The sequence below is a fragment of the Nitrospirota bacterium genome, assembly GCA_020851375.1.
Lineage (GTDB): Bacteria > Nitrospirota > 9FT-COMBO-42-15 > HDB-SIOI813 > HDB-SIOI813 > RBG-16-43-11.
Genome location: JADZCV010000004.1, coordinates 1 through 57,671 on the forward strand (window position 1 = coordinate 1; position 57,671 = coordinate 57,671).

50 protein-coding genes and 1 riboswitch (1 of these 51 running past the window's edge) are annotated in these 57,671 nt (G+C 47.4%); of the genes, 42 read left to right on the top strand and 8 right to left on the bottom strand.

From position 1 onward, the window contains the following. Window positions 1-170: 170 nt before the first annotated feature. The 29 genes from mdh to thiE all read left to right on the top strand — a co-directional run bounded on the left by mdh (window position 171) and on the right by thiE (window position 24,809). Window positions 171-1,109 (top strand): malate dehydrogenase, encoded by a 939-nt coding sequence (mdh, locus tag IT393_00375; protein ID MCC7201112.1) that lies wholly within the window; start codon window positions 171-173, stop codon window positions 1,107-1,109. Beyond that, complete coding sequence (locus tag IT393_00380; protein ID MCC7201113.1) at window positions 1,106-1,951, top strand: fumarate hydratase; 846 nt, start codon at window positions 1,106-1,108, stop codon at window positions 1,949-1,951. Before mdh ends, IT393_00380 begins: the two co-directional genes overlap by 4 nt. A gap of 14 nt (window positions 1,952-1,965) precedes the next feature. Next, window positions 1,966-2,520 (top strand): Fe-S-containing hydro-lyase, encoded by a 555-nt coding sequence (locus IT393_00385; protein MCC7201114.1) that lies wholly within the window; start codon window positions 1,966-1,968, stop codon window positions 2,518-2,520. A 92-nt stretch (window positions 2,521-2,612) separates the two neighbouring features. Continuing rightward, a complete protein-coding gene (lptC, locus tag IT393_00390; protein MCC7201115.1) occupies window positions 2,613-3,176 on the top strand; it encodes an LPS export ABC transporter periplasmic protein LptC in 564 nt (187 codons plus the stop codon). Window positions 3,177-3,198: 22 nt separating this feature from the next. Continuing rightward, window positions 3,199-3,696 carry a hypothetical protein gene (locus IT393_00395; protein MCC7201116.1) on the top strand — a complete coding sequence of 166 codons (498 nt, stop codon included), beginning with the start codon at window positions 3,199-3,201 and terminating at the stop codon, window positions 3,694-3,696. 7 nt (window positions 3,697-3,703) lie between these two features. Then, a complete protein-coding gene (gene lptB / locus IT393_00400; protein ID MCC7201117.1) occupies window positions 3,704-4,435 on the top strand; it encodes an LPS export ABC transporter ATP-binding protein in 732 nt (243 codons plus the stop codon). A 24-nt stretch (window positions 4,436-4,459) separates the two neighbouring features. After that, entirely contained in the window at window positions 4,460-5,914 is a 1,455-nt protein-coding gene (gene rpoN, locus IT393_00405; protein ID MCC7201118.1) for an RNA polymerase factor sigma-54, read from the top strand. Further along, window positions 5,911-6,789 (top strand): RNase adapter RapZ, encoded by an 879-nt coding sequence (gene rapZ / locus IT393_00410; GenBank protein MCC7201119.1) that lies wholly within the window; start codon window positions 5,911-5,913, stop codon window positions 6,787-6,789. The genes rpoN and rapZ overlap by 4 nt, the downstream gene beginning before the upstream one ends. Window positions 6,790-6,792: 3 nt before the next feature. Next, window positions 6,793-7,395: a UbiX family flavin prenyltransferase gene (locus IT393_00415; GenBank protein ID MCC7201120.1), complete on the top strand. Its 603-nt coding sequence runs from the start codon at window positions 6,793-6,795 to the stop codon at window positions 7,393-7,395. A 145-nt stretch (window positions 7,396-7,540) separates the two neighbouring features. Beyond that, complete coding sequence (locus tag IT393_00420; GenBank protein MCC7201121.1) at window positions 7,541-7,732, top strand: MerR family transcriptional regulator; 192 nt, start codon at window positions 7,541-7,543, stop codon at window positions 7,730-7,732. A 4-nt stretch (window positions 7,733-7,736) separates the two neighbouring features. Then, entirely contained in the window at window positions 7,737-8,798 is a 1,062-nt protein-coding gene (gene pilM / locus IT393_00425; GenBank protein ID MCC7201122.1) for a type IV pilus assembly protein PilM, read from the top strand. After that, window positions 8,795-9,358, top strand: a complete 564-nt coding sequence (locus IT393_00430) for a PilN domain-containing protein (GenBank protein ID MCC7201123.1) — start codon at window positions 8,795-8,797, stop codon at window positions 9,356-9,358. The genes pilM and IT393_00430 overlap by 4 nt, the downstream gene beginning before the upstream one ends. 5 nt (window positions 9,359-9,363) lie before the next feature. Continuing rightward, window positions 9,364-9,933 carry a type 4a pilus biogenesis protein PilO gene (gene pilO / locus IT393_00435; GenBank protein MCC7201124.1) on the top strand — a complete coding sequence of 190 codons (570 nt, stop codon included), beginning with the start codon at window positions 9,364-9,366 and terminating at the stop codon, window positions 9,931-9,933. Between the two features lie 16 nt (window positions 9,934-9,949). After that, on the top strand, window positions 9,950-10,480 hold the full coding sequence (locus tag IT393_00440; GenBank protein MCC7201125.1) for a pilus assembly protein PilP: 531 nt from the start codon (window positions 9,950-9,952) through the stop codon (window positions 10,478-10,480). Next, a complete protein-coding gene (gene pilQ, locus IT393_00445; GenBank protein ID MCC7201126.1) occupies window positions 10,467-12,749 on the top strand; it encodes a type IV pilus secretin PilQ in 2,283 nt (760 codons plus the stop codon). The genes IT393_00440 and pilQ overlap by 14 nt, the downstream gene beginning before the upstream one ends. Before the next feature lie 7 nt (window positions 12,750-12,756). After that, entirely contained in the window at window positions 12,757-13,920 is a 1,164-nt protein-coding gene (gene aroC, locus IT393_00450) for a chorismate synthase (GenBank protein MCC7201127.1), read from the top strand. Between the two features lie 243 nt (window positions 13,921-14,163). Then, window positions 14,164-14,670 carry a shikimate kinase gene (locus IT393_00455; GenBank protein ID MCC7201128.1) on the top strand — a complete coding sequence of 169 codons (507 nt, stop codon included), beginning with the start codon at window positions 14,164-14,166 and terminating at the stop codon, window positions 14,668-14,670. Window positions 14,671-14,680: 10 nt separating this feature from the next. Next, entirely contained in the window at window positions 14,681-15,784 is a 1,104-nt protein-coding gene (locus tag IT393_00460; protein MCC7201129.1) for a 3-dehydroquinate synthase, read from the top strand. 9 nt (window positions 15,785-15,793) lie between these two features. Further along, entirely contained in the window at window positions 15,794-17,365 is a 1,572-nt protein-coding gene (gene nifA / locus IT393_00465; GenBank protein ID MCC7201130.1) for a nif-specific transcriptional activator NifA, read from the top strand. A gap of 8 nt (window positions 17,366-17,373) precedes the next feature. Next, window positions 17,374-18,252, top strand: coding sequence for a YicC family protein (locus IT393_00470; GenBank protein ID MCC7201131.1), 879 nt, complete (start codon window positions 17,374-17,376; stop codon window positions 18,250-18,252). A gap of 67 nt (window positions 18,253-18,319) precedes the next feature. Beyond that, window positions 18,320-18,985 carry a guanylate kinase gene (gmk, locus tag IT393_00475; protein MCC7201132.1) on the top strand — a complete coding sequence of 222 codons (666 nt, stop codon included), beginning with the start codon at window positions 18,320-18,322 and terminating at the stop codon, window positions 18,983-18,985. Window positions 18,986-18,990: 5 nt separating this feature from the next. After that, window positions 18,991-19,356: a DNA-directed RNA polymerase subunit omega gene (gene rpoZ / locus IT393_00480; GenBank protein ID MCC7201133.1), complete on the top strand. Its 366-nt coding sequence runs from the start codon at window positions 18,991-18,993 to the stop codon at window positions 19,354-19,356. A gap of 24 nt (window positions 19,357-19,380) precedes the next feature. Beyond that, the gene (gene coaBC, locus IT393_00485; GenBank protein ID MCC7201134.1) at window positions 19,381-20,631 is read left to right on the top strand and encodes a bifunctional phosphopantothenoylcysteine decarboxylase/phosphopantothenate--cysteine ligase CoaBC; all 1,251 of its coding nucleotides are present in this window, start codon (window positions 19,381-19,383) and stop codon (window positions 20,629-20,631) included. After that, complete coding sequence (locus tag IT393_00490) at window positions 20,618-21,334, top strand: hypothetical protein (GenBank protein ID MCC7201135.1); 717 nt, start codon at window positions 20,618-20,620, stop codon at window positions 21,332-21,334. The genes coaBC and IT393_00490 overlap by 14 nt, the downstream gene beginning before the upstream one ends. Continuing rightward, window positions 21,331-21,780 carry a type II 3-dehydroquinate dehydratase gene (gene aroQ / locus IT393_00495; GenBank protein MCC7201136.1) on the top strand — a complete coding sequence of 150 codons (450 nt, stop codon included), beginning with the start codon at window positions 21,331-21,333 and terminating at the stop codon, window positions 21,778-21,780. The genes IT393_00490 and aroQ overlap by 4 nt, the downstream gene beginning before the upstream one ends. 14 nt (window positions 21,781-21,794) lie before the next feature. Then, a complete protein-coding gene (gene efp, locus IT393_00500) occupies window positions 21,795-22,355 on the top strand; it encodes an elongation factor P (GenBank protein ID MCC7201137.1) in 561 nt (186 codons plus the stop codon). Continuing rightward, window positions 22,352-22,834, top strand: coding sequence for an acetyl-CoA carboxylase biotin carboxyl carrier protein (gene accB, locus IT393_00505; protein MCC7201138.1), 483 nt, complete (start codon window positions 22,352-22,354; stop codon window positions 22,832-22,834). The genes efp and accB overlap by 4 nt, the downstream gene beginning before the upstream one ends. A gap of 2 nt (window positions 22,835-22,836) precedes the next feature. Continuing rightward, window positions 22,837-24,183 carry an acetyl-CoA carboxylase biotin carboxylase subunit gene (gene accC / locus IT393_00510; GenBank protein MCC7201139.1) on the top strand — a complete coding sequence of 449 codons (1,347 nt, stop codon included), beginning with the start codon at window positions 22,837-22,839 and terminating at the stop codon, window positions 24,181-24,183. Further along, the gene (gene thiE / locus IT393_00515; GenBank protein MCC7201140.1) at window positions 24,180-24,809 is read left to right on the top strand and encodes a thiamine phosphate synthase; all 630 of its coding nucleotides are present in this window, start codon (window positions 24,180-24,182) and stop codon (window positions 24,807-24,809) included. Before accC ends, thiE begins: the two co-directional genes overlap by 4 nt. Here the strand turns inward: thiE and bioD are convergent. From bioD to bioB, 5 genes are all read right to left on the bottom strand, one after another. Further along, window positions 24,744-25,463 carry a dethiobiotin synthase gene (bioD, locus tag IT393_00520; GenBank protein MCC7201141.1) on the bottom strand — a complete coding sequence of 240 codons (720 nt, stop codon included), beginning with the start codon at window positions 25,461-25,463 and terminating at the stop codon, window positions 24,744-24,746. The genes thiE and bioD overlap by 66 nt on opposite strands. A 140-nt stretch (window positions 25,464-25,603) precedes the next feature. Beyond that, entirely contained in the window at window positions 25,604-26,326 is a 723-nt protein-coding gene (locus IT393_00525; GenBank protein MCC7201142.1) for an SDR family NAD(P)-dependent oxidoreductase, read from the bottom strand. Between the two features lie 157 nt (window positions 26,327-26,483). Continuing rightward, window positions 26,484-27,677, bottom strand: a complete 1,194-nt coding sequence (gene bioF / locus IT393_00530) for an 8-amino-7-oxononanoate synthase (protein ID MCC7201143.1) — start codon at window positions 27,675-27,677, stop codon at window positions 26,484-26,486. Between the two features lie 252 nt (window positions 27,678-27,929). Beyond that, window positions 27,930-28,724 carry a 6-carboxyhexanoate--CoA ligase gene (locus tag IT393_00535; GenBank protein ID MCC7201144.1) on the bottom strand — a complete coding sequence of 265 codons (795 nt, stop codon included), beginning with the start codon at window positions 28,722-28,724 and terminating at the stop codon, window positions 27,930-27,932. Continuing rightward, the gene (bioB, locus tag IT393_00540; protein ID MCC7201145.1) at window positions 28,711-29,694 is read right to left on the bottom strand and encodes a biotin synthase BioB; all 984 of its coding nucleotides are present in this window, start codon (window positions 29,692-29,694) and stop codon (window positions 28,711-28,713) included. The genes IT393_00535 and bioB overlap by 14 nt, the downstream gene beginning before the upstream one ends. Before the next feature lie 221 nt (window positions 29,695-29,915). Between bioB and IT393_00545 the strand changes: the two genes are divergently transcribed. The 5 genes from IT393_00545 to IT393_00565 all read left to right on the top strand — a co-directional run bounded on the left by IT393_00545 (window position 29,916) and on the right by IT393_00565 (window position 36,612). After that, window positions 29,916-32,345, top strand: a complete 2,430-nt coding sequence (locus IT393_00545; protein MCC7201146.1) for an ATP-dependent Clp protease ATP-binding subunit — start codon at window positions 29,916-29,918, stop codon at window positions 32,343-32,345. Window positions 32,346-32,440: 95 nt separating this feature from the next. Next, on the top strand, window positions 32,441-33,286 hold the full coding sequence (locus IT393_00550) for a divergent polysaccharide deacetylase family protein (GenBank protein MCC7201147.1): 846 nt from the start codon (window positions 32,441-32,443) through the stop codon (window positions 33,284-33,286). Continuing rightward, window positions 33,283-34,320, top strand: a complete 1,038-nt coding sequence (gene tsaD, locus IT393_00555; GenBank protein ID MCC7201148.1) for a tRNA (adenosine(37)-N6)-threonylcarbamoyltransferase complex transferase subunit TsaD — start codon at window positions 33,283-33,285, stop codon at window positions 34,318-34,320. The genes IT393_00550 and tsaD overlap by 4 nt, the downstream gene beginning before the upstream one ends. 8 nt (window positions 34,321-34,328) lie before the next feature. Beyond that, window positions 34,329-36,005, top strand: coding sequence for an Ig-like domain-containing protein (locus IT393_00560; protein ID MCC7201149.1), 1,677 nt, complete (start codon window positions 34,329-34,331; stop codon window positions 36,003-36,005). Between the two features lie 10 nt (window positions 36,006-36,015). Beyond that, on the top strand, window positions 36,016-36,612 hold the full coding sequence (locus tag IT393_00565; protein ID MCC7201150.1) for a lytic transglycosylase domain-containing protein: 597 nt from the start codon (window positions 36,016-36,018) through the stop codon (window positions 36,610-36,612). A 19-nt stretch (window positions 36,613-36,631) separates the two neighbouring features. On the opposite strand, the gene nadB is transcribed toward IT393_00565, so the two are convergent. Both nadB and IT393_00575 read right to left on the bottom strand, forming a co-directional pair. Further along, window positions 36,632-38,239 (bottom strand): L-aspartate oxidase, encoded by a 1,608-nt coding sequence (gene nadB / locus IT393_00570; protein ID MCC7201151.1) that lies wholly within the window; start codon window positions 38,237-38,239, stop codon window positions 36,632-36,634. Next, window positions 38,236-38,694, bottom strand: a complete 459-nt coding sequence (locus tag IT393_00575; GenBank protein ID MCC7201152.1) for a hypothetical protein — start codon at window positions 38,692-38,694, stop codon at window positions 38,236-38,238. The genes nadB and IT393_00575 overlap by 4 nt, the downstream gene beginning before the upstream one ends. Before the next feature lie 58 nt (window positions 38,695-38,752). On the opposite strand from IT393_00575, the gene IT393_00580 reads away from it, so the two are divergent. The 6 genes from IT393_00580 to gltX all read left to right on the top strand — a co-directional run bounded on the left by IT393_00580 (window position 38,753) and on the right by gltX (window position 47,357). After that, the gene (locus IT393_00580; protein MCC7201153.1) at window positions 38,753-41,377 is read left to right on the top strand and encodes a cation-translocating P-type ATPase; all 2,625 of its coding nucleotides are present in this window, start codon (window positions 38,753-38,755) and stop codon (window positions 41,375-41,377) included. An 88-nt stretch (window positions 41,378-41,465) separates the two neighbouring features. Continuing rightward, entirely contained in the window at window positions 41,466-42,668 is a 1,203-nt protein-coding gene (locus tag IT393_00585; GenBank protein MCC7201154.1) for an ATP citrate lyase, read from the top strand. Window positions 42,669-42,692: 24 nt separating this feature from the next. Then, on the top strand, window positions 42,693-44,534 hold the full coding sequence (locus IT393_00590; protein ID MCC7201155.1) for an ATP citrate lyase: 1,842 nt from the start codon (window positions 42,693-42,695) through the stop codon (window positions 44,532-44,534). A gap of 62 nt (window positions 44,535-44,596) precedes the next feature. Beyond that, window positions 44,597-45,190, top strand: a complete 594-nt coding sequence (gene pal, locus IT393_00595; GenBank protein ID MCC7201156.1) for a peptidoglycan-associated lipoprotein Pal — start codon at window positions 44,597-44,599, stop codon at window positions 45,188-45,190. Window positions 45,191-45,261: 71 nt separating this feature from the next. Beyond that, the gene (locus IT393_00600) at window positions 45,262-45,876 is read left to right on the top strand and encodes a hypothetical protein (GenBank protein ID MCC7201157.1); all 615 of its coding nucleotides are present in this window, start codon (window positions 45,262-45,264) and stop codon (window positions 45,874-45,876) included. 53 nt (window positions 45,877-45,929) lie between these two features. Further along, the gene (gltX, locus tag IT393_00605; GenBank protein MCC7201158.1) at window positions 45,930-47,357 is read left to right on the top strand and encodes a glutamate--tRNA ligase; all 1,428 of its coding nucleotides are present in this window, start codon (window positions 45,930-45,932) and stop codon (window positions 47,355-47,357) included. 23 nt (window positions 47,358-47,380) lie between these two features. Here the strand turns inward: gltX and IT393_00610 are convergent, their stop codons facing one another. After that, entirely contained in the window at window positions 47,381-48,700 is a 1,320-nt protein-coding gene (locus IT393_00610; protein MCC7201159.1) for an exo-alpha-sialidase, read from the bottom strand. A gap of 907 nt (window positions 48,701-49,607) precedes the next feature. Further along, window positions 49,608-49,687, top strand: a riboswitch (cyclic di-GMP riboswitch). A gap of 108 nt (window positions 49,688-49,795) precedes the next feature. Here IT393_00610 and IT393_00615 point away from each other — a divergent pair. Together IT393_00615 and IT393_00620 are read left to right on the top strand one after the other, a co-directional pair. Then, window positions 49,796-55,630 (top strand): DUF11 domain-containing protein, encoded by a 5,835-nt coding sequence (locus IT393_00615; protein MCC7201160.1) that lies wholly within the window; start codon window positions 49,796-49,798, stop codon window positions 55,628-55,630. Window positions 55,631-55,650: 20 nt separating this feature from the next. Beyond that, window positions 55,651-57,671, top strand: partial view of a DUF11 domain-containing protein gene (locus IT393_00620; GenBank protein MCC7201161.1) — the 5' portion only. It continues 670 nt past the right edge of the window; only the first 2,021 of its 2,691 coding nucleotides appear in the window; its start codon is at window positions 55,651-55,653; its stop codon lies beyond the right edge, outside the window.

Below are 57,671 nucleotides of genomic sequence, written 5' to 3' on the forward strand. Positions count from 1 at the left end.
AGAGGGGCGAAATAAAGGGAGTTTTTGGTGTGGATCTGAAATTCGAAGATGTAGTGAAGATTGACAGGCGAATGGTGGCAGGTACTGTATCAGCAGGTGAAAAGGGCGGCGTTGAAGGGGAGATAATTTAGGCGTCAGTCAGGAGTAAAGCTATTCCGGAGGTGAAAGTGGTGCGTCGTAATAAAATAACTATAGTAGGTTCCGGGAATGTAGGTGCATCTGCGGCCCAGAGGATTATGGAGAAATCTCTCGGAGATGTTGTATTAATTGATATCATAGAGGGGATTCCGCAAGGTAAGGCGCTTGATATACTTGAAGCTGCATCTTTGAGTTGTTCTGATGTACATGTTACTGGAACCAATAACTATGATGACACGGCTGGGTCCGACATAGTAGTCATTACAGCGGGTCTTGCAAGAAAACCTGGCATGAGCCGCAGAGACCTGCTGGAAAAGAATGCAGGCATAGTAAAGGGTGTAACATCAGAAGTCGTGAAGAGGTCTCCTGACTCTATACTTATTGTAGTGACAAACCCAATGGACCTGATGGCATATGTTTCGTATACTGTCTCAGGTTTTCCAAAACATCGTGTAATAGGAATGGGTGGTGTTCTTGATTCCTCGCGCTTTAAGTGTTTTATTGCATCTGAACTGAATGTATCTTCCGACAATATTCAGGCATTTGTTCTTGGCGGGCATGGAGATCTTATGGTGCCTCTTGCGAGATTTTCAACTGTAGCCGGGATCCCTATAACTGACCTGCTGTCAAAGGCATGCATTGACAAGATGGCAGAACGTACAAAGTTTGGAGGCGGGGAGATTGTAGAACTGCTTAAGACAGGAAGCGCCTATGTCGCCCCGGCAGCTTCCATAGTTGAAATGGTTGAGGCAATACTCCGTGACAGGAAAAAGATAATGCCGTGTTCAGCTTATCTGGATGGAGAGTATGGTATGAAGGGGATATTTTCAGGTGTGCCTGTAAAACTTGGGAGCAAGGGGATAGAAGATATTATTGAAATAAAGCTTACAGATGAAGAGAAGGATGCCTTTTCCAGGTCTGCAGAAATGATAAGGAGCGGAGTAGAGGAGCTGAAGGAATTTCTAAAATGAGACGCATTCATTTTAACGACATTGTAGATAAGGTCAGGGACATGTGTATGGATGCGAATTACAACCTCAGCGCAGATGTCACTGCGGCGTATGAAAAGGCGCTTGAAACAGAGAGGTCTCCCCTTGGGCAGGAGGTCCTCAGGCAGATTATTCAAAATTCTGAGATAGCAGCGAAGGAGGCAATGCCGCTTTGCCAGGATACAGGTCTTGCTGTATTTTTCGTAGAGATTGGTCAGGATGTATCCATTGCAGGCGGCCTTTTGAGTGATGCCATAAATGAAGGAGTGAGGCAGGGGTACAGTAAGGGATATCTCCGGAAATCTGTTGTCGAAGAACCTGTTTTCAACAGGAGAAATACCTCAGACAACACTCCGGCCATTATCCATACTGAAATTGTTGCAGGTGAGGAGATCAGGATCAAACTGGATATTGCAGGCGGCGGTTGTGAAAATATGGCAGCGCTGAAGATGCTTCGTCCTGCTGATGGAATAGAAGGGGTGAAGAACTTTGTTGTTGATTCTGTGAGAAATGCTGCTGCAAATCCCTGCCCGCCTGTAGTCGTGGGGGTGGGCATAGGGGGTGACTTTGAAAAGGCGGCGATCCTTGCAAAAAAAGCCCTGTTAAGACCTGTGGGTCAGCCTAATGCAAGGATGGATGTGGCAGCCCTTGAGGAAGACCTCCTTAAGAGGGTTAATCAGACCGGCATCGGGCCGGTAGGCCTTGGCGGCACTACAACGGCCTTTGCAGTGCACGTTGAGGTGCACCCATGCCATATCGCAAGCCTTCCCGTAGCTGTAAATATTGGATGTCATTCCAGCAGGCATAAGAGTATAGTGATTTAGAGAAAGCAGGTGCTATGTCAGTTAAAAAGTTAAAGACTCCATTGACAGATGCTGTAATTTCAGACCTCAGGGCCGGCGACAGGATAGAAATCAGCGGTGTTTTGTATACAGCAAGGGATGCTGCTCACAAGAGACTTGTTCAGATGATCAGGGATGGGGAGAAGTTGCCCTTTGATCTTGCCGGGCAGGTAATATATTTTGTCGGCCCCACACCTGCAAAACCAGGGATGCCTATAGGGTCAGCAGGCCCCACTACAAGCGGAAGGATGGATCCGTATTCTCCGTTCCTTATAGAGCACGGACTTAAAGGAATGATCGGCAAGGGTGGCCGGGGCAAAGAAGTGGTAGAGGCAATGCTCAGACACAAATGTGTCTATTTTGCAGCAATCGGCGGCGTTGCTGCACTACTGTCGAAAAAGATTAAGAAGGCTGAAGTTATAGCCTTTGATGACCTTGGTACGGAGGCTGTTCGTAGGATCGAAGTGGAAGACTTTCCAGTTATCGTCATAAATGACATACATGGCGGTGACATGTATAAAAAAGGCATGTCTGAGTATTCAATCTCTTAACCTTTTTTAAAAAACATGCAAGATTCGTGCTTATTTTCTTTACTTGAATACCTGTTTGTGATATAGTTCAGTCCGAATCGTTCTCCAAAATCATGCGTATTACAAGTAAATGGAAGCTCCTGATTGGGATAATATATATTGCTCTGTTTACTGTAATTGTTGCGGGTTTTCTTGCGGGTGATAAAGATGTCCACAAAAGGCAATCGGTTATGCAGACTCTGGGGGATACAGCACAAAAGATAGAGGACTTCTATCTAACCAGGATCGCCAACTCTAAAATAGAGTGGGAAGTGGGGGCGAGAAACGCCACGATAGCAAGCGGGGAGGAAGATGCCGTGCTGCAGAATATAAATATTACCCACATGACCCCTTCCGGCTCAACCATAGTATTAACTGCGGATAATGGAAGATACAATGTAGGTACTAACTCTTTCTTTATTGAAAAGGGAGAGAATGACGTTAGCATAAGAATAGCGCAGGATATAGTGATTAATGTCGGAGACCTTGTCTGGTCAGATGAGGACAGACAGGTTCGAAGTTCCGGAATGGTTCGTGTTACGGGCCAGACTTTTGTTCTTGATGGTGAAGAACTTGTAGCGGACCTCGACACTGGAGTTTATGAGATCAGGAAAAATATCAAGGCAAGGATTTGGTAGGCGCCGGACTCTGGCTGTTTTCATGTCCATTGTCATGCTGCTTGCTTTGCCGGTAGTTTGTACAGGCCAGAATGATTCTGTAACCAGGTTTGTCAGTCAGGATCAGGGGAGGCCGCTTACCATTACTTCAAGCAGGATGATACTGAATAATCAGTTAAATACGATAATATTTGAGGGTAATGTCACTATTGCGCAGGATGCGATGACACTTAAGGCCGATACAGTGGATGCAGTGTTTGAACCTGCAGCAGGATCAGAAAGTAGCCATACAGAAGGAGCAGAAAGGAAGAGGACCCTTTCTACTATAACTGCCACAGGAGATATAAAGTTTATTCAGGGATTGAGGACAGTCTATGCAAACAGGGCTGTCTATTTCAAGAAAGATGAAAAGGTCGTTTTTACAGGTTCTCCAAATATCCGGGAGGGACAGGACGAATTAAGAGGAGAGAAAATAACAGTATTTATTCTGGAAGACAGGGTCGTTGTTGAAGGAGGAGAAGCAATAATACATCCAAAGTAGGTGAGTGATGACCAGCCTTAGGATTGAGAATATAGAGAAATACTATAAAAACCGAAAAGCAGTAGATAACGTAAGTATAACGGTTAATCAGGGGGAGGTAGTAGGGGTTCTTGGTCCTAACGGGGCAGGAAAGACTACTATATTTTCTGTCATAATCGGATTATTAAAACCTACTTCAGGCCGCATATTACTTGGGGATATGGATATCACATATCTCCCTACATATAAGAGGGCAAGGCTTGGTTTATGCTACCTTCCACAGGAACCGTCAATATTCAGAAAACTGACAGTGGAAGAAAATATTATGGCCATACTTGAGTTTCAGGCTATGTCTTCATATGAGCGCACTGACACTTTAAATCGTCTGATGAAAGAGCTCAATATAAATAATCTGGCAGGCCAGCCGGCCAATACACTGTCGGGCGGCGAGAGAAGGCGAGTTGAAATCGCCCGTGCGCTTGCCTCTTCTCCTGCCTTTATCTTCCTTGACGAGCCGTTCGCCGGCATAGATCCCATTTCTATAATTGACCTGCAGCATATCATCAGTCAGTTGAAAAACAGGAATATAGGTGTCCTGATAACAGACCATAATGTTCAGCATACGCTTGAAGTATGCGACAGGGTTTACATATTAAATGAGGGTGTGATACTTAAATCCGGCACTCCGCATGATATTGCATCGAGCGTTGAAGTCAAGGCCAAATATCTCGGGGAGAGATTTAAGCTTGATAATCTTTAGAAATCAACATCAGGAGGGGACGCGATGGACACGAAATTAGACCTTAGACTTACACAGAAACTTATCATGACCCCTCAGCTCCAGCAGGCCATAAAATTACTTCAACTGTCGAAGCTTGAACTGGAACAGACGGTTAATCAGGCCCTTCTTGAGAATCCCTTTCTCGATGAGGCACAGGTTGAAACAACGGAAACAGAGGAGGATGAGGCTTATAAGACGACTTCTGCGTCTGAGCTTGCCTCGAAGCCTGAAGACGATGAAGGAGGGGCCCTCTCGCCCCTTGATGGAGAAAATCTTAAATGGGGAGAATATTTATCTGACGATGGCTTTGATAATAAGGAGACGGGATATTATAAGGATAACGAAGAAGATGGAATGACCTATGATCAGATGTTGACAAGACCTTCATCCCTGTCTGATCACCTGTCGTGGCAGTTGAACCTTGCAACCTCTGATCCGGATATTATTAAGGCCGGTGATATTATCATTGGGAATCTCGATGACAATGGATACCTTCAATCCTCTCTTGAAGAGGTAACAGCCGCAAGCGGAGTATCAGTTGAAAAGGCCGGTGAGGCATTAAGCCTTCTGCAGCAGTTTGATCCCCCCGGCATTGCAGCAAGGGACTTGCGCGAGTGCCTGCTTATCCAGCTGGCACAGCTTGGCGTAAAAGGAACGATCGTAGAGACTATTGTTTCAGAGCATCTCTCTGATTTTGAGAAAAAGCGGTTTCCTGCCATCGCCCGCAGGCTTGGCATTACCCTGGAAGATCTGGCTCATGCCCTGAAGGTCATCGAGAGGCTTGAACCAAAGCCAGGCAGATTATTCTATGCATCGGACAATCTTGCTATAATTCCTGATGTCTTTGTAGTCAAGCATGAGGGAGAATATGTGGTATTGCTGAATGATGATGGTATTCCGAGACTTAAACTCAATCCCACATACAGACGGATGCTCAGGGGTGGTACTGAAATTGCTGATGAGGCAAAAGGATACCTTGAAGAGAAATTCCGTTCTGCCATCTGGATGATCAGAAGCATTGAACAGCGCAACAGGACAATTTATAAGGTGGCACAAAGCATAGTTAAATGTCAGGAGGACTTTCTTGAGAAAGGTATAAATAACCTGAAGCCCCTGACGCTGAGAGAGATTGCAGAGGATATTAACATGCATGAATCTACTGTAAGCCGTGTCACGCATAATAAATATATATGTACACCTCAGGGCATATTTGAATTAAAATACTTTTTCAGCAGCGGCCTTAATACAAGTGACGGAAATAGTTGTTCGTCAAAAAGTGTCAGGGACATGATCCACAAGCTTATTACGGATGAAAACCACCAGAAGCCGTTCAGTGACCAGCAGATTATGGAATATCTGAAAGGACAGCAGATTGAAATAGCAAGAAGGACTGTAGCCAAGTACAGGAAAGAATTAAAGATACCTTCTGCGAGCAGGCGTAGAAAACTATCAATATGAGATTTAACAATCTCCGAGTTGTCGTTATCAGCGGCCTGTCCGGGGCAGGCAGGAGCAGCGCACTCAAATGTTTCGAAGACCTTGGTTTTTTCTGCATAGACAATCTTCCTCCGCAATTACTTCCCAAATTTGTTGAATTGTGCACTCAGGCCAGGACTGATATCAGCAAGATTGCACTCGGGATCGATATCCGTGAGCGTGATTTTTTTTCTGAGTTCGAAAATGTTCTGAGTGAGTTGATGGCAGCAGGGTTCCCGATTGAAATAGTCTATCTTGAGGCACGGGACGAGATGCTAGTGCGGCGATTCAGTGAAACGAGGAGGCCTCACCCGCTGGCGATGAACAGGTCTGTCATAGACGGGATAAGGCTTGAGAGGGACATGCTCAGGTGGCTGCGTGACAAGGCCACACTGATAATTGACACTTCGGATTTCAGCATCCACCAGCTGAAGAACGAGGTCCTGAGGCATTTCTTTGAGGCTGAGAAGAATAAGAAAATAATGGTAAATATAATTTCCTTCGGTTTTAAATATGGGGTTCCATATGATGTTGACCTCCTGTTTGACATAAGGTTTCTTCCCAATCCCAATTTCGTGACTAATCTCAAGCCCTTGTCCGGCAGGGACAGAGAGGTCTCAGAATATCTTGAGGCAAGTCCTGTGACAGTGACCTTTCTGGAGAAATTCTTTCCCTTTATTGAATTTCTGATGTCACAGTATGAACAGGAAGGGAGATATTATCTGAGTATAGGCATTGGCTGTACAGGCGGCCGTCACAGGTCAGTATTCATCGCTGAGACGCTTCAAAGACATATTGAGCACATGGGTTATGATACTGCATTACGTCACAGAGATATCGAAAGGGTAAAGGTGTAACAGATGCCTTCTTATATCGTCGCGATAACAGGGGCAAGCGGGGCGGTCTACGGAACGCGCCTGATATCCTTCCTGGTCAAACATGGTTTTACTGTGCATCTGACTGTTACTAAAGAGGCATGGTGGATACTTAAAGATGAGGCAGAATTGTTTGCTGAAGGCACAGAAGATGAAATCAGATCATCATTGTGCGGCTATTTTGGGGTGTCACGCGAGATGCTTTATTATTATGATGAAAATAACATGAAGTCACCCATATCCAGCGGTTCGTTTCGCAGTAATGGAATGATTATTGTCCCTTGTTCTATGAAAACAGTTGCATCAGTAGCATCCGGAGTATCGTCTAATCTTGTCGGACGTTCTGCCGATGTTATATTAAAGGAGCAGAGGAAGCTGATTATAGTTCCGAGAGAAACGCCATTGAACACGGTGCATCTTAAAAACCTCCTTACCCTTTCAGAAATGGGAGTTCATATTATCCCGGCCATGCCGGCCTTCTACAACAAGCCGGAGACCATAGCAGATATGGTGGCATTTATTGTAGGACGCATTCTTGATGCGCTCTCTATTGACAATCAAATATACAGCAGATGGGATGGGAGGTAAAAGGTCTTGACTACTGTAATTATATTAAGTATAGTTACTATAGTTTTTAATCCGGAGGGTTCAGGTCAAGCCCCTTTGTCTCCGCAATTCAATGAATGCCTGAACCCATAAATAAAATATTGCCGGAGACAAATCATTCTGAGAGATGAGCAAAGACAAGAAGTATTATGCAAATGACATATGCAAACTATTTGATATCTCAAAAGCAACACTGTTTCGGTGGGAGAATGCAGGATTGATTTCGAATATCAGCAGGGACTGGCGTAACTGGCGCATTTACAGCAGGGACAACATTGAAGAAATAAGACAGATTATTCATTCAAAGGAAAAGAGATAAAGTAATGTTCTTCCGCAAAAAGAAAGCTGCGATCGGCATAGATATTGGTTCAAGTTCAATTAAAGTAATTCAGTTGACAGAATCAGAGGGGCGTTATACTCTTAACAAATTTGGAATTGCCGCACTGGCCCCTGAGATAATTGTTGACGGAACCGTGATGGATTCAGTAAGGTGTATTGAGACATTGCAGAATCTTATAAAGGAACAGGACATCACAATAAAGGATGCCGTTATATCCGTGTCCGGTAATTCAGTTATAGTAAAAAGAGTGACTTTGCCGCAGATGTCTGAAGATGAACTTGCTGAATCCATTAAATGGGAAGCAGAACAGTACATCCCCTTCGACATCAACGAAGTAAACATGGACTTTCAGATTCTGAATACTTTTACAGGCGCTGATGGAAAGCAGCAGATGAATGTCCTCCTGGCTGCTGTAAAGAAAGACAAGCTCACAGATTATTCTTCTCTTATTATTGAGGCAGGCCTGACCCCGGTAATAGTAGATATTGATTCATTTGCGATAGAGAATATGTATAACGCCAATTATGATATAAACGAGAATGAGACTGTTGCGCTCATTAACATAGGCGCCGGCATTACTAATATCAATATCCTGCAGGGGAGTATGTTTGCATTTACAAGAGATATCTCCATAGGCGGCAACAGATATACTGAATCCATACAAAAAGATCTCGGGCTTTCCTTTGATGATGCTGAAAAGATCAAGAAGGGAGAAACTGCTGAGGGTCCTGACACCTCTGACATTGATTCAATCATCGAGAACGTCTCAACAGAGATTACAAGTGAGATTACAAGGTCTTTTGGTTACTTCAAGGCAACTATGGGGAGTGAGAACATTAACAAGGTGCTTCTCAGCGGAGGGTCGTCAAAGATACGGAATCTGAATTCGTTCCTGCAGGAGAGGCTTGAACTTCCTGTGGAATTTATTAATCCATTCAGAATGATTGATATACCTCCTTCATTTGACTCGGATTATATCAATAGTATTGCCCCGCTTGCAGCTGTAGCTGTGGGACTTGGGCTAAGAAGGCTGGATAACAGATGATTAAAATAAACCTTCTTCTTACAAAGAAATCAAAGGGAGGTGTTGTAAATCTGAAGTTTGGAGTGCCATCTTCAGCCCTGTTTGTGATCATATCCGTTATTGTTGTTATTTTGCTGGAAGGATACACATGGTACTGGCTCAGCAGCACGAAATCATATCTTACTGCAGAAAAACAGACCCTTGAGGTGCGCCTGGCGGATTTAAGAGAAAAGGTCAAAGAGGTCGAGAGTTATGAAAAGGACAAAAAACTTTTTGAGCAGAAGATTTCTATCATCCAGAATTTGAAGAAGTCGCAAAAGGGGCCTGTAAGGGTATTGGATGAGGTCAGCAGGATGCTGCCTGAAAGGGTCTGGCTTATTTCAATAAGAGAAAAAGACGGAAGTATAATCGTCACAGGCGCAGGAATGACAAATGATGACATAGTAAAGTATGTGAACAATCTTAAATCATCCAGGTTATTTCAGAATGTCCAGTTAACAGAATCGAGGCAGGTTGTTGACACAGGTATTCCTGTGTACAACTTTAATCTTGTATTTAATATTAACCTTGAGTCGGTATAATAATTATGAACTTTGAGTCAATCGACAATATGCCACGTTCACAAAAGATCATCCTGATTGTCCTTTTGTTTGCGATAATCATAGGTGGTTTCGTTTATTTCATCTTCCTGCCAGGCAAGGCGCAGGTTGATGTCCTGTCTAAAAGTGTTTCTGATCTTAACCATGAAATCATGATTAATGAGGTAAAATTAAGGAGGCTTGATCAGCTCAAGATGGAGAATGCACAACTGCAGGCGCAGCTAAATGCACTGCGGGCACAGCTTCCGGCAGAGGCAGAAGTGTCAGGATTGCTTAAACAGATTTCTGATTTGAGCATCGAATCAGGATTAAGTGTCAAGTTATGGAAGCCGGGAGCGCGTAAGAAAGATCCATCCGGCCTGTATACTGAAATTCCGGTGGATGTAGAGGTATCTGGAGGATATCATGCACTTGGCTCCTTCTTTGACAAGGTAAGCAAGCTGCCCAGGATTGTTAATATTACAGGATTGAATATGGATTCAGCAAAGGTTTCAGGGCGAACTGTTTTTATTCAGGATAAATTTGTTGCCACTACATTTGCAGCAGAGGAGAAATAATATTAATTTAACTAATATGAAGACGCTTATTATAGTTGTCATATTATTTGTTTTATCCGGTTGTTCAGAACAGCCGGTGAATCCTGTCCAACAGCCCCCTGTTTCAAAGGCATCTGCCGGAGCCGGACAGGACAAGGATAGTGCTGCATCAACTGCCGGGACAGAGATGACAGCAGACGCACGTTTAGAGTATACTTACATGCCTGCCGGACGGAGGGACCCGTTCAAATCTCTTATTCTGGGATTAAAGGAGAAAAAGGTCGCCGGGCTTACTCCACTGCAGCTTAGGGGCCTGAGTGAATTAAAGGTTATAGGTATTATGTGGGACGGCAAGGCCTATACTGCCATGATAGAAACCCCTGATGGAAAGGGGTATCTGATTAAGGAAGGTGTGCTTGTAGGACCTGAAGGAGGAGTTGTCACCAGAATCTCAGCGGATGCTGTGACGATTGAAGAGAAATTCTCAGATATTTATGGAAGGAAGCAAACGAAAAAGACTGTATTGGGACTCCGTCCCAAAGAGGAGGCGGTGGATGAAGATATTTAATTTCAAGGCGGCTGTTTGTGTGTCACTCATAGCCGGATTTATTGTTGTCAGCCCGGCTTTGGGCGACCGGGTCAGTGCTTCTGAATATACCGGGGATGTGCAAACGCCTGACACGGCGGTATTGAAGAAGATTGACATTGTTGAGTTGCCGGCAAGTACGCAGATTCTGCTTGAAGCAGGAAATTCGTTAAAATATACATCCTTTACCCTGATGGACCCTCCAAGATTGGTTATAGATCTGCCAGGTGTTTCACTCGGTGAATTTACCAAACCTATTACAGTTGGCAAAGGGGCAGTTGTGGAGATCGTCCCGGTAGAGGCGGATCTGCCTTTAAGGGTTGCCAGATTAAGCATCAAGCTTGCAATTGACGTAAAGGATCCCCAGATATTCAGTAAATCAAATGTACTTATAATTGAAATACCATCAACAATGCCTGCCAGAGGCGCTGATAAGGCGACTGCCGTTCCTCCGCTTAATATGGTCAGGGAACTGATATTCAATGAGACCGGCGATAAGAGCAGCATCAGGATTGTTGCAGATAATGAAATCAATGCTGATGCTTTTATAGTCGAAGGAGACAAGCTTGTTGTTGACGTGAAAGATTCGGATAATTCGATAAAATCTTCCGAGAAGGTTGTGGAAAGCAGTCTTATTTCTAAAATCAGGATTGGAAATCATCCGGCGCCGTCCCATAAAGTCAGATTTGTTGCAGATCTCAAGAAGGCAGTCAAGTATGAAGTAAACAAACAGGGCAGGGAAATAACAATAGATGTTTATTCAAAAGGGGATAAGGGACGACCCAAGGTTCAGTTGGCATCAATTGCTCCGGTACCTGTTGGCGGAGATGGTAATCCCGGAGATACTAATTCTGCTGTAAGCACCACAGAAAAAACTCCTGCTGCAAGTGAAAAAAGTGAAGAAGTTGTGGCACCGAAGACTGCCGTTCAACCTGTTGCTGAACAGCCGCAGCCGCCTAAAGAAAAAAAGAGTGCAACGCCTTCACAGACGGCAAATGTCACACCGGAGAAGAAGAATGGTCAGAACAGCGTCAAGAAGGTATCACTTGATTTTCAGGATGCTGATATCGTAAATGTGCTGAGACTTCTCGCTGAGGTCAGCAAACTCAATATGATAATCGGCGACAATGTGAAAGGTAAAATAACCATCAAGATGCTTGATGTGCCCTGGGACCAGGCCCTCAACATCATCCTGAAAATGAAAGGACTCGGCAAGATATACGAGAACAACGTGGTCAGGATTGATACACTGGTAAACATAGCTCAGCAACAGGAAGAGGAGGCACGGGCCAAGGATGCCATGGTTAAGGCAGAGGACTTGTCTACAAAGATAATTCCTGTTAATTATGCGAAGGCAAAGGAGGTAGCCGACTCTATAAAGAAGACACTCAGTTCAAGGGGGGATATGACAATTGATGATCGCACCAATACCCTGATAGTTAAAGATGTGGCAGATAAACATGAAGAGATTGTCCAGCTTCTTAAAACACTTGACAGGCCGACACCTCAGGTTTTGATCGAGGCAAGGATTGTGCAGGCAGACTCCAACTTTGCAAAAGATCTCGGGGTGCAATGGGGCGGCAATTATACCTCCAGCCCGGGTGATTACACTATGAGTGTCGTATCCGGCCCATCAGGGACAGTAGGCGCACCTACAACAGGTTTTGCCGTTAATCTGCCTGCAAGTGGTCTTGCGGGATCAAAAGGGAGCGTTGGATTTACAATAGGAAAGACTGTTGGAGATGCGTTTAACCTTGATCTCAGGCTGTCTGCCGGAGAGACTAAGGGATTGACAAAGATACTGTCTGCTCCAAAGATTGCAACCCTTGACAACAGGGAAGCAATTATTCAACAGGGCGAATCCATTCCATACAAGACCTATTCTCAGGAAGGTACGAAGACAGAGTTTATTGATGCGACCCTGACTCTTAAAGTAATACCAAAGGTTACGCCTGATGGCCATATATCAATGAATATTAAAATTACCAAGAACCGTCAGGGGTCAATAGTAGTTGAAGGTACCCCGAGCATCAACAAAAAAGAGGCGACAACAGAGGTGCTCGTAAGAGATGGAGAAACGACTGTAATAGGCGGCATCTACGAATTGTCTGATACGGATAACGAAAATATGATCCCGTGGATACACAAGGTGCCTGTGCTTGGATGGTTATTCAAGAATACATCGAAATCAAATATAAAGAGCGAATTACTAATCTTTATTACACCTAAGATCATACCTGTAACTTCATGAGGGTTTTATGCTGCGCTTCCTGACAGCCGGGGAGTCTCATGGACAGCTTCTCATTGGAGTCATTGACGGCATCCCATCAGGGCTGGAACTTACCGCACAGGATATAAATCCGGATCTTGCCAGGCGCCAGATCGGCTATGGCCGCGGTGGCAGGATGCGGATTGAAAAAGATACAGCGGAGATTACCTGCGGCGTAAGATGGGGAAAGACCCTTGGAAGCCCGTTAGGCCTCTTAATCAGAAATAAAGACTGGGTAAATTGGACAGACAGGATGTCACCGGACCCTGCCCTGTCAGACTGCATCCCGCCTGAGACAAAACCAAGGCCAGGCCACGCAGACCTTTGCGGAATAATAAAATATGCTCACAATGATGTAAGAAACGTGCTCGAGAGGGCGAGCGCAAGAGAGACAGCGGTGAGGGTTGCTCTGGGCGCTGTTGCAAAGACTTTTTTGCGTTCGTTTTCTGTAAATATTTTAAGTCATGTAACAGAGATAGGCGGTGTCCGAGTGAAGCCCCGCAAGATGTCACTTGATGTGCTTTCAGACAGGGCCGAGAAATCGGATTTGCGTTGTGCTGACAAAAAGTCCGAAGCATTGATGAAAAAGAAGATTGATGAGGCGAAGAGGAAGGGTGATACTGTAGGAGGTGTGTTCGAGGTAATTGCGGCCAATGTCCCGCCAGGATTGGGAAGCTACGCACAATGGGACAGGAGGATGAATGCAAGGCTTGCATTTGCCGTAATGAGCATACAGGCCATAAAAGGTGTTGAGATCGGGATAGGTTTTGAGGCTGCAGGACGCTTTGGTTCTGACGTACACGATGCCATCTGCTATGACAGGAGTAAGCAAAAATTCTACAGAATGACAAACAGGGCTGGAGGGATTGAAGGGGGCATTACAAATGGTGAGAATATAATTGTGCGTGCGGCCATGAAGCCTATCGCAACGCTTTATTCCCCTATGGATTCAGTTGACATAAAGACCAGGAAACCGTTTAAGGCGACCGTTGAACGTTCTGATTACTGCGCAGTACCTGCCGCAAGCGTTGTAGGCGAGGCGATGGTGGCTGTTGAAATAGCCAATGCATTCCTTGAAAAATTTGGCGGTGATTCCATGGATGAAGTTCATCGGAATTATCAGGGTTACCTCGATTATATCAGCAAGATATAATAAAGCTCATTCATCAGTTAACCGTCATTTATCTTCGGAACTTGATATCAGAGTTTACAGGGATTTTCGGATGAACCGTCATGAGCCCTTCGACAAGCTCAGGGCTCACAAGGAGTCATGAAAAACGTCATTCCAGCGTAAGCGGGAATCCAGAGCGGGGCCTGATTCTGGATTCCCACTCCCCGCTTAAATCATGCGGGGACAGGTTCCGTGGGAATGACGGGTATACAGGAGCATTTTCAGGTGAATATCATCCTTACAGGCTTCATGGGCAGTGGAAAAACAGCAGTTGGCAGGAGCCTTGCCGGCAGGCTTGGTTACGCCTTTACAGATACGGACCTGCTTGTCGAGGCAAAGACAGGTAAAACCATAAACGAAATATTTGAGACAGATGGTGAGGCATTTTTCAGAAATCAGGAGACGATGATACTGGAAGAGCTGACAGGAGTCAATGAACGTGTAATATCTACAGGCGGCGGGATAGTTACAAAAGAGGAAAACATCATTAAGTTAAGAAAGATCGGTTTTATAATATGGCTTAAGGCATCTCCGGAGACGGTTTACAACAGGGTCTGCGATGAAAACCACCGGCCGCTTTTAAAAACAGATAACCCCCTTGAGCAGATTAAACGACTAATGTCCCGGCGTGAGCAGGCATATTCGAAGGCTGATTTAACGATTGACACAGACGGGCTTGAAGTTGATGATATAGTTGACATTATAATAGAAAAGGCAATGGGGAGAACGTAACCCTATGGATATAAAAAAAGTCAGGGTAGAGCTGGGACAGCGGAGCTATGATATATGCATAGGTCATGGCATACTTCAGGGACTCGCCGGTCACATGAAAATGCTTCCTGCAGGCAGGAAGGGTGCGATAATCACGAATCCAGGGTTAAACAAACTCTACGGTGAATCACTGAGCCGCAATCTGTCAGCCGAGGGTTACAGGATAACGACCATTGAAATTCCCGCAGGAGAGCGATACAAGACACTGAAATCTGTCAGCAGGATTTACGATATTCTTATCGGAGAAAAGTTTGAAAGAAACTCTTTCATAATAGCCCTTGGCGGAGGAGTCATCGGAGATATAGCCGGATTTGCAGCTGCGACATATCTCCGTGGCATCCCGTATATACAGATACCCACGTCTTTACTGGCCCAGGTTGACAGCAGTGTGGGCGGTAAGACCGGAGTTGACCACGCCCTTGGCAAGAACCTGATCGGTGCATTCTATCAGCCTCTCCTTGTATGGATAGATGCAGGTGTACTGAAGAGCCTCCCGAGGCGTGAACTTATCTCAGGTATGGGTGAGGTCATAAAGTACGGTGTCATAGCAGATGAGCAATTCTTTAAATTTACGGAAGAACGAATACGGGATATCCTGTCACTGAATGAAGACAGCCTTATACACACAGTATCCAGGTCTTGTGAGATAAAGGCAATGATAGTGGCCTCTGACGAAAGAGAGAGCGGTTTAAGGGCAATCCTGAACTTTGGCCACACGATGGGTCATGCAGTGGAGACAGCCACAGGCTACAGGAAATACAGGCACGGAGAGGCTGTGGCAATGGGCATGGTCTTCGCTGCAAAGCTTGCCGCTGGTCTGGGGTTATGCCGGGCGGATGTTTCTGAACGGATAGAGGGCCTTTGCAGGTCTGCCGGCCTCAGGACATCTCTCCCTGTTAAAGATATTTCAGTGCTTATGGATATCCTCCGCAGGGATAAAAAGGTTGTCAATGAGAAGTTACGATTTGTACTGCCTCTCAGGATTGGAGAGGTAAAGATAGTTGAAGATGTTGACAATGATGTCTTGCAGAGCACCCTACAATTATGTTACACTACTGACAAATCTGAAAAATAAGTCTTTCGTATGGAAAAAGATCACCAGGATGCCATAACAAATCTCAACTATAAAATAATAGAGCTTTCCACCCTTTATGAGATCGCCAGACGGTTAGGGGCATCAGTAGACCCCAGGGTGACACTTAGTTCCATACTTGAGATCCTGTCGGAGAGCATGGGTATGAGTCGCGGTACTCTTACACTTCTTGATCCCGAGACCAGACAGCTCTATATAGAATTTGCCCATGGCCTGACTCCTGAAGAAAAGAAACGCGGCATTTACAGGATAGGCGAAGGCATTACCGGCAAGGTCGTTGAGACGGGAGAGCCTATTATCGTGCCTGATGTAGGCAGGGAGCCTCTTTTCCTGAACAGGACAAGATCGCGGGGGGATATCAAAAGGGACAACATCTCCTTCATCTGCGTCCCGGTCAAGGTAAAGGGAGAGACAATAGGTGTAGTAAGTGTTGACAGGCTTTTTACGGATAAGTCCGTTTCCCTTGATGAGGATGTACGTATACTTACTATCGTAGCCTCATTAATTGGACAGGCCATAACAACAGCAAAATCGGTTGAACAGGAAAAGAAAAATCTGCTCAGAGAGAAAATGACCCTGCAGAGGGAGCTAAAGTCTCCATACCGCTTTGCAAATATCGTGTTTGTTAGCGACAAGATGAGGGATGTCCTCGACTCTGCATGGAGGGTAAGCCAGAGCAAGGCAACCGTATTGTTAAGAGGGGAGAGCGGAACCGGCAAGGAGTTAATAGCAAGGACAATACACTATCACAGCAAGCGCTGCGACAAAGCTTTCATCAGCGTCAATTGTGCGGCCATCCCAGACACACTCATTGAAAGCGATCTGTTCGGCCATGTAAAAGGGGCATTTACAGGGGCATTGAATGAGAAGAGGGGGCGGTTTGAGATGGCGGATGGCGGGACACTCTTTCTTGATGAGATAGGTGACATCCCCCCGCCGACTCAGGTAAAACTGCTCAGGGTGCTTCAGGAGAGGAGGTTTGAGCGGGTTGGAAGCTCAAAGGGCATAACGGTTGATGTGAGGATAATTGCTGCAACCAACCGGAATCTTGAAGAGGCTGTCAGGGATGGGAAATTCCGTGAAGACCTCTACTACAGGTTAAACGTCGTGCCTGTCAGGATACCTTCTCTAAGGGAGAGGAAAGAAGATATACCGCCTCTTGTTGGTCATTTCCTGCAGCTCTATAATGAAGAGAATGGCAGGGATGTCAAGATATCCAATGAGGCGCTTGATACACTCCTTATGCATGACTGGCCCGGCAATGTCCGGGAACTTGAAAATTGCATAGAGAGGATGATCGTGATGGCAAAGAATGACCTTTTAATGACCGAGGACGTCCCTATCACCATTGATGCCAAAATCACAAACAACATCTCCGGCATGAGTGAAACGCATGGTCATGCGAAGACGCTTGATCACACTATAGAAGACATGGAGAAGGAGAAGATACTTGAGGCGTTAAGACGGGCTGGTTTTGTTCAGGCCAGGGCAGCCAGGCAACTTGGCATCACATCGCGGCAGATAGGCTATAAAATCAGGAAATACGGGATTACCACTCCATGATTCAGAGTATGACAGGATATGGCTGCAGCGAAGGGATATGCGGCGGGATTGCCTATAAGGCAGAGGTCCGTTCAGTCAATCACAAATACTGTGATATTAATGTAAGGCTTCCTGAATCACTCACAAGGCTGGAGCAGTCCATACGGAGCCATATATCCAAAAGATGTTCCAGGGGCAAGATTGAACTGAACCTGACCAGAATGTCATCTTCCTTAAATTACAGCGCCCAGGTTCTAAACAGAGAGGCAATTACGCGCTGTCAGACACTCCTCAAAGAACTATCAGGGCATTTCGGGGTAAATTTCATCATGAAAAATGAGATAGGCATATCAGACCTTACAGCGCTCAGGGATTTTCTGGTATATGAAAGCAGTGAAGCCGGCAAGGCGGATTTTGACACTGCGATTATGAATATAGTTGTGAAATCCGTTGACAGCCTCATGAAAATGAGGTTGAGAGAGGGTGAGTCAATATACAAAGACCTCAGGAAACGGATTAACCGGTTAGATGCCCTCATTAACCGAATAGAGAAGCGTGTCCCTGCTGTGATCCTCGGCATGAAGTCACGTTATACTGAAAGAGTGAAGGAAATCTCAGGTGTTTTGCAGCCTGACAGGAATGTGATTGCCCGGGAAATCGCAATAATGATCGAACGTATGGATATTACTGAAGAAATTGTGCGGGTTGGCAGTCACGTCAGGCAGTTGAGAGACAAGCTCGGCAACGGTGCTGTTGTAGGACGCAGTATAGACTTTCTCCTTCAGGAGATCAACCGTGAGGTCAATACCATTGCGTCAAAGGCATCGGATGTCAGGATAGCTCAGTTGGTTGTTGAAATGAAAACTGAAATCGAGAGGGTTCGGGAACAGGTGCAGAATGTTGAATAAACGACAAGTATTAGCAGGTTTTAAGAGTTTGTTGAGATTTTTGGTCTGAATATGTATACTATGCCGGATGGAGAATCACAGTGACAATGATGCGGGAGAGGCAGGCCCATGGATTAAAGATGGACTCCTTTTCGTTGTATCAGCTCCTTCAGGCGCCGGTAAGACTACACTTTGCAAAGAGGTAGTCAAATACATCCCTGACATACGGCACTCGGTATCTTATACGACCAGGACTGCCCGTCCATCAGAAACAGACGGCTGCGATTACCACTTTGTCTCTATTGATAAATTTAAGAACATGGTGGATGAAGATGCATTCATAGAATGGGCTGTCGTTCATGGAAATTATTACGGGACTTCGAGGAAAGAGTTGACGGAATTATTAAGGAGCGGGGCAGACTTAATCCTCGATATTGATTCAAACGGGGCCAGGCAGATAAAGAAAACCTTCAGCAACGGCGTGTTTTGCTATATATTGCCTCCCTCATTTACCCATCTGAGAGAGAGACTCATGGTAAGAAAGGGTGACTCCATTGATGAGATTGACAGGAGGATGAAAGTCGCCGGGGAAGAGGTGAAGGATTACAGGATGTATGATTATCTGATTATTAATGATAATTTTGATAAGGCGCTCGAAGAGCTCAGGTCTGTAATTATTAGCGCCAGGATAAGGGTGCAGAGGCTAAAAAGTTCATGGGTTGAAAACAATTTTTTTGACAAGAGAGGAGGGTAAATACCTTGGAAATAGTATCACTGCCGATTGTCTTTAAAAAGGAAATTCTGGACAGCAGATTTCGTCTGGTCGTTGTTGCCACTGAACGTGCCAGAAAGCTTATCAACGGGGCTAAACCCTGCGTGCCGCTTAAATATCTCAAAGAATCTACTGTTGCGCTGGAAGAGCTGGTATCGTGCGACGTTGAGATTGTCAGGGGCAAAGAGGCCAGGAAGGCATTACGTGAGGAAATAGAAAGGAAGGAGATGCAGGCAGCAGGAACCAGGGAAGCGGCTGAAGAGGATGAGGTCAAGAAAGAGATAGAGAAGGAGTTGGGAAATTACGTCAGTGAGGCTGAAGGCAGCGCAGGCAATGCCGGGACAGAGGAGTAGCATCATAACATAAGAGGCCTTAGGATGGGACTTGCAGGAAGAAAAATAATCCTCGGTGTCACAGGGAGTATTGCAGCGTATAAATCCGTTTATCTTTTACGGCGGCTCACCGAACATGGAGCAGATGTGAGTGTGGTGATGACTAATGAGGCCGCAAAGTTTGTAGCGCCTCTGACATTTCAGGTGTTATCCGGGAAATCAGTCCATACTGATATTTTTGAACATAGTCACGGAGGCGAGATATCTCATCTCTATCTCGGCAGGATGGCTGACATGGCGATAATCGCCCCTGCAACTGCAAACATTATAGGTAAAATGGCTGCCGGGATTGCAGACGACCTTCTGAGCACCATACTGCTTGCATGCAAGTGCCCGGTACTCCTCGCCCCTGCAATGGATTATGAAATGTATGAGAATAAAATCGTGCAGAAGAACATCTCATATTTGAGAGGACTTGGGGTCAATTTCACGGGTCCTGTAAGCGGACCTCTTGCCTCAGGCGCTGAGGGTTACGGCCGCATGTCTGAGCCTGATGATATTGTGTCACTGGTTGAAGAGACGATTGCAGGGTCATGCCGGAGGGACTTCGGGGGACTGACAGTTCTTGTTACCGCCGGTCCGACAAGGGAGGCGATAGACCCGGTGCGATATATCAGCAACCGCTCATCCGGCAGGATGGGTTATTCTGTCGCAGAAGCTGCAATGATACGAGGCGCCAGGGTTATTCTCATCAGTGGTCCTGTAGCATTAAACGGTCCTCCTGGAGCAGAGATTGTAAGGGTAACGTCCTCTGAGGAAATGTTCGATGCCGTTATAAACAGGATGCCTGAGGCTAATGTGGTCGTCATGTCTGCCGCTGTCTCTGATTTCAAACCTGCTGTGGTTTCAGGTTCCAAGATTAAGAAAGACAATCTGCCGCCGGCATATAAGAGTGCGGACGGCATGACGCTTAATCTTGTAAAGACACAGGATATACTAAAGGAGGTCTCCGGCAAGAGGATCAAACAGTTCATAGTGGGTTTTGCTGCAGAGACTGATAACGTTATCGCCAACGCGAGGGAGAAACTGGCTGCCAGGGATTTGGATATGATAGTGGCAAATGACATTACCAGGACAGGTGCGGGATTTGACACTGATACCAATATCGTCACCTTTATAGACCGGTCTGGAGATGTTGCTGAATATCCATTGATGACTAAAAAGGCTGTTGCAGATAAATTGCTCGATCATATAGCAAAGAGATTAGACACGGGTACTGATTATGTCAAACGATAAACACGGCAGGAACTTCATACCAGTAGCGGAAGAATACATAAGAAAAGGCATGCTGGACCAGGCTATAGAGTTGCTTAAGGAAGGCATCGGGTTATACCCTGGTTATCTTAGTGCAAGGGTGTCACTTGGCAAGGCATACATGGAGAAGGGGATGTTTAATGAGGCGATGGGGGAATTTGAGCATGTAGTCAGGATGAGTCCTGATAACCTGCTGGCCCACAGGAAACTGGCATTTCTTTACAGGGATGCAGGCATGCTTGATTCTTCCATCAGATCATGTGAGGCAGTCCTGATATATAGTCCAGGGGACAGGGAGATTTCAGACTTGCTGAGGATGCTCAGGGCTGAAAGGATGGAAAAGATACGCAGAAGCTCAGACAGTGATGAGCGAAAGGCCCCGGCTTCAGTTGAAAGATCCGCTGCAGCGATTGACTTTACCTCAGGATGGGAGGTTTCAGCAGATGAGTCCAGGCCGGGAGGGATCTCTGAGGAATACCTGACGGAGAGCATGGGAGATATCTGTATTGCACAGGGCGAGAAGGCGAAAGGAATTGAGATATTCAGGAAGATATTGGAGAAAGACCCCTCCAACGAATCAATAAAAAATAAGTTGATTGAGTTGGGGGAGATTAGTCCCCCTCATACGGCCGGGATTGAACGACTTCAGGATCTTCTGAACAATGTAAGGACGAACAGGAGATGAACGTTAGCCGTGCCAGGGTGCTGGTCATTCATGGACCGAACCTTAACATGCTCGGCAGGAGAGAGACCGGCGTGTATGGGAATGCAACACTTGACGAGATAAATGATGCCGTAACACTGCTTGCCAGAGAGCTCGATACAGATGTTTCATTCTTTCAGTCCAACTCTGAGGGGACGCTCATTGACACAATACATCAGGCGGCAGGCGCCTATGATGCTATTGTGATAAATCCGGGAGGGTATACCCATTCGAGCGTTGCCCTGCGTGATGCAATTGCTTCGGTAAACATACCGGCCGTAGAGGTGCATATGTCAAACATATACGGCAGGGAAGAATTCCGTCATCACTCATACATATCGCCTGTGGCTGCCGGGCAGATATCAGGGTTTGGCGTAAACAGCTATCTGCTTGGACTGAGGGCAGCAGTAGAGACAGTAAGAAAATAAGCAAGGAGGCGATTGTGATAGTTGTCGCGGATCTGAGAAATGGTCATAAGGTGGAGATTGAAGGCGAGCCATACAAAGTCGTGGAGGCCCAGCATGTCAAACCTGCGAAGGGCGGCGCATTTTGCAGGACAAAATTAAAAAGCCTGAAAACCGGCAGTGTTATCGAGAGGACCTACAGGGTAAATGAAAAACTCGAAGAACCCAATCTGGAGGAAAAGGACGTACAGTACCTCTATTGCACAGAGGGGCAGTACTGGTTTATGGATGTCAATTCTTACGAACAGTTGTTTGTGCGTGAGGATCAGCTTGGCGACAGCAAAAATTATCTCAAAGAGAATATGACTCTAAACATTCTGTATTTTAATGGAAATCCTATCGGGATTGATCTCCCCTTGTCAGTTGAGCTGACGATTGTCAGGACAGATCCTGGCATACGGGGTGACACTGCAACCGGCGGGACGAAGCCTGCTTACCTTGAAACTGGTGCAGTGGTCAAGGTGCCGCTGTATCTGAATGAGGGGGATAAGATCAAAGTAGATACCCGAACAGGGACATTCCTTGAAAGGGTGAAATGAAAAAGAAAAAGTCATTGGTTGATCTTGAGTATCTAAGGGACCTTTCTGAATTTCTCAAGGATTCTGATATCTCAGAACTTGAGATTGAGAAAGAGGGGACGAGGGTCAGGCTGAAAAAATCTCCGCCCCAGAATTTATACAGTCCCCGAAGGATACCTGAGACAGTAACCGCTTCCATACCAGCTCTGCCGCTAAACAAGGGAGCCTCGGCCATAACTGCCGAAGTTGCAGACGATAAATGCGTCACAGTGCGCTCTCCAATTGTAGGTACATTCTTCAGGTCTCCGACACCGGGAGGAGAACCCTATGTTAATGTCGGAGATATCGTCAAAAAGGGACAGATCATCTGCATAGTGGAAGCAATGAAACTGATGAATGAGATAGAAGCTGAGGCAGGCGGCAAGATAGTGGAGGTATTGGTGGAAGATGCCCAGTCTGTTGAATACGGAAAGGCGCTTTTCAGAATAGAGCCGGTATAATTATGTTTCACAAAATACTTATAGCAAACCGCGGGGAGATTGCTCTCCGGATAATCCGGGCGTGCAAAGAGCTCGGGATAAAGACCGTGGCCATCTACTCAAGCGCCGACGAGTCCTCACTTCATGCAAGATTTGCCGATGAGAGGGTATGTGTGGGACCTGCAGACAGCGCACAAAGTTACAGGAATATCCCGAATATCCTGAGCGCTGCAGAGATAACCGACGCAGAGGCCATTCACCCGGGCTACGGCTTCCTCGCTGAGAACGCCCATTTTGCTGAGGCATGCGAGGCCGCAGGAATCGTATTCATCGGGCCTACCCCTGACAACATAGCCCTTATGGGAGACAAGGCAAAGGCCAAGGAGACGATGATGAAATGCGGCGTCCCCATAATGCCCGGCAGCAGGGGTGTTGTAGCTACTGAGAAGGACGCCCTCGATGTCGTAAAGGAGATCGGATTTCCCGTAATAATCAAGGCGGTTGCCGGCGGCGGCGGAAGGGGGATGCGTGTTGTCCACAAGGAACAGGAACTTGTTAACACCTTCCTTATGGCTCAGGCAGAGGCAAAGGCATCTTTCGGCAGCGACGAGGTATATATAGAAAAGTTCTTTCAAAACCCCAGGCACATCGAGGTACAGGTGCTGGGGGACAGGTCAGGCAATGCCGTATATCTGGGCGAGAGGGACTGCTCAGTTCAGAGAAGACACCAGAAGCTGATAGAAGAGGCGCCGTCGCCTGTGGTTGACGAGAAGATGAGAAAGAAGATGGGGGAAATAGCAATAAAGGCTGTAAAATTTGTAAATTACATAAGCGCGGGTACGATCGAGTTTCTCGTGGATGATCAGAACAATTTCTATTTTATGGAAATGAATACGAGGATACAGGTGGAACACCCCATTACAGAGATGGTGACAGGCGTGGACCTTATTAAGGAGCAGATAAAGATAGCCACCGGAGAGGAGATACAATTTTCTCAAAAGGAAATACGCATCAGCGGACACAGTATAGAGTGCAGGATAAACGCAGAAGACTCTGAAAAGTTTACCCCGTCTCCAGGCCTTATAACTGCATACTGTGCACCTGGCGGGCCCGGGGTCAGGGTGGACTCGGCTGCTTATGCAGGATACACAGTGCCGCAGTATTACGATTCCGTTATAGCAAAACTCATAGTACACGGTGAAGACAGGGAAGAGGCAATAGCAAGGATGTGCAGGGCACTGGATGAGTATGTGATAGAAGGCATCAGGACAACGATACCATTCCATCAAAAGGTCCTCAGAAGCCCTGAATTCAGGGCAGGCAAATATTCCACAAATTTAGTTGAACATTTGCTCGCCTCCGGCAGATGAATCCGGTAAAGGGCATCTATCTGATTCTTGACCAGCAGTATGCAAAGAGGCCCATCCTTTCTATAGCAGAAGAGGCTGTTGAAGCTGGTGTAGATGTGATTCAATACAGAGAAAAGGTCCTTTCCAGAAGGGATGCACTCAAGATAGCTGAAAGACTTCGTGATTTAACGGCCCGAAGCAACATACCATTTATAATCAATGATGACCCGGCCCTTGCCCTTGCAGTTGATGCAGATGGTGTCCATCTCGGACAGGAAGACATACCTGTGCATATTGCAAGGCGGATACTCGGAAAAGACAGGATAATAGGCCTGTCCACGCATAGTCATAAAGAGGCTGTTGAAGCTGCTGCGCTTGATATAAACTATATCGGATTCGGCCCCATCTTTAAGTCAGGCACGAAGATGGCTGCGGAGCCGCTCGGTCCGGAGGCAATAAGCCGGACAAGAAGTGATATTTCCATACAGATGATTGCAATCGGCGGCATCAATGATGAAAATATTGCTGAAGTTATGCGGTGCGGTGCAGACGGCGCTGCAATCATCTCAGCAATCCTTTCATCACATGACATCAAACAGAGTGTCCGCAAGCTTAAGGAAAGGGTCCGGGACATTCAGCGCATCTGACACGAGCCGTTTCTTCAGACCGCTGATATACGGAATAGTCCCAAGCACAGGGATGCCCGACAGTGTCTCTACCGTATCCTGAAAGGTCATCTCTGCAAGAGTGCCATTTCCGGTATTTCGGTTATTTATGACAATCCCGGTTACAGGTATCTTTTTCATTGTCAGACAGCTTATCGTCAGCATAGTGTGATTAAGGTATCCGAGATGGGGGCTGGTTACCAGAATTACAGGCAGATTTAGCAGCCTGATCAGGTCTGCAACATAGAAGTCATCCCTGACAGGCACGAGCACCCCGCCGATTCCTTCAACGATCATGTAATCATGTCTTTTGCACAATACCTTAAAATAGTCTGAAATCAAATCAACATCAATGACGATCTTTTGTTTTGTGGCGGCTACATATGGGGCCACCGCTTCTGTGAACATGTAGGGGGTGATGAGTTCTATAGGGTCATCAGACGATGCTGACCCGGCCAGCATGAGTGAATCATCGGGGGTTAGATGGCCTTCCCGGGTTCTGCACCCTGTGTGAACAGGCTTCATTACGCCGACATTAATGCCCCGCGACCTCAAGGCAGCAGCTATGCCTGCAGCAACAGCAGTCTTTCCAACGCCGGTGTCTGTACCGGTAACAAATATGCCACGTTTTTTCACTCGAAAATCCCCGTTCAAATCCCCCCTGTCCCCCTTTAGTAAAGAAGGGAACTAATTTCCCCCTTTGGAAAAGGGGGACTAAGGGGGATTTTCATCTGTCTTTTGTGAGCCCTGGCTCACGACGGTTCATCCGTAAACCTCTACAATATCCTGCTGTCTGTATTAAAGACCTGTCCTGAAATCTGATTCATATCCGACAGGCTGTAAACAAACTCAGCCACCTCATTTATGTCCTGTGCCTTTTTAAGGACTCCGGCGTTGATTATGCTCTCTGTATCCGTCTCAGACAGTGACTCTGTCATTGCCGTCTTCATAAGACCCGGGAGAACTGCATTTACCCGTATATTAAACCTCCCAAGCTCCAGCGCCGCTGTCTTCGTTAATCCCGTCAGTCCTGCCTTTGCCGATGCATAAGCGCACTGGCCTGCACGCCCCTTGAGCCCCGCGAAGGACGATATATTGATAATATGCCCCGTCTTTCTCTTCATCATATGCCTCGAGACAGCCCTGATGGCATAAAAGGGACCTGAAAGATTGGCAGCGATAATGCCGTTCCACTCCGCTATTCCCGTTCTGACAAGGAGGTTGTCTTTATTAATACCGGCATTATTAATAAGGACGTCAATATGTCCCCACCTTTCAATAATCAGGTCAACCATATTAGTCACACTTCCGGATGACCTTACGTCACATTGAAACAAATCTGCTTCACCGCCATTGGAAATTATTTCACCATAGACCTCTTCAGCGGCCCCTCTGCCCGTAAAATAATGAACGGCAACAGCATATCCGCCTTTGGAATATCGCAAAGACAGCGGCCGCCCAAGTCCCCCTGATGCGCCTGTTATAAGGACAACCTTCACTCGAAAATACTCCCAAGTACCAGTCATTCCCACGGAACCTGTCCCCGCAGGATTTTTCACCCGTCATTCCCGCTTACGCGGGAATGACGTTTTCATGAACCTTGTTGAGCCTGAGACTCATGACGGGTCATCTGAAAATGCCCCTGCATACCCGCCATTATAATAATCTTAACTCTTCTCCTGCACTAATGAACACTTCCAGACAGTGTTCAATATCCTCCCTGCTGTGTGCAGCTGTTACTGTTGTCCTTATTCTGCAGCCACCTTCAGAGACTGTAGGGGGGCGTATGGCAGTTGCATATATCCCGGCATCAAACAGTTTCCCTGAAAACAGTAGTGTCTTCTCAGCATTACCAGTGAAGACTGGAATGATTGGCGTCTCACTCTGCATGGTATTAAAACCTGCTGCCTGAAGCCCTTCTCTGAATATCCTTGCATTCTCCAGCAATCTCCCGGGGATAGTCCTGTCATCCTGAACTATTCCTATAGCAGCCAGTGATGCGGCAACAACAGAAGGGGGCAGGGCTGTAGTATAAATGAATGCCCTTGCCTTATTGATCAGATAATCTTTTAACAGCGCTGATCCTGCCGCATATGCCCCGAATGAGCCCAGCGCCTTGCTGTATGTGCCCATTTGGACATATAAACTGCAACTTGTTATCCCGAAGTGTTCAAATGAACCGCGGCCTGATTTCCCGAGGACTCCTGTTGCATGCGCATCGTCAACTATAAGGACTGCCCCAAACTCATCAGCCACCTTCAGGATATCACCCAACGGCGCTATATCTCCATCCATGCTAAAGACACTGTCAGTTATTATAATCCTTCTCCTGTAAGAGGCATCAGCATTTCCGGCATTTCCCAGGATCAGTGATCTGAGGTGTCCTGCATCTTTGTGCCTGTAAATAATGACCCTGGCCCTGCTCAGTTTGCATCCGTCAATTATGCTCGCGTGATTTAATTCATCGCTGAATATCACATCTCCTTCTCCTGCCAGGGACTGAATAATACCTGCGTTTGCCATGTATCCTGTGTTAAAGAGCAGGGCATCTTCAGTCTCCTTGAATTTTGCAGTGACCCGTTCAAGCATATCATGTAATTCCATATTCCCGGATATCAGTCTTGAGGCCCCGGCGCCGGTTCCGTATTTCTTAACAGCATCAATAGCAGCATCCTTCAATGCCCGATGATTGGCCAGTCCCAGATAGTTGTTGGAGCAGAGGTTTATACATGAGCGGCCGTCAATGACGATATGCGCAGACTGCTCAGATTCAACCCTCCTGAGTGTCCTGTAGAGATTTGCAGACCTCAGCTCATTTAATTCTATTGTCAATTCATCTTCTATGTTCATCCGAAAATACTCCTAAGTACCCGTCATTCCTGCGAAGGCAGGAATCCAGAACCAGGGCCTGATTCTGGATTCCCGCTTGCGCGGGAATGACATTTTCGCTTACCTTTGTGAGCCACGGCTCATGACGGTTCACTCGAAAATCCCTCTATTCATCCTTCGACAAGCTCAGGATGAACGCCTGAGTTCGTCGAAGCCTGAGCTTGCCGAAGCCTGAGCTTCTCGAAGGCAGTGTTTGGCATCCCGTATCTCCGTTCATCCTGAGCTTGTCGAAGGATGAAATTCCATGAAGGCTGGCCTAAGGCTGATAAGCACTGGTTTTTTTTCCATGTAGAAAATATATTCATCCAGATTCAGATTCTTACTGTTCACAAAGAACACCCTTCCTCCAACTGAATCACCCAGTTTCTTCATATTTGTAATCCGCACATATCCGCTCTTCTGCGATGCAACATATCCGGTCGTATAGTCAGGGTCATCGGACCAGCAGAGCTCAGCAGCGGTCTCACTCCTTCCTGAAACCTTGCTGGCAATGGCAAGGGCGTCCATGACCCGCCTGTGAAATATCCCCTGTTTGCTTAACATTGTAATGAGTGTCTGCCTTGCGTCAGCGGTGTAGTCTACCCTCGAGACCCTGACCCCCCTTGATTTGTCCGGCTCCATACGCTCTCCGGTTGCACCGTCCATTATTACAGCCCCCCGCATGTTCCTGCCGCCAGATGCCGGTCCAGTACTCAGCAGGTGAAATGCCTTCTCAACAGCAGCAGGCGAAATGCCGCAATCTCTCAGGACTTCAGATGCTGCTCCTGCCGCATCTTCAGAAGAGGACGATTCAATAGTCCTGACTCTTAACGGGGCTGTGTAAGTAACAGAAGACGGATCAATTTTGTCTACCGAGATTACTATCCTGTCAGGCACGTCACAGGAAGACAGGGCCTGCATCACCAGTTCCGGGAGCACCATGGAAAATTCATTGACTGCTATGCGCTCTGCACCTGACAGATGACAGTCATTCAGGGTGGACCGCATACGGATACTATAGAGATGCAAGATCCAGCCCCAGGTCTTCTAACATTTGCAGATCCAAGTGAGGTTCTCTTCCGCTCCTTGTCAGATAATTACCGATCATCATTCCATTGGCCCCGCCTGAAAAGATGAGCGGATGGAGGTCTTTTAATGCAGTCATCCTGCCTCCGCATATGCGGATTTCCTTATCTGGCATGAGAATCCTCAGCATTGCAATTACTTTAATTGCCTCTGCAGGCCGGATAGGCGTGACATTTCCAAGCGCTGTACCTGCCTGAGGCATAAGAAAATTCACAGGTACAGAGTCAACATTCAATTCCATGAGGGCAAACGCAAGTTCAGCCCTCTGCTCAAGAGACTCTCCCATGCCAAAAAGCCCGCCGCTGCATGTTGAAAGACCCGCCTCCTTCGCCGCAGCAACCTGTTCAATCCTGTCCCTGTATGTATGGGTGGTACAGACAGAAGGGAAATATGATTCTGCAGCCTCAAGGTTATGATGGAAACGTGATAATCCTGCATCCTTTAGTGCACTAATCTGCTCAACGGTCATGGCTCCAAGTGTGGCGCAGACCTCAATGCCGGCTTCACTGCGGATCCTTTCTGTCACCTCACAAAGCCTTTTGAGCTCCTTGTCATTAGTTATTCCATTGCCGCTTGTCGCAAGGCAGAACCTTGCTGCCCCATTTGACCTGGCTGAGCGTGCGCCTTCTAAAATTACGTCTGCAGACAGAAGAGGGTATGTAGCGATGTCTGTGGTCGAGTATGCTGATTGCGAACAAAATGAACAGTCTTCGGAGCACCCCCCTGACCTCGCGTTGATCACAGAGCAGAGTTCTATACTGTTACCGTTGAAAGTTTGACGTATCCTGTCAGTCCAGGCCAGCAAATATGACAGATAAATATTGTCAATCCTTAAAATAGTCTCAGCCTCATCACGTGATATACCCTTGCCGTTTAAGGCTTTTTCACATATTTTGTCTATTTTGCTTAACATAATAATTCTATAGCTTATATGGGCATTAAACTTGCAAAAATTTATTTCGAATATTATTACAGGAGCTGTTGATTGTCAACATGATTATGGTTATATATGGTTTACGACTCTGATTGTATCAGGGTAGAGATATGAAAAGAAGGTTACTTGACATCAGTTTGCATACTACGATATTATTAAGGCAAATCCACTACTTATAACCTTTTTTAGCGGGGGTGAAAATGTTTGAACGATTTACAGACCGCGGAAGAAAAATCATCATCCTGGCACGTGAAGAGGCTGAAAAGCATCAGAATGACTACCTCGGGACAGAGCACGTATTGCTTGCCATCCTGAGAGACGGTGAAGGCGCAGCCCTGCTCATACTCAAGAAGATGGGGCTTTCTCCTGAGCAGATACGCATGGAGATTGAGCGAAACCTTCCTGCAGGTGGTGTGACAATGACCTACGGGGAGATACCATTTACTCCGAGGGTTAAGAAGGTTATCGAGTATGCAATTGAAGAGGCAAAGCTTTTAGGTCACAATTTCATTAGCAGTGAGCACCTCCTGCTGGGTCTTATACGTGAGGAAGACGGCATAGGGGGTAAAATCCTGCGTAGTCTTGGCGCAAACCTCCTTACAGCCAGACAGCTTACCCTGAGCTTTCTTAAGCGTGTTCAGACAAAAGAGAAGGAGAAGAGGAGCAACACACCGGCAATTGATGAATTCGGCAGGGACCTTACTGCCCTGGCTGTGGATGGTCAGCTTGATCCTGTAATCGGCCGGGACCTGGAGATTGAGCGGGTACTCCAGATACTGAGCAGGAGGACCAAGAATAACCCAGTGCTAATTGGAGAGGCAGGGGTTGGCAAGACTGCAATAGTTGAAGGGTTGGCGCAAAAGATAGTAAATCTCGATGTGCCGGACAATCTGCTTAATAAACGGGTCATCGGCCTTGACCTTGGGGCCCTTGTGGCAGGGACAAAATACAGGGGGCAATTTGAAGAGAGGCTCAAGGTAATCATGAAGGAGATTACGACAGCCGGCAACATCATAATCTTTATTGATGAGCTCCACACACTGGTTGGCGCAGGGGCAGCCGAGGGTTCCATTGATGCATCCAATATGCTGAAGCCTGCCTTTGCAAGGGGAGAGATACGCTGTATAGGAGCCACGACCCTTGATGAATACAGGAAATATATAGAAAAGGACGGAGCCTTGAAGAGGAGATTCCAGCCTGTGTTTGTGAATCCACCGACAATTGACCAGACAATAGAAATAATCAAGGGGCTTCGCAGTAAGTATGAAGAACATCACAGTGTGTATATCACTGATGAGGCTATTGATGAGTCAGTGCGACTCTCAGACAGGTATATTACAGACAGGTATCTTCCGGACAAGGCAATAGATGTAATTGACGAGGCAGGCGCCCGCGCAAAACTTTTATCTCACTTTGTCCCTGAAAAGATACGCGCTGTAGAGCAGGAGCTGAAGAATGTAATAAGGGAGAAGGATATCGTAAGCAAGCTCCAGCATTTTGATGCAGTAGCAAGGTTCAGGGAGGAAGAAGAAAGGCTAAGGGATGCGATTGATGATGCCAAACGGGATTGGAAAAGTCAGGTTGACAAGACAAAACCTGTCGTGGGAAAAGAGGACGTTTCGTATATCGTGGCCCGCATGACAGGCATACCGCTTACAAGACTGGAAGAAGGGGAAACCCAGAAACTGCTTAATATTGAGAAGGAATTGCACGCACGCGTCGTCGGGCAGGATGAGGCTATTTCAGTCATAGCAAAGGCCATAAGGCGGTCGAGGGCAGGTCTTAAAGGGGTAAAGCGGCCCATCGGCTCATTTATCTTTCTTGGACCTACCGGCGTTGGAAAGACAGAGCTTGCAAAGGCCCTCGCTGAATACCTGTTTGACAATGAGGACGCACTTATCAAGATTGATATGTCGGAATACATGGAGAAGTTCAGCTCTTCAAGACTCATGGGAGCTCCTCCCGGATATGTGGGGTACGAAGAAGGCGGACAACTTACAGAGAAAGTGAGAAGAAAACCCTACTCAGTGATACTGTTCGATGAAATCGAGAAGGCCCATCACGACATGTTTAACGTCCTCCTGCAGATATTTGAAGACGGATGCCTTACAGACAGCTTTGGCCGCAGGGTTGACTTCAGGAATACGATTATCATAATGACATCCAACATCGGGGCAAGGGCTGTAGACAAAGGGACGACATTGGGATTTCAGAAGGCTGGCGAAGAGGGACAGCATAAGCGGATGAAGGAATCAATAACCACAGAGCTTAAGAATACCTTCAATCCCGAGTTCCTCAACCGTATTGATGAGGTGGTTATATTCCACTCATTGACAAGAGAACACCTGATAAAGATAGTGAATATGCTCATTGAAGAGGTCAACGAGCGTCTCCTCGTTTCCGGAATGCACATGGAGGTTGCTGAAGATGTAAAAGACTGGCTCATAAATGAGGGCTTTGAGCCGCATTATGGCGCCCGTCCAATGAGGCGCGTAATCCAGAGGCACATAGAGGATCCGCTATCGGAGGAGATCATCAAGGGGAGATTTAAGGAGACCAAGAGGATAAAGGCGGTACTCAGGGACAATATACCGGCATTCATTGAAGATGAAATCATGGCCGGGGTGTAAGGCCGGCTCAGAGTCTGGCAAATCAGCAGAGGCCATCAATAACTTGTCAGTGTGTCGCAAATCTGATAAGTTGTTGATGGCCTTTTTGTTTTCCAATGAGAAAAAAAAAGAGATACAAATGGATATTCATATTATTGACAGCATTGCTTGTCGTCACCTTTTATTTTACAAAGTCAGTGCATCCCCCTGACACAACCCATTTGCCCCCTGACAGGCACAGACCGGCTGAACCGGAATTGCCTGAGCCGGAAGGGCCGTCAGAAAAGATTGACAAATTATACAAAGGCAGGGTTGCCATTGTTATTGACGATGTGGGATATGACAAAAAGGTATTCAGGGAATTTACAGAGCTTGGAGTCCCTGTCACATTCTCCATCCTTCCTGGAGAGAGATACTCAAAATACATCGCAAGAGAGGCAAAACAGCTGAACTATGAGATAATGCTCCACCTGCCAATGGAGCCGCGTGGTTCATGGAGTAATCCCGGAAGTCATGCTATCCTGTCAGGAATGACTCGTGAGCAGGTTTTAAGACAGTTGTCTGATGACCTTGATGCTGTGCCATACATTTCAGGAGTAAATAATCACATGGGATCTCTCCTTACAGAAAATGGTTTTATCATGCGGATTATTCTCGAAGAGATACACAAAAGGGGATTGTTCTTCATTGACAGCAGGACATCATCAGGGACCGTGGCATACGGTATAGCCAGAGATATCGGGATCAGGAGCGGGGACAGGGACATCTTTCTTGATAATAAGACTGACATTGTATATATCAAGGGACAGATTGACAAGGCCATAAGGATCGCAAAAAAGAGGGGCGAGGCTACGGTCATTGGTCATGCCAAATCAGAGACGGTTGCCGCCATAAGGGAGAAACTGCCTGATTTCGAAAAAGAGGGGATCGAAATAGTGTCAGCATCGAGGGTGCTTGATTGAGCTACATCCTTGCAATAGAGACATCCTGCGATGAGACTGCAGCCGCTGTACTTAAGGATGGACGAAAGGTCATGTCAGGCGTTGTAGGATTCCAGTGGGACATCCATCGCCGCTACGGCGGCGTGGTGCCTGAGCTTGCCTGCAGGCGTCATATAGAGATAATTTCTCCGCTTGTTGAGGAGGTGATTTTAAAGGGTGGGATATCGCTCAGGGATCTTGATGCAGTTGCAGTTACATCAGGTCCAGGACTCATTGGCGCCCTCCTCGTAGGGGTATCTTTTGCGAAGGCCCTGTCATATTCCCTCAATATCCCGCTCATCCCGGTTAATCATCTGGAGGGGCATCTCTGGGCAATCTCGCTGGAGAAAAGGGTGCCGCTGCCGTTTATAGGCCTGGTGGTGTCAGGCGGCCACACAAACCTCTACAGGGTAGAGGGTGTGGAAAAGTACACACTGCTTGGTTCTACCCTTGATGATGCAGCAGGAGAGGCATTTGACAAGGTAGCAAAGATACTTGGACTTGGATTCCCCGGAGGACCTGCAATAGAACTATGCAGCATGAAAGGCAAACCTGAGGCTGTGATCTTCCCAAGACCTTTGTCAAAGAGAAAAGGTTTTGATTTTAGCTTCAGTGGCATGAAAACTGCAGTATTAAGTTATATCAGGAGTAGGTATAAAGTTAACCATGTTGATGAGATCCCGGCGGTTCTTAGTGGTGAGGATCAATTCAAGGCAGACGTTTCAGCAGGTTTTCAGATGGCGGTTGTTGATGTGCTCGTATCAAGGACTATGAGCGCTGCCAAGATAACAGGAATTGACAGGGTTGTCATATCAGGTGGTGTTGCCTGCAACAAACTGCTCAGGGAGAAGATGATTGCTGATGGCAATAGAAATGGTATCAAGGTTTATATACCGTCGCCTCAATATTGCACGGATAATGCTGCCATGATTGCATGGGTAGGATACAGGTATTACAAAGAAGGTAAATTTGCTGACCTGAGACTTAATCCGGATGCAGGCAGCAGAATAGGATGAAATAGATCATGCCAGACGTTATGATTGCCAGGACCAGGGACTTCAGTATGCGCCTGCTTGAAACCGTGTTCTTCATTGCAGTATGCTCAATAATCGTCATCGGATGCAGCAGCGGGGTGGAGAACAATGCCTTCACTGACTATGGGCTGTCAAAGGGCGATGTTATGCGGGTTGAAATAACCGGCTTATATAAAAGGACAGATGGACTTCAATACAAAACGGTAGTCCTTGAAAAAGGGGTTACAACTAAGTTGTCAATTGTAGGTTATGATGTAACAAATAATATAATAGCTAACCTGCAGGGAACCTGGGAGTCAGCTAACAAGGACATAGCATCAGTTGACACTACAGGGCATGTTACCGCAGTCTCAGCGGGCAGTACTAATGTCACTGTAATGATGAGAAGTACTGTTACAGGTGAAGTTATAAGCGATGCCGTGGAAATTACGGTGTTGCCATCCCCTGTGCTGCTGAAGCCATGGACAGAATCTCCGGTTCATCTTACACAGTCACTATGGGATCATTCCTCAGCTATATGGAATGGCTATCTCTATGTGGCGGGTGGAAGCTCAGCATGTACTGCTGCTGCAAATGATGGTTGTGGATTTACTGATAAGGTGTACTATGCCAGAACAAATCCGGATGGCTCCATAAGCGATTTCATCAAGACTACCCCTTTGCCAAGATTTTTAAAAGGGCATTCGCTTGTCGCAACTGATGGATACATGTATGTCATTGGAGGAATTGTTCAGACATATTATCCTGGCGCACCTGTTCCGTCTCCTGATCCACCATATCCTAATCCTGATTTTAACTCAGATAATTATGATACCATTTTAAATGGAAGGGTCTTCTATACTAAAATAGGCGCTGATGGCAGTCTTGGCGCATGGATGGAGACTACGCAGCTGCCTCCTTCTGATAAGATTCCACCGGAGAAAATGACTTCTGACCCAGACATTGCTGGTCTCTTTGCCCCTTCTGTAACTGCACATTCAATTTCCGGCAACGGGTCAGACCACGGCTACATATATGTAACAGGCGGTTGGAGCTCGATTTTGAAGTCAAATGTGAATACGGTACTTGTGGGTGTGATAAATCAGTCAGACGGGAGCATTTCGACATGGCTGCATAATGTCAAATCAGACCTTCCCTATAATTTGAGTAAACATACATCTGTTGCCGCAACAGTCAACGGTGACAATTATCTCTATGTTCTTGGAGGTAACACCGGTGATGCAGGTTACCAGTTATTTCATAATGATATGATATATGCAAAAATGGAGTACGATGGTATACTGTCCCCCTGGAAATATTCGACAAATGTTCTCCCTCTAAGACTAATAGATCATGCCACTGCCTCACATGGCAGGCATATATTTGTCTTAGGTGGACGGGATGGGGATGGTGGTGCGTATATAGATAAAAATGGCGTTTATCATGAATATTCGACCTACAATATTTTCAATGATGTTTTCTCATACTTCATAGAGGATACAGGTGACCTTCAGCTGGTGCAAATAGTGCCTGATTTGCCTGTGCCTCTTTTCCATCATGCTGCGGTTGCCGATATAAATAAATCAGACAATTCTATCAATGTTTACGTGACCGGAGGAGCTGGTGGTGATACAGAGTATGAAAGTAACAGGAAAAATTCAGTATATTACATCAGCATACTACCATAAGGACAACTTAATGTATCAGACAATTATTTTTTGCATTCTTTTACTAACAGTAAATTTTGTCATTCCTGATAAGGTTAAGGCAGGAATTTATACTTACGAGGACGAGAATGGCACTATTCACTTCAGCAATGTCCCTACAGACCCCCAATATACTATGATAATACCGCCAAAGCAAGAACCAAAGAAGATGGTCAGGAAAGAGCTTAACAGCAGCCGTCAGGGTGAATTCAATAAACTGATTATAGCCAAGTCTTATCAGTATGGACTGGACCCTGCCCTTGTAAAAGCTGTAATAGCCGTAGAGTCAGATTTTAATCCACGAGCCGTATCGGAAAAAGGGGCGATGGGCCTTATGCAGCTGATGCCCCTTACTGCAAAAGACCTCGGGGTTTCAAACACATTTGATCCTGCGGCCAACGTAGATGGTGGTGCAAGATATCTGAGATACCTCCTGGACTACTTTAACTGGGATATCGAGCTTGCCCTTGCAGCCTATCACGCCGGAATATCGAGGGTGGAAAGGTATGTAGGTATACCCCCCATACCAGCCACACATGACTATGTCAGGAAGGTAAAGAGTACATATAACAGATATGTAATGCAGTAAAATTAATTAGGGACAGCGACTATTTATCCGGTTTGCCGGATAAATAGTCGCTGTCCCTAATTAATTTATTTCTTATTATTCTGATATGCCTCTTCTTGCCGCTCCACTCCGGGAAGTCCTCCCTGTAATGAGCGCCTACACTCTCCTGTCGTTTCATAGCAGATGATACAATGAGGCGTCCTGTATCAAGCATATTTACCATTTCATACTCTCTTCTTGTTATGCCATGATTTCCGGTTTCCTCTGAGAGATTAACCAGATTTTTCCCGGCTGTTTCCAGTGACCTGCCGGTTCGTATAATCCCGGCACTGTTCCACATAATAGTCCTCAGGCTTTCCCGTATATTGTTAACCCTGGACGCACTCAGCGAAGATGAAGAATTATTCATTCTCAATTTAAACAGCTCCGCCACTCCCTTTTGAGCAGATGCGGAGGTTTTGCCCTTTGATGCTGAATATTCTGCTGCTGTCTGGCCTGTTCTTGCGCCAAATACGAGCCCTTCCAAAAGGGAGTTGGATGCGAGCCTGTTTGCCCCATGAACCCCTGTGCATGCCACTTCACCGGCAGCAAAGAGTCCGTCTATGGAGGTGCGTCCCAGGATGTCCGTCTCTATCCCTCCTATCATAAAATGCGCAGCAGGACTCACCGGTATCATGTCTTTTGTAATATCAATATGATAACGCATGCATGAATTATATGTGGCAGGGAATCTTTCCTTAAGCAGTGCCGGACTCATGTGTGTGGCATCAAGGAATACGTAACCACTTCCCTGTTTGTCTGTCTCCCGTATGATCGCCCTTGAAAGTTCATCCCGTGGTGCAAGTTCTGCAAGGGGGTGATACCGGGGCATGAACCTTTTTCTGTTCAGGTCCCTCAAAACAGCCCCTTCCCCCCGTAATGCCTCAGTTATAAGAAAAGACGGCGCAGATGGCAGTGCGAATGTAGTCGGGTGGAACTGGACAAACTCCATGTCGGAAAGCATGGCCCCGGCCCTGTAAGCCACAGCCATCCCGTCCCCGGTGGCGCCCGAAGGGTTGGTGGTCCTTTTATATAACTGACCCGCTCCTCCGGTTGTGATGATTGTTGCCCTCGCAGAAATCCTGTAGACCCTGCCGCTCTCCTCATCCAGCATTACAGCACCCGTACAAACCCCCTCATGAATAGCAAGGTCTATGACAAATTGTTTGGGCAGTTTTCGTATGTTCCTGTTTTCAAGTGCCTTTTTGAGGAGGATCCGGATTATCTCCCCGCCGGTAGAGTCTTTGAAATGAAGGATCCTTCGCCTGCTGTGCGCACCTTCAAGCCCCACCAAATACTCACCGCCGTCCCTGTCAAAGCGGACGCCCCATTCAATGATCTTCTGAACCTGGGCCGGACCATCTTTCACAAGAACATCAACCGCCTTTTTTTTGCAAAGGCCGGCACCTGCATTCAGTGTGTCTTTAACGTGATATTGTATGCTGTCATCATCTGCTATGACTACGGCTATACCACCCTGTGCATAGCTTGAACTGCTCTCAAGCGACTTATCCTTGGTAACAATTAGCACCTTGCCGTGACTGCTCAGCTCTATTGCGGCCCTTAAGCCGGCAATGCCGCTGCCAATAATGAGAAAGTCCGTTTTCATTTTTTTGATATTCCAAACGGGCTGTCGCCTTTGATGTCCGCAGTCCTTAGGCCGGCTCCTGAACGGATTACTATAACGGCGTTGCCTCCTTCTCTAAACGCTTTTTTACCGTCATCCCAGGATCCGTTCCAGTGCACAGAGACATTTACCAAATCCCCGTCAACCTCTATTTTCTCGATAAATATACTCAGTTTTATAGAACTGAACCTATTCATATCCTGAGTGATCGCTTCTCTCATGCCTGTCTCAGACAGATACTCAGGAGTGAACAGTGACAGCATCCCTTCATCGCGCTCTTGATAAAGGTGTTCCAACTGGTTTATCATGTCAACTGTGTTCCTGATCCTCAGAGCATCTTCAGACAGGATTACATTTCCAGCACAACCGGATATGATATACGTGCTCAGAAGGCAAAAAATCAGTAGTCTGACGCGTAATGTTATGCGAGGAGTCATGGGTAGGAAAACTATCATGGAAATCATATATAAGTCAAGAATTCTGTAAGGGGTAATAATGAATTATCATCAGAAAAAGTCTGAAGATGTATTAAGCGCCCTTGCCACATCAGCTAACGGACTGTCAAACAGCGAGGCCGCCAAACGCCTCCTTGAATACGGCCCCAATGAGATTAAAGAGGCTGCCCGGAGAACGCCCCTTGGGATGTTCCTGGATCAGTTCAGGGACTTTATGATCATTATCCTTATAGTTGCCGCAATAATCTCAGGTCTCCTCGGTGAGGTGGCAGATACCATAGCAATTGTGGTTATTGTCATACTCAATGCCATCATGGGTTTTGTCCAGGAATACAGGGCAGAAAAGGCAATCGAGGCGCTCAGGCTGATGGCAACACCTGCATCAACTGTCCTGCGTGAAGGCGTTCCGCATTCAGTGCCCACTCATGAGGTCGTACCAGGAGATGTGATACTCCTTGAGGCAGGCAAAGTAGTGCCGGCAGACCTGAGGCTCATTGAGTCGGCCCAGATTAAAATAGAAGAGGCTGCACTGACTGGTGAGTCTGTGCCTGTGGAAAAGAATATTGCGCCTCTGTATGAGGAGATGGTTCCGCTTGGTGACAGGCGTAACATGGCCTATAAGGGGACTATCGTAAGTTACGGCCATGGCAAAGGGGTGGTCGTTGCCACAGGAATGAAGACTGAGCTGGGCCGTATCGCAACCATGCTTCAGGAGGAAGAAGAGGTAAAAACGCCCCTTCAGAAAAGGCTTGCCAAATTCGGGTCAAAGCTTGCAATTGCTGTAATGGTAATATGCGCAATAGTCTTTGGCATAGGGATACTGAGGGGTGAACCCCCCATACTGATGTTTTTAACGGCAGTCAGCCTTGCTGTGGCAGCCATCCCAGAGGCCCTGCCTGCAGTGGTTACAATCTCTCTCGCCCTCGGGGCAAAAAAACTCGTTAAACAGAATGCACTGATAAGAAAACTCCCTGCTGTAGAAACGCTTGGTTCAGTAACATATATATGTTCAGACAAAACAGGTACACTTACACTTAACAAAATGACAGTGGAAGAGATTTACGCAGACGGCAAATTATGGAAAAAGGGGACAGATGAATTTCCCCGGCTTGACATGCTGCTGACAGCCCTTTCCTTAAACAACGATACCCATTGCGATGCAAAGGGGACTGTGGTTGGGGACCCCACAGAGATAGCCCTCTATAACATAGCTAAAGAGAAGGGTTTTGATAAGCATGAAACAGGTGACAAGTTCAAACGCATCGGGGAGATCCCGTTTGACTCAGACAGAAAGTGCATGACAACATTCCACACGGGATTGCATGAGGGGAAAGTTGTTTCATTCACTAAGGGCGCTGTAGATGTCCTTATGGACAAGTCGGAAAACCTCCTCACTTCAGATGGCAGAAAACCAATAGATTTGGCAACAATTCACAGGATTAACGAAAGGATGGCCGCTGACGGGCTTAGGGTCCTTGGTGTGGCAATGCGGTTGTGGGATACCATGCCGTCTTCTCTTTCTGTTGATGATGTGGAAGATAAACTTACGCTTCTCGGATTTGTCGGTATGATGGACCCTCCGCGGGCAGAGGCGAGGGATGCAGTTACCATATGCAGGGAGGCGGGTATAAGGCCTGTTATGATAACAGGCGACCACCCGATCACGGCAAGGACAATAGCTGGCAGGATAGGCATTATGGACCATGACGGCGATGTTATGACAGGCGCCAGGCTCGAAAGAATGCCTATGGAAGATTTTGAGGCCAGGGTTGAACACATATCCGCTTATGCACGGGTCGCCCCTGAACAGAAGCTAAAGATAGTGAAGGCCCTGCAGGACAAGGGACAGTATGTGGCCATGACAGGTGACGGCGTTAATGATGCCCCGGCGCTCAAAAGGGCGGATATCGGGGTGGCAATGGGTATAACAGGCACAGATGTCTCAAAAGAAGCGGCGCACATGATACTCCTTGACGATAACTTTGCAACCATTGTGAAGGCCATCAAAGAGGGAAGGGAGATATTTGACAATATCAGGAAGTTTATAAAGTATGTCCTCACGAGCAATGCAGGGGAGGTCTGGACATTATTTCTTGCCCCATTTATGGGTCTGCCGATCCCCCTCCTGCCGATACACCTGCTCTGGATCAATCTTGTCACAGATGGCCTGCCTGGCCTTGCCCTTACTGCAGAACCTGCTGAAAAAGACGTTATGAAGCGGCATCCAAGGCACCCGCAGGAGAGTATATTTGCCCATGGACTTGGCGCTCATATCCTGTGGGTCGGATTCCTTCTTGGCAGTGTCACTATATTCACCCAGGCATGGGCTTACTACACCGGACATGCACACTGGCAGACAATGGTCTTTACAGTCCTCTGCCTGAGCCAGATGGGGCATGTCCTTGCCATCAGGTCAGAGAAAGAATCACTCTTTAGTCAGGGTATTTTGTCTAACAAGCCCCTGCTTGGGGCAGTTCTGCTGACCTTCGTACTACAGTTATTAACAATATATGTCCCATTTCTTAATCCTGTTTTTAAGACCGAGCCGTTGTCATTGAGTGAACTCCTGTTTGCGCTTGCTATGTCATCCATACTGTTTGTGGCTGTTGAGATAGAAAAGTGGTTCAAGAGGAGAAAAGAGGCCAGACGAGGAGAAAACTCTTGACAAATTTGCCCTATAAATAGTATAAAATCCGCAACACTATAAAAGCAGCGTGGGGGCTTCCCCCACAGATGACTGAGGGGAGGGTAGTATGGCAAAAGTATTGGAAGGACCAGGCATGGACCTGCTGGAAAAATGGGGTATGAAGGTTCCAAACCATGTCGTAGTAACTTCAGTAGAACAGCTTGATCATCTGGCTACCGCAAATAAGTGGATGCATGAAGGACGCCTTGTAGCAAAGGCACACGAGGCTATTGGAAGCAGGATGAAACTTGGTTTAGTTAAAGTAGACCTTGACCTTAAAGGTGCAATAGCAGCGACAAAACAGATACTCGGTCACAAGGTAGGCACAATGACCATATCACAGGTCATCATATCAGAGATGGTGCCTCATGAAGTGGAATATTATCTTGCCGTGAAATCAACAAGAGAAGGCGCAGACATACTTATGGCAGATTTCGGTGGTATAGAGGTTGAATCAAGGTGGAACGATATAAAGCGCATATCAGTAGAGGTCGGTGATGTCCCTTCAACCGAACAATTGGAAAAACTTGCAAAAGAGGCAGGCTTCAAGGGTGACATGACAGGCAAAATAGCGCAGTTTGCAAAGAATCTCTTTGACTGCTATGAGCGTGAAGACGGCCAGTACCTTGAGATTAACCCACTCTCAGTAACAGCGGGGGGAGAGCTCATAGCCCTTGATATGGTCACTATGCTCGATGCTGATGCCCGCTTCAGACATCCGGACTGGAACTTCTCTTTTGCCTCTGAATTCGGACGCCCGTATACAGAGGACGAGAGGGCAATTATGGAGATTGATTCAAGGATAAAGGGCTCAGTAAAGTTTATTGAAATCCCGGGGGGAGACATTGCATTGCTTCCCGCAGGCGGCGGGGCAAGCGTCTATTATGCAGATGCAATCGTTGCCCAGGGCGGCAAGATTGCAAACTATGCAGAGTACTCAGGAGACCCGCAGGACTGGGCTGTTGAGGCGCTTACTGAAAGGGTTGCCTCATTGCCGAACATCAAACATATAATTGTGGGCGGTGCCATAGCCAATTTCACAAATGTAAAAAAGACATTTGCAGGCATTATTGCGGGATTCAGGAATGTAAGGGCAAAAGGTAAACTGAAGGATGTCAATATCTGGGTGCGCCGCGGGGGGCCGTATGAAAAGGAAGGGCTGGAAGCCATGAGGGCGCTTGAGCAGGAAGGTTTTAAGATACATGTTTACGACAGGTACACGCCGCTTACAGACATTGTAGATTATGCACTGCAGGGCAAAACAAATTAGAGTAAATCAGGAGGTAACCATCCCATGAGTATCGTAGCAGATGAAAATACAAGGGTAGTTATACAGGGAGGGCCTGCAGGGGTAAATGCAGCCCGCCGCATGGCAGAGTTCTCCTATCTTATAAAACAGCCCGTTTGCGTCAAGGCCTTCGTATTTCCACCTGATGCAGGCAAGATGGCGGAGATACCCTACGGAAACGAGACAGTTGCAGTTCCGATATTTGCTTCAATGGCTGAAGCAACAAAGACATTTCCTGAAATAAACACGAGCCTTGTCTACATCGCCCCCAACAGGGCGCTTGAAGCCGCCCTTGAGGCCTTGAGAAGCGAGAACATAAGAGTCGTTTCCATGATTACAGAGGGTGTCGCTGAAAAGGATGCGAAGCTGCTCATAAAAGAGGCAAAAAAACTCGGGAAGATTTTTAACGGTCCTTCGTCAATAGGGATATTTTCAGCAGGGAAATGCCGTCTTGGCGTCATAGGCGGCTCATATGAAAACCTGATGCTTTCAAAACTCAACAGGCCAGGCTCATTTGGTGTAATAACCAAATCAGGAGGACTTTCAAATGAAATTATATGGATATGCAGCCAGTTTGCAAACGGCGTGACAACAGCGGTTGGGATCGGCGGCGACTCATATCCAGGCACTGATTATGTCTCATATCTTGAGATGTTTGAGAAAGACCCGGACACAAAGGCTGTCGTCATAGTGGGTGAGATGGGCGGAAACCTCGAAGAGCGTGCAGCAGAGTGGTATGGCGCAAAGAAGCGCAGGATTAAATTGATAGCAGTTGTATCAGGCTTCTGCCAGGAGGTTCTGCCGAAAGGTATGAAGTTCGGCCACGCAGGCGCAAAGGAAGGATCGAGGGGAGAGGGGAGCGCAAGGGGAAAGTCAGATGCACTCAAGAGTGCCGGCGCCATCGTACCCCAGACATATGGCGCCCTCGGCCCTGCCATTAAAAAGGTATATGAAGAATTTGTTGCAAGCGGCGCAATAGCCCCGGTCAGGGAGACGCCGATAGATCAGCTGCGCAAATGGCCGAAGCCGATTGAAGAGGCTATAAAGACAGGAGAGGTCTCAGTTCAGCCGTTGTTTAAATCCACCATCTGCGACGACCGTGGTGACGAGCCGATGTATTGCGGTTATCCTGCTTCAGACCTTATTAACAAGGGATACGATGTCCCTCACGTTATAGGACTGCTCTGGACAAAACGGCTTATCTCATCTGATGAGGCAGAATTGATCAGGAGAATCCTGATGCTCTCAGCAGACCATGGGCCATGCGTGAGCGGCGCGCTGGCTACCATACTTGCGGCTTGTGCAGACATCCCGATGGCACAGGCAGTTGCTTCAGGCATCACCATGATTGGTCCCCGTTTCGGAGGCGCAGTAACAGATGCAGGCCGCTGGTTTAAATATGCCATTGACAATAACATGAGCGTCGAGGAATTTTTGGCGCATATGAAGGCAAATGTGGGCCCGGTCCCTGGAATCGGCCACAGGGTAAAGAGCGTAAACAATCCTGACAAGAGGGTTAAAGAGCTTGTCAGCTTTGCAAAGAGCCTTGGCAGGCAGCTTCCGCACCTTGATTTTGCACTTGAGGTGGAGAAGATAACGACCGGCAAGAAAGACAACCTTATCTTAAACGTGGACGGGACCATTGCAGTCGTCCTGTTAGACCTCGGATTCCCTGTTGAGAGTCTTAATGGATTCTTTATCCTTGCCCGCACTATGGGGCTTATCGGCCACTGGATAGACCAGAAACAACAGGCTGCACGTCTAATCCGCCTCCATCCATACCTTGCCAGGTATGCGACAGAGCCGAAGAGAGAGGCGCCCAGGGCCGGGGAACCTGTTGAAGTATAATTATGTCAGTAGCGCCGGCCTTTTGGCCGGCTAAAGTTCAAACAACACAGGAGGTGTCAATCATGTTTAAAAAGAAGTACTCAGCAGCCCTTCCGGTAATACTTCTGGCAGCCATTTTAATTACCAACGGTTGCGCAAAAAGGGTTTCCACGTCTCAGTTGGATGAGACAGGCACAAAGCCTTCAGATGCGACTTCTCAGACAAGCAAGTCAGAGTCCCGCAAAGCAGGTGATGATGTTATAGCCATAGCCGAGCCTTCGATCCCTTCTGCAGATATTCATGAGGAAGATCTGAATGCAGAGACTGCAGTTTCATCTGCAAAATTTAAGGATATAAGAGATATATATTTCGATTTCGACATGTATTCGATTCGCGATGATTCAAGGTCCATCCTTCAGACTAATGCCTCGGTTATAAAGAACAGGAAGGCAAAGAAGGTCGTTATTGAAGGTCACTGCGATGATCGCGGGACAAATGAGTACAACCTGGCGCTTGGCGAGCGCAGGGCACAGTCTGCCAAACGCTACCTTCTGGCGCTGGGAGTAAGCCCATCCAATTTATCCACAATCAGCTATGGCGAGGAGAAGCCATTCTGTACTGAACAGAACGAAGAGTGCTGGCAGCAGAACCGCCGCGCCCATTTCGTCGTAGAATAAGAGGTTCGAAGTGTAAGTCCCCCCCCCTTTTCTAAAGGGGGGATAGGGGGGATTTGAATGGGGATGTTCAGATGAAGCTGTTACACTATTTGTTCCTGCTGTTTCTCGCAATCTCAGTCATAACAGGCTGTGCACCAGGCGTTACGTATCTTATTGACGTTGCATACGTGCCCAGGATAAGTCAGCAGCCTGCGGCGCAATCTGAGCAGCTCAGGGTTGCTGTAATCCCGTTTGAAGATGCAAGAGAAAACAAAAAGGGCATCGCTGTGAGGCGCCGTCTGACAGGCCAGACAGATGAATTTGAAACCAGGCCATATCCTGCGTCTGCAGCAGTCACAGACACCCTGTTAAGCGCGCTCAAGATTCATGGTTACCAGCCTGTAACTGCTCCAAAGGGCAGGGAACTGGGTACTGTTGCAGATGACACATCGGGTCAGTTGGTGTTGTCCGGCAGGATAGAGGAACTGTGGGCAGATATTGTAACAGAGTCCGGTCTGACCAATATCAAGACCAGGGTCAGCCTCAGGGTCAGCATTTTTAATGCAAGCGACAAGTCTGCAAGGACTGTGACCGTACAGGCTGAATCAGAGCCGAGGGTCGTCCTGTTCAGCCCCGGACTCCTGCAGAATGCAGTCAACGACACACTGACAGAGGCTATAAATAAGCTCCTCTCATCCCTAAAGTAGCATTTACCTAAGGATTACCAACTTTACAATATTATGTGCTATAATAGCACACTATGTCTAACACAGTCCGCGTACGATTTGCCCCAAGCCCCACAGGCTTCCTCCACATAGGCGGTGTCAGGACCGCCCTGTTTAACTGGCTGTTCGCCCGCCACAACAAGGGTGCATTCATCCTCCGCATAGAGGACACGGATCAGGACCGTTCCACAGACGAATCCATCCAGGCTATCATCCAGGGTATGGAGTGGCTTGGCCTTGGCTGGGATGAGGGACCATATCGCCAGACAGAGAGGATGCACATCTACAAGGATCATGTTGATAAGCTGCTGCAGGAGGACAAGGCGTATCACTGCTATTGTACACCAGAAGAGCTTGAAGGCCGCAGGAAACAGGCCCTTGCTGAAAAGCGCATCCCTAAATATGACGGCAGGTGCAGGGAGTTGAAAGTACCTGTCCCCGGAAAGACGCCTGCAATCCGTTTCAAGGCGCCTCTCGGGGGAGAGACAGTTGTCAATGACCATGTGAAGGGACGTATCGTTTTTGAAAATGCCCAGCTCGATGACCTGATAATAATGCGCTCCGACGGCTGGCCTACATATAATTTCTGCGTTGTTGTGGATGATGCTGACATGAACATAACTCACGTTATAAGGGGCGATGATCATCTTAATAATACACCGCGCCAGATTCAGCTATATAAGGCATTTGGCTACAGCACGCCTGAATTTGCCCACCTCCCGATGATACTGGGCCACGACAAGACAAGGCTTTCCAAGCGGCACGGCGCAACATCAGTAACAGCATACAGAGACATGGGCTATCTCCCCGAGGCTCTCGTAAATTATCTTGCGAGGCTTGGCTGGTCTTACAAGGACCAGGAGGTATTCAGCCGCGATGAACTCATAGAGAAGTTTTCTCTGGAGCATGTAGGCAAGTCAGCCGCAGTGTTTAACCCTGAGAAGCTGCTGTGGCTCAACAGCCACTACATTACAGGTATGGACACGAAGGAGATTTCAAACCGCCTGAGGCCGTTTCTCACAGCCGATGGCCTTATCACACAGGACACTCACCTTGATGAGGTATGGATGGGTAAGGTTATAGCATCCCTTAAGGAGCGGTGCCGCACACTCACAGAATTTGCAAGCGCAGCCAGGTATTTCTTCTCTGATGATATTGAGACAGACCCTGAGGCCGCAAAAAAGTTTCTCATATCCGGCAACAGGGGAGTCCTTGAAGACGTGTTAAAGGGACTTGAGACGATCCCTTCCTCTTCTGAGGCAGATATAGACGCGCTCTTCAAAGAGATTATGGCAAACAGGGGCATCAAGATGGGTCAGGTTGCCCAGCCGGTGCGCGTTGCCCTTACCGGCCGCACAGTCAGTCCAGGGATATTTGAGGTTTTAGACATACTGGGCAAAGACAAGGTCTTATCGCGCCTCAGATCAGCTATTGACAAAATCTCCGCTGAATCCACCGGCTAATTATAAAGGCAGGCGCTGCAGCTCTACGGTCTGTATTTCAGGAAGTAAATCTCACGCTCCCCGGCAATGCCCTCTTCCCAGGCCACGTACATGGACTTCTTTGAGTCCGTAGCTATGTAAGGTGATGACGAAGGGGCTGGGGTGTTCGACAGATTTTTAGGGACTGAGAAGTTTTGTCCCATGTCTTTTGAAACTGACAGAAAGATATCCTTGCTGCTGCCGTTATAGCCTTCCCACACAATGACTATATTTGAGCCGGCTGCAGCCACCACAGGTGATGATGAGATGCCTGTACCGGACGATATCTGCAGTGGTTTGGTAAAATGGACTCCCCAGTCACCTGAGACTGCAAACCATACACTATCCTGGTCTGACCACACTGAATATATAGCGCCGTCTGGGGTTGCAGCAGCCTGAGGACAGGATGGAGAAACAGAGCCAGGCGAAATACTGTTTGGCATACCGAAAGAAGGTGGCAATATAGGGTTCCATGCACTGAATTGAATTGAGTTATCCCCCTTATATACCAGGTATGGTCCGCCGGCAACAGGCAGGATTACAGGACAGGAAGCATCAGTGGTTATTACAGAAACAGGTTCAGAAATCGCGATATCCCCATCCCAGTTTGTAAATTGTGATGAGACTATTGTCCTGCTTCCGCCTTCCCCCTCAACCCAGACCGCCTTGGGAAAATTAAATGACCCTTCAACTGACAACAATGGTTCACTTGAATCTGAAGACAGTGTTTCCGACAGATTCAATGGACTCGAGAAAGTGCCTCCTTTATTAACAGAGTAGCTGTAGTATATCTCACCGCCGCCACTGTCGTTTCCTTTCCATGCTATGCCAATATTACCGCTGCCATTCATGGCGAGGCGTGGTGAAGACACAGTTCCTGTTGTAACAGCCGACAGCAACTTGCATTGTGAGGGATCACTGTAAAACATCACGCTGGATGTGCCGGGTGATTTCTCAATCCATGCGATGTAAAGGTCGCCGTTATCACCTGTCTTAAGGATGAAATCCCCTGAGTCCTCAGGATTTGTTTTGCACTGTGCCCAGCTTGCAATGTTTTCAGGAGGAAAGAAATTAGCCCCTGAATTGCTTGAATACTCAAGATATATCTCTTTTTTTGGGTTGCCTGTCACCTCTTCCCATGCTACATAAACATCCCCCCTGGAATTTGCAGAGATTACAGGTTTGGAAGAATCATTAGCGCTTTTTGATAAATTAACTACGGAGCTGCCTCCGTTATTGAGCCCACCGCCGCCGCCTCCGGCGCCACAACCGGCAATGGCAGATAAGGCCGCAGAAATCACAAGGATTGAAGTCATCAACTTCATTACATTATTAAGTAGCAACATATATACCAAAGTCAGTTGAACCGTTATATGACTGGGCTCACAAGGAGTCATAAAAAACGTCATTCCCGCGAATGCGGGAATCCAGACCGGTGGCCTGGTTCTGGATTCCCACTCCCCGCTTAACTCATGCGGGGACAGGTTGCGTGAGAATGACGGGTGAAAAATCCTGCGGGGACAGGTTACGGGGAATGACGGGTACTTTGGAGCATTTTCAGGTGAACCGTCATGAGCCCTTCGACTGTTCGACAAGCTCACAGCTCAGGGCTCACTAGGGTTCATGAAAACGTCATTCCCGCGAAAGCGGGAATCCAGACCGTGGGCATGATTCTGGATTCCCACTTGCGTGGGAATGACGGGTGAAAAATCCTGCGGGGACAGGTTCTGTGGGAATAACGGGTACTTTGGAGCATTTTCAGGTGAACCGTCATGAGCCCTTCGACTGTTCGACAAGCTCACAGCTCAGGGCTCACCAGGGTTCATAAAAAACGTCATTCCCGCGTAAGCGGGAATCCAGACCGGGGCCTGGTTCTGGATACCCACTCCCCGCTTAAATCATGCGGGGACAGGTTGCGTGGGAATGACGGGGTGAAAAATCCTGCGGGGACAGGTTCCGTGGGAATGACGGGTACTTAGGAGTATTTTCGAGTGAGCATATTCATATTGGTTATTGACTGGGGTGTTTTTACACAAATTTGAGGTAAATTGTATTCTATGGCCACACTTGCCAAATTTGTCCAATTGACATATCATATCGTCTAAAAACATATCTTGTTATATATTATAGAGATTTATTCAAATTGATTTTTTAACTCAATAAAGGTATTATCTTTGCATATAAAATCTTTGACTAAAAGTATGTTTTAACTGTGTGTTAATTAAACAGCACCTTCTATCAAGGCAAACTATCCGTGAGGATAGGGCGCAACGCCAAGGGGCTTTTAGAAAAAAGCAAGCCGGGCTGCCGAGGTGCAATAAGCTTTCGTAAAGGGAAGATATTGCAGTTTGGCAGTCCGGCTTTTTTATTTTAAGAAGCAGGCCATATTACGCAACTAATGTCGGGGGAGGGAAAAGAAGATGAGATACCGTGCAAATTATAGTAGAACATATAGCCCTCATCCTGGCAGCCTGAGAAAAAAATCAGCCCTGACATCTCTTCTTATCCTTACAGCCTTCATAACCGGTCTGATAACTATGACTGTTGCAACCGTATCCCCTGCCCATGCTGTAACAGGGTCAGAGGCAATAGTCACCGACCAGCTGGAATACATGATTGGCGATACTGCGGCAATATCAGGCACCAATTTTGATCCTGGAGTTCCTGTGACAATTAACGTCGTCCGTGTTGATGGTATTATTGATACCGCTGCAGTTACAACTGACGGCACCGGGGCATTTACATACAACTACTACCTAAATCCCAATGCAATACCGGACCCGGAACTGGCCTATTTCGGAACACTCACTGTGAACGTCCGTGATGAGCTTGGAGCCATCCTCGCTTCTACAACATTTCTTGATAACCCTAATTATCTGCTCCAGGGCTGCTCCAGGGACAAGGGAGATTGTACTGACAGTTTGTCCGGCACCGGCTGGGCCGATGGAACGAGTCCTATGGACGGATGGACGAGCGGAAATGTCAAGGGATGGTACGAGCAGGAATATGTTCCCTATCGTTTGAGGATCAACCTTAGAAAAAGCTCAGATGGAAACAAGAATTATTACATCATGAATCAGCATGACAACCTAAGGAGCGGGACATACGGAGTAGATGGAATAGGAGACTTCTATGTAGGTTCAGGCCCTGATTCTTCTGTATATCCTGAAGGCAAGCTTACCAAGAACTGTACGGTACGGGCCGCAGGCACCGGTATTTTAGTTCCGACAACAGGCACGCCATGTTATGTTTCCGGTCCGATTTACTCAGGGATTGATGATGACGGTGATGGCTATACAGATGAAGAGGCAGTTGATGGGATTGACAATGACGGAGACGGCAGGATAGATGAAGATGTGCAGAGTGGTTCTAATCCGGCCAGGCAGATACAGTTTGTTACAGCAATAAGGTTTGAATCTTCAGAGGCAGGCAGTTCCAGTAAGAGATGGGCGTTGTACTGGAAGGCACACCTTGCAACGGGATCCCACAACTTCCCAGGCTCATCACTTCATGCACAGACTACCGCAAGCGGGAACCAGAATGTACCTGTTTCAGACGTTCATGCAGCCCTTGCAGCAGACCTTTCCATTACCAAGACAGACTCTCCTGATCCGGTCAGCGCCGGCGGGACAATTACATATACAATAACAGTGACCAATAACGGGCCGGATTCGGCGACGAATATAACGGTGACAGATACGTTACCTGCCGGAGCATACCCGGTAACCTTTGTAAGTGCAACCGGGACGAACTGGACATGCAGCTACAGTTCGGGTGTGGTGACCTGTAACCTTGATAACGACAGTTGCTCGGGGACAATACCGCCAATTTACATCACTGTAACTGCCCCGTCACCAGCATCTCAGACAACAATTACAAACAGTGCAACTGTGAATGGTTCTCCGAATGATCCAAATACAGGAAACAATACTGCTTCAGCGACAACAACTGTGAATGCCGTACCGATTCCTGTAAGTGATTTGTCCATAACAAAAACGGATGCCCCGGACCCTGTCAATGCAGCAGGTGTCCTGGTTTACACCCTGAGTGTATACAATGCAGGACCAAGCAATGCAACGAATCTGACTGTGTCGGATACCCTGCCATCCGGTGTGACCTATGTAAGCTCCGGCGGCACCGGATGGACCTGCGGACATAGCAGCGGGGTTGTTACCTGCACCAGGTCAAACTTATCAAATGGTGCAACAGCGCCTTTGATTACGATTACGGTTAATGCCCCTGTAGTCGGAGGAGTTATAAACAACACTGCCTCAGTTACCGGATATCAGAATGACCCCAATAGCGCCAACAACAGCACAACGATACCAACAACAGTCATTGCAGTTGCCGATCTGTCAATTACAAAGACAGATTCACCTGATCCTGTTAATCAGGGTGCGCAAATAACGTATACACTTACTGTCAGCAATGCCGGACCAAGCTCAGCAAGCGGTATAGTAGTAACAGACGCCCTGCCTCTTGGAAGTACATTTGTCAGCGCCACAGGAAGCGGTTGGAGCTGCAGCTATAGCAGCGGTGTCGTGACATGTACTTTGGCAAGCCTCAATTCCGGCGCAACGGCTTCTGTCATCACTATCAAGATTAGTCCACCGAATCAGGCGGGAGATATCAGCAATACAGCGGGTGTATCGTCTACTGTGGCTGATCCAAACTCCTCCAACAATGCCGCTTCTGCAAACACTACGGTAAATCCTGCGGCAAATCTTTCCCTTGCCATGTCAGATTTTCCTGATCCTGATACAGCAGGACAGGATCTCACATATACCCTCGTGATCACAAATTTAGGCCCTAATACGGCGTATAATGTAGTCTTGTCTGACTACCTGCCGCCGGGTGTAACATTTGTTTCAGCGAACTCCACTTCAGGCAGTTGTACTCCGTCAGGAAGCACCGTGACATGCAATATAAGCAGTATTCCCAATGGCGGGACTGTGACAGTCACAGTGGTTGTAATACCGAGTGAAGGGGGCTCACTTGGCAGTTCAGCCTCTGTTACAAGTACAACCCACGATCCCGTTACCAGTAACAATAATAAGTCCGTAACGACAGGAGTTATCGCCGTATCAGATTTGTCAATTACAAAGACAGATGCACCGGACCCTGTAAGTATAAGCGGCACACTGGCCTATACCCTTAGTGTGAACAACAACGGGCCGAGTACAGCTTCCAATCTGATTGTTCAGGATACTCTGCCTGCCACGGTTGGTTATGTCAGCGCCAGTGGAACAGGATGGACATGCAACCAGAGTGGAGGGCTTGTTACATGTACCAGATCAAGCCTTGCAGTCGGCGCTGCACCTGATATAACCATTACAGTAACAGGACCGTCAGCAGGCGGTTCCATAAGCAATACGGCGAGCGTCTCTTCAAGTGTGAATGATTCGAATTTGTCTAATAACAGTTCAACAGCGAGCACAAATGTAACGCCGGCGGTTAATCTCTCCATCACCCAGACAGATTCTTCTGATCCTGTAACAGCCGGAGGGACGTTCTCATATTTGATTACAGTGGCCAACAGTGGTCCAAATTCAGCAACTGGTGTGACAGTGACAGATACCCTGCCGGCAACTGCGTCATTTGTCAGCGCCAGCGGCACAGGATGGACATGTCCGGCCCCGGTTAGCGGCACACTTACATGTACCAGAGCCGGTCTCGGCATTGCGACAGCGCCGGTCATTACTGTTACACTGACAGCCCCCCCTGAAAGCGGCGCCATCAGCAATACGGCAATAGTATCCGCCAATGAAGGGGACCCTGTTCCTGCAGACAACAGCTCAACAGAGCCTACTGTCGTAACAGGTGTGTCGAATCTTTCCATTACCAAGACGGATTCTGCAGACCCTGTAACAGCAGGGGGGGCGTTATCATATACCATTACAGTGACCAACAGTGGTCCGAGCACAGCACACAACGTGACGGTAACGGATACACTGCCGTCTGGTGTTGGATATGTAAATGCAACCGGCACAGGGTGGACTTGCACGCCCGGGGTTGGAAGCGTATCATGCACCCGTTCGAGCCTTGCGCCAGGGACAGCGCCTGTTATTACCATTTCAGTAACAGCGCCGTCAGAAGGCGGTTCTATCAATAATTCAGCGACAGTATCTGCCAATGAAAGCGACCCTGTACCAGGCAACAACAACGCGTCACAGGGGACGACAATCAATGCCTCGGCAGACCTGGCTATCACAAAGGGTGATTCACCTGATCCTGTGACTGCAGGCGGTACTCTTATATACACGCTTACAGTGACCAACAATGGTCCAAGTACTGCTACTGGTGTTACAGTGACGGATAACCTCCCGTCAGGTGTAACATATTCGGGTTACAGCGGGGCCGGCTGGAGTTGCCTGCATAGCTCTGGTGTTGTGACCTGCACCACTGCCTCTCTTGGAACAGGGATAGCGCCTGTTATTTCCATTACAACAACAGCTCCGTCAACAGCAGGAACCAAGACCAATAACGCGTCAGTAACCTCAGCAGTCAGCGATCCGGTAAGCGGCAATAACTCCGCAAGCCAGACCACAACAATTAATCCGCCGTCAGGGGCAAATGCAGACCTCGCGATAACAAAGTCAGATTCGCCAGATCCTGTTTACGCAGGGGCTGCATTAACATATACACTTAATGTGACCAATAATGGTCCTGATACTGCGACAGGTGTCGTTGTAACGGACAGCCTGCCATCAGGCGCTGCATTTGTAAGCGCAGGCGGGACAGGATGGACATGTAATAATGTCAGCGGGGTTGTGAACTGTAACCTGTCAAGCATCTCCACAGGGCCGGCGCCTGCAATATCTATTATACTGACTGTGCCGGCTGTATCGTCCCTGACCAACACGGCGATTGTATCGTCGAATGACGGAGATCCGAATATGGCGAATAACAGCAGCACAGCGACAACAACAGTGACGCCGTCTGCAGATGTCTCTGTGACCAAGACAGATTCGCCGGACCCGGTGGTATTACCGGGTGATCCCCTTCACTATACCATTACTGTGACTAACAACGGTCCGAGTACGGCAACAGGCGTAACACTCACGGATGTGCTGTATTCGACCCTGACCTATCAAAATGCATCATCTACCCAGGGCTCATGTACATACTCAAGCGGCACTTTAACATGTAATATTGGCACCATGGCAAGCGGGGCTTCAGTAACTGTGACAGTAAATACGCTGACCACCCTGAAGGGCATGATTGACAACACGGCCACAGTATCTGCCGCTCAGTTTGATCCGAACATGGCAAACAATACAGGCAATGAGACCACAAATGTTGGTGATATCTCAAGGCTTCTGAACATCTCTACAAGGGCCTGGGTCGGGACAGGAGAAGACAGGGAAATAGGAGGTTTTATAGTAGGCGGCAGCATACCCAAGAAGCTCCTTATAAGGGGACGCGGTCAGTCAATGAGCGGAGCCCCGTTTAATATAACAGGCACCCTTAACAATCCGTATCTGCGACTGTTCTCGTCTTCTGCAGGTGATTACATTGCGCAGAATGACAACTGGGGTGATCAGAGCGACCCTCTGTGTTCAAACAAGGGTTTTGTCTGTGGTACACAGACAGAAATTGTGGCTACGGGCATTTCCCCCTGCGTACCTAATCCGGGTCAGACATCTACACCTCCCGGGTGCTCGAATGAGTCTGCTATCATGATCACAGTACCCCCTGGTTCCTATTCTGCGGTGTTGAGCGGGGTAAGTAACGGCACAGGTGTAGGCCTGATCGAGGTGTTTGATATGGACGGGAGCACCATGCCCAAATTGGTCAATATATCCACCCGTGCGCAGGTGCTGACAGGAGACAACAGGATGATAGGCGGCTTCATTATTGGCGCTGGAAATGGAAACAAGAAGATACTCCTCCGTGCACGCGGAGCCTCGATGGCCGGGGCCCCGTTTAATATAAGCGGTACGCTGTCTAATCCATACATAAGGCTGTTCTCATCCCCAAAAGGCGCATACATAGCCCAAAACGACAACTGGGGTGATCAGAGCGATACCCTTTGTTCGACAAGTGGTTTCGTCTGTGGTAATCCGGCACAGATTACAGCTACAGGTATGGACCCATGTGTGCCGAATCCCGGCCAGACATCTGCACCTCCAGGGTGTTCGAATGAGTCTGCGATCCTGATTACAGTGCCGCCTGGGAGTTATTCAGCGGTAGTAAGCGGGGTCAATAATGGTACGGGAGTGGGACTGGTAGAGATATTTGAACTGGCGGAATAATACAGCATGGATACAATATCATGGACATCTCTCGAATTAAATGGGTATTAGCAGGCGTAGTCTCGTTTCTGCTTGCTGCGCCAGGGATTTCTTCGGCCTTTATAACTACCCACTATTCTGCAGATGTTGCTATGACAAGCGTCTCTTTTGAGGCAGAAGGGCGGATTGGGGATCTAAGTGGCACTCAGACTTATGAGCTTGACTTGGGTCCTTCAACTATCTCTCCGGTACAGACCGCCCAGTATAACTGGCCGAACGGGACACCGGTACCATTTACATTATCATACGATAACGTCAGCAACCTTATCACTTTTACCGTAGGGTCCAATACCCTGACTTACCCCCCTGTTAAGATGCTAATTGATCTGTTTATTCGCACCCGTGCTGTAAACAGTGATACAGGCATCCTGGTTGATAATCTCGTATTAAACGGTATTCCTGTAGGTGATTTATCCAATGCCTATGTCCCGGGAACCAGCGGCATTGATATCCTGCAGATCAGCGGTGCGTCGCTATCTAATGGTTTTACCCTTACAGGTCAGGCAACGATGACATGGGTTGGATCGCCGCCCTACTGGAGTAAACTTGGTTTCCTCGTTAAGGTTTCACAGGGCAAGGCTGATCTGTCCCTTATCAAGACCGATTCGCCTGATCCTGTCAATGTCGGCCAGAGCCTTACATATATACTCAATATCACCAACAATGGCCCTACACAGGCCAATAACGTCATTGTTACGGATACCCTGCCTGCAGGTGTGACCTTTGTCTCTGCTGTGCCGACACAGGGCAGTTGCAGCGGCACAGGCACAGTGACCTGCAACCTTGGGAGTATTGCAAACGGCGCAAATGCAACAGTAACCATAGTGGTAAACCCTACAATTACAGGTACCATCTATAATAGTGCAAGTGTGTCTTCTGCAGAATATGATTATGACAAATCCAACAATACAGCGTCGAAAGTTCCTACAACGGTTAATCTACCCCCTGTAGTTCCGGTGGCAGATCTCTCTATTTCAAAAATAGATTCTCCTGACCCTGTGATGGTTGGAGACAGTCTTCTCTATACAATCACAGTGACAAACAACGGCCCTGACGGCGCTACAGGAGTCAAAGTTACAGATACCCTGCCGGTTGGAGTAAGCATGTCATCAGCTATTCCGAGTCAGGGAACTTGCAGCGGCACTGACACAGTAACATGCGACCTTGGAAGTCTTGGAAGTGGTGCGAGCGCAACTGTCCTGATAACAGTAACACCGTCATCAACAGGAACCATTTATAACAGCGCAACTGTCACCGGAAGTGAAAATGACCCGGATATTTCCAATAATACGACGCAGCCGGTATCCACGACAATTAACAGCCTGCCTTCAGTTGATGCTGATCTCTCAATTACTAAGACAGATTCACCGGACCCTGTGCCGCTGGTTGGAGATAACCTGACTTACACGGTTACAGTAATCAATAATGGACCGGCATCAGCTACAGGAGTATTGGTAACGGATTATCTGCCAACTTCGATTGGCTCCCTTCAGGTTGTGCCAATTGAATTGATCTCAGTTACCCCGAGTCAGGGGACCTGCAGCGGAACGTTTGTCTTAAGCTGTGATATCGGCACGCTGGCAGGCGGGGCTTCTGCAACTATTACTATAGTTACAAAGACCCTTTTTACCGGCATAATAAGCAACACTGCCACAGTGTCCGGCAATCAGAATGATCCTGATAATGTCAACAACAGCGCTGTCCAGAATACCAACATTGGGGATGTTTCGAGATTGATCAATATATCCACAAGGGCCTTCGTAGGTACAGTGGACGATAGGGCTATCGGGGGATTTATTGTCGGAGGGGAGCTTCCCAAGACCATTGTGGTCCGCGGACGTGGTCCCTCGATGAGTGGACCGCCTTTTAATATAACCGGCACGTTGTCTAATCCATATTTAAGGCTATACTCATCTTCAGATGGTGCCTACATAGCGCAGAATGATAACTGCGGAGACCAGAGTGATCCCCTGTGTGGGGACAGTGGATACGTTTGTGGGAC

Coding starts and splice junctions, on each gene's coding strand:
- IT393_00550 (MCC7201147.1), top strand. CDS start 32,441: ATGAGAAAAAAAAAGAGATACAAATGGATATTCATATTATTGACAGCA.
- pal (MCC7201156.1), top strand. CDS start 44,597: ATGTTTAAAAAGAAGTACTCAGCAGCCCTTCCGGTAATACTTCTGGCA.
- nadB (MCC7201151.1), bottom strand. CDS start 38,239: ATGAAAACGGACTTTCTCATTATTGGCAGCGGCATTGCCGGCTTAAGG.
- pilQ (MCC7201126.1), top strand. CDS start 10,467: ATGAAGATATTTAATTTCAAGGCGGCTGTTTGTGTGTCACTCATAGCC.
- pilO (MCC7201124.1), top strand. CDS start 9,364: ATGAACTTTGAGTCAATCGACAATATGCCACGTTCACAAAAGATCATC.
- rpoN (MCC7201118.1), top strand. CDS start 4,460: ATGGACACGAAATTAGACCTTAGACTTACACAGAAACTTATCATGACC.
- IT393_00440 (MCC7201125.1), top strand. CDS start 9,950: ATGAAGACGCTTATTATAGTTGTCATATTATTTGTTTTATCCGGTTGT.
- IT393_00565 (MCC7201150.1), top strand. CDS start 36,016: ATGTATCAGACAATTATTTTTTGCATTCTTTTACTAACAGTAAATTTT.
- IT393_00545 (MCC7201146.1), top strand. CDS start 29,916: ATGTTTGAACGATTTACAGACCGCGGAAGAAAAATCATCATCCTGGCA.
- gmk (MCC7201132.1), top strand. CDS start 18,320: ATGGAGAATCACAGTGACAATGATGCGGGAGAGGCAGGCCCATGGATT.
- lptC (MCC7201115.1), top strand. CDS start 2,613: ATGCGTATTACAAGTAAATGGAAGCTCCTGATTGGGATAATATATATT.
- IT393_00420 (MCC7201121.1), top strand. CDS start 7,541: ATGAGCAAAGACAAGAAGTATTATGCAAATGACATATGCAAACTATTT.
- accB (MCC7201138.1), top strand. CDS start 22,352: ATGAAAAAGAAAAAGTCATTGGTTGATCTTGAGTATCTAAGGGACCTT.
- thiE (MCC7201140.1), top strand. CDS start 24,180: ATGAATCCGGTAAAGGGCATCTATCTGATTCTTGACCAGCAGTATGCA.
- IT393_00560 (MCC7201149.1), top strand. CDS start 34,329: ATGCCAGACGTTATGATTGCCAGGACCAGGGACTTCAGTATGCGCCTG.
- rapZ (MCC7201119.1), top strand. CDS start 5,911: ATGAGATTTAACAATCTCCGAGTTGTCGTTATCAGCGGCCTGTCCGGG.
- IT393_00470 (MCC7201131.1), top strand. CDS start 17,374: ATGACAGGATATGGCTGCAGCGAAGGGATATGCGGCGGGATTGCCTAT.
- IT393_00385 (MCC7201114.1), top strand. CDS start 1,966: ATGTCAGTTAAAAAGTTAAAGACTCCATTGACAGATGCTGTAATTTCA.
- IT393_00430 (MCC7201123.1), top strand. CDS start 8,795: ATGATTAAAATAAACCTTCTTCTTACAAAGAAATCAAAGGGAGGTGTT.
- aroQ (MCC7201136.1), top strand. CDS start 21,331: ATGAACGTTAGCCGTGCCAGGGTGCTGGTCATTCATGGACCGAACCTT.
- accC (MCC7201139.1), top strand. CDS start 22,837: ATGTTTCACAAAATACTTATAGCAAACCGCGGGGAGATTGCTCTCCGG.
- IT393_00575 (MCC7201152.1), bottom strand. CDS start 38,694: ATGACTCCTCGCATAACATTACGCGTCAGACTACTGATTTTTTGCCTT.
- coaBC (MCC7201134.1), top strand. CDS start 19,381: ATGGGACTTGCAGGAAGAAAAATAATCCTCGGTGTCACAGGGAGTATT.
- lptB (MCC7201117.1), top strand. CDS start 3,704: ATGACCAGCCTTAGGATTGAGAATATAGAGAAATACTATAAAAACCGA.
- IT393_00615 (MCC7201160.1), top strand. CDS start 49,796: ATGAGATACCGTGCAAATTATAGTAGAACATATAGCCCTCATCCTGGC.
- nifA (MCC7201130.1), top strand. CDS start 15,794: ATGGAAAAAGATCACCAGGATGCCATAACAAATCTCAACTATAAAATA.
- bioB (MCC7201145.1), bottom strand. CDS start 29,694: ATGTTAAGCAAAATAGACAAAATATGTGAAAAAGCCTTAAACGGCAAG.
- bioF (MCC7201143.1), bottom strand. CDS start 27,677: ATGAACATAGAAGATGAATTGACAATAGAATTAAATGAGCTGAGGTCT.
- IT393_00580 (MCC7201153.1), top strand. CDS start 38,753: ATGAATTATCATCAGAAAAAGTCTGAAGATGTATTAAGCGCCCTTGCC.
- aroC (MCC7201127.1), top strand. CDS start 12,757: ATGCTGCGCTTCCTGACAGCCGGGGAGTCTCATGGACAGCTTCTCATT.
- pilM (MCC7201122.1), top strand. CDS start 7,737: ATGTTCTTCCGCAAAAAGAAAGCTGCGATCGGCATAGATATTGGTTCA.
- IT393_00395 (MCC7201116.1), top strand. CDS start 3,199: ATGTCCATTGTCATGCTGCTTGCTTTGCCGGTAGTTTGTACAGGCCAG.
- gltX (MCC7201158.1), top strand. CDS start 45,930: ATGTCTAACACAGTCCGCGTACGATTTGCCCCAAGCCCCACAGGCTTC.
- IT393_00380 (MCC7201113.1), top strand. CDS start 1,106: ATGAGACGCATTCATTTTAACGACATTGTAGATAAGGTCAGGGACATG.
- IT393_00590 (MCC7201155.1), top strand. CDS start 42,693: ATGAGTATCGTAGCAGATGAAAATACAAGGGTAGTTATACAGGGAGGG.
- IT393_00600 (MCC7201157.1), top strand. CDS start 45,262: ATGAAGCTGTTACACTATTTGTTCCTGCTGTTTCTCGCAATCTCAGTC.
- IT393_00585 (MCC7201154.1), top strand. CDS start 41,466: ATGGCAAAAGTATTGGAAGGACCAGGCATGGACCTGCTGGAAAAATGG.
- IT393_00610 (MCC7201159.1), bottom strand. CDS start 48,700: ATGAAGTTGATGACTTCAATCCTTGTGATTTCTGCGGCCTTATCTGCC.
- IT393_00415 (MCC7201120.1), top strand. CDS start 6,793: ATGCCTTCTTATATCGTCGCGATAACAGGGGCAAGCGGGGCGGTCTAC.
- IT393_00490 (MCC7201135.1), top strand. CDS start 20,618: ATGTCAAACGATAAACACGGCAGGAACTTCATACCAGTAGCGGAAGAA.